Source organism: Nonomuraea turkmeniaca (genome assembly GCF_005889735.1).
Lineage (GTDB): Bacteria > Actinomycetota > Actinomycetes > Streptosporangiales > Streptosporangiaceae > Nonomuraea > Nonomuraea turkmeniaca.
The window spans coordinates 1-41,309 of sequence record NZ_VCKY01000080.1; the positions used below are offsets into that span (position 1 = coordinate 1).

Annotated in this window: 22 protein-coding genes; 8 read left to right on the top strand and 14 right to left on the bottom strand. The window is 71.6% G+C overall.

From position 1 onward, the window contains the following. Positions 1–1,685: ABC transporter permease (locus ETD86_RS23425; RefSeq protein ID WP_138668304.1), on the top strand; the 1,685-nt coding region annotated here is incomplete at its 5' end. A 150-nt stretch (positions 1,686–1,835) separates the two neighbouring features. Here ETD86_RS23425 and ETD86_RS23430 read toward each other — a convergent pair. The 8 genes from ETD86_RS23430 to ETD86_RS23465 form a co-directional block, all read right to left on the bottom strand. Next, entirely contained in the window at positions 1,836–4,256 is a 2,421-nt protein-coding gene (locus ETD86_RS23430; protein ID WP_138668305.1) for an ABC transporter permease, read from the bottom strand. Then, positions 4,253–4,957, bottom strand: coding sequence for an ABC transporter ATP-binding protein (locus ETD86_RS23435; protein ID WP_138668306.1), 705 nt, complete (start codon positions 4,955–4,957; stop codon positions 4,253–4,255). The genes ETD86_RS23430 and ETD86_RS23435 overlap by 4 nt, the downstream gene beginning before the upstream one ends. Continuing rightward, positions 4,954–5,160 (bottom strand): hypothetical protein, encoded by a 207-nt coding sequence (locus tag ETD86_RS23440; protein ID WP_138668307.1) that lies wholly within the window; start codon positions 5,158–5,160, stop codon positions 4,954–4,956. The genes ETD86_RS23435 and ETD86_RS23440 overlap by 4 nt, the downstream gene beginning before the upstream one ends. 91 nt (positions 5,161–5,251) lie before the next feature. Further along, on the bottom strand, positions 5,252–6,571 hold the full coding sequence (locus ETD86_RS23445; protein WP_138668308.1) for a sensor histidine kinase: 1,320 nt from the start codon (positions 6,569–6,571) through the stop codon (positions 5,252–5,254). Then, entirely contained in the window at positions 6,568–7,245 is a 678-nt protein-coding gene (locus ETD86_RS23450) for a response regulator transcription factor (RefSeq protein WP_138668309.1), read from the bottom strand. The genes ETD86_RS23445 and ETD86_RS23450 overlap by 4 nt, the downstream gene beginning before the upstream one ends. Before the next feature lie 257 nt (positions 7,246–7,502). Then, complete coding sequence (locus ETD86_RS23455) at positions 7,503–8,552, bottom strand: cation diffusion facilitator family transporter (RefSeq protein WP_138668310.1); 1,050 nt, start codon at positions 8,550–8,552, stop codon at positions 7,503–7,505. 18 nt (positions 8,553–8,570) lie between these two features. Beyond that, on the bottom strand, positions 8,571–9,308 hold the full coding sequence (locus tag ETD86_RS23460; RefSeq protein WP_138668311.1) for a PIG-L deacetylase family protein: 738 nt from the start codon (positions 9,306–9,308) through the stop codon (positions 8,571–8,573). Positions 9,309–10,107: 799 nt separating this feature from the next. After that, positions 10,108–11,220, bottom strand: coding sequence for an ABC transporter substrate-binding protein (locus ETD86_RS23465; RefSeq protein WP_138668312.1), 1,113 nt, complete (start codon positions 11,218–11,220; stop codon positions 10,108–10,110). Positions 11,221–11,455: 235 nt separating this feature from the next. On the opposite strand from ETD86_RS23465, the gene ETD86_RS23470 reads away from it, so the two are divergent. Then, entirely contained in the window at positions 11,456–12,388 is a 933-nt protein-coding gene (locus ETD86_RS23470) for a hypothetical protein (RefSeq protein ID WP_138668313.1), read from the top strand. 266 nt (positions 12,389–12,654) lie between these two features. Here the strand turns inward: ETD86_RS23470 and ETD86_RS23475 are convergent, their stop codons facing one another. Beyond that, the gene (locus tag ETD86_RS23475) at positions 12,655–13,107 is read right to left on the bottom strand and encodes a winged helix-turn-helix transcriptional regulator (RefSeq protein ID WP_138668314.1); all 453 of its coding nucleotides are present in this window, start codon (positions 13,105–13,107) and stop codon (positions 12,655–12,657) included. A gap of 91 nt (positions 13,108–13,198) precedes the next feature. Here ETD86_RS23475 and ETD86_RS23480 point away from each other — a divergent pair, with 91 nt between their 5' ends. Both ETD86_RS23480 and ETD86_RS23485 read left to right on the top strand, forming a co-directional pair. Beyond that, the gene (locus tag ETD86_RS23480) at positions 13,199–13,792 is read left to right on the top strand and encodes a dihydrofolate reductase family protein (RefSeq protein WP_138668315.1); all 594 of its coding nucleotides are present in this window, start codon (positions 13,199–13,201) and stop codon (positions 13,790–13,792) included. 141 nt (positions 13,793–13,933) lie between these two features. Beyond that, positions 13,934–14,317 carry a PPOX class F420-dependent oxidoreductase gene (locus tag ETD86_RS23485; protein ID WP_138668316.1) on the top strand — a complete coding sequence of 128 codons (384 nt, stop codon included), beginning with the start codon at positions 13,934–13,936 and terminating at the stop codon, positions 14,315–14,317. Between the two features lie 128 nt (positions 14,318–14,445). Here the strand turns inward: ETD86_RS23485 and ETD86_RS23490 are convergent, their stop codons facing one another. Together ETD86_RS23490 and ETD86_RS23495 are read right to left on the bottom strand one after the other, a co-directional pair. Next, positions 14,446–15,399, bottom strand: a complete 954-nt coding sequence (locus ETD86_RS23490; protein ID WP_138668317.1) for a DUF3500 domain-containing protein — start codon at positions 15,397–15,399, stop codon at positions 14,446–14,448. A gap of 136 nt (positions 15,400–15,535) precedes the next feature. Continuing rightward, positions 15,536–16,819: a lysine N(6)-hydroxylase/L-ornithine N(5)-oxygenase family protein gene (locus ETD86_RS23495; protein ID WP_138668318.1), complete on the bottom strand. Its 1,284-nt coding sequence runs from the start codon at positions 16,817–16,819 to the stop codon at positions 15,536–15,538. Positions 16,820–16,912: 93 nt separating this feature from the next. On the opposite strand from ETD86_RS23495, the gene ETD86_RS23500 reads away from it, so the two are divergent. Genes ETD86_RS23500 through ETD86_RS23515 form a run of 4 tightly spaced genes read left to right on the top strand, consistent with a single transcriptional unit; the run spans position 16,913 to position 22,526 of the window. Beyond that, the gene (locus ETD86_RS23500) at positions 16,913–17,851 is read left to right on the top strand and encodes a methionyl-tRNA formyltransferase (RefSeq protein ID WP_138668319.1); all 939 of its coding nucleotides are present in this window, start codon (positions 16,913–16,915) and stop codon (positions 17,849–17,851) included. Continuing rightward, positions 17,848–19,041: an ArgE/DapE family deacylase gene (locus tag ETD86_RS23505; protein ID WP_138668320.1), complete on the top strand. Its 1,194-nt coding sequence runs from the start codon at positions 17,848–17,850 to the stop codon at positions 19,039–19,041. The genes ETD86_RS23500 and ETD86_RS23505 overlap by 4 nt, the downstream gene beginning before the upstream one ends. 18 nt (positions 19,042–19,059) lie before the next feature. Next, on the top strand, positions 19,060–20,724 hold the full coding sequence (locus ETD86_RS23510) for an ABC transporter ATP-binding protein (RefSeq protein WP_170223231.1): 1,665 nt from the start codon (positions 19,060–19,062) through the stop codon (positions 20,722–20,724). Beyond that, positions 20,721–22,526, top strand: coding sequence for an ABC transporter ATP-binding protein (locus ETD86_RS23515; RefSeq protein ID WP_138668321.1), 1,806 nt, complete (start codon positions 20,721–20,723; stop codon positions 22,524–22,526). Before ETD86_RS23510 ends, ETD86_RS23515 begins: the two co-directional genes overlap by 4 nt. On the opposite strand, the gene ETD86_RS23520 is transcribed toward ETD86_RS23515, so the two are convergent. The 3 genes from ETD86_RS23520 to ETD86_RS23530 form a co-directional block, all read right to left on the bottom strand. Further along, positions 22,520–22,732, bottom strand: coding sequence for an MbtH family protein (locus ETD86_RS23520; RefSeq protein ID WP_138668322.1), 213 nt, complete (start codon positions 22,730–22,732; stop codon positions 22,520–22,522). The genes ETD86_RS23515 and ETD86_RS23520 overlap by 7 nt on opposite strands. Further along, positions 22,729–33,267 carry a non-ribosomal peptide synthetase gene (locus tag ETD86_RS23525; RefSeq protein ID WP_138668323.1) on the bottom strand — a complete coding sequence of 3,513 codons (10,539 nt, stop codon included), beginning with the start codon at positions 33,265–33,267 and terminating at the stop codon, positions 22,729–22,731. Before ETD86_RS23525 ends, ETD86_RS23520 begins: the two co-directional genes overlap by 4 nt. Further along, a partial coding sequence (locus ETD86_RS23530) for a non-ribosomal peptide synthetase (RefSeq protein ID WP_138668324.1) occupies positions 33,267–41,309 on the bottom strand: 8,043 nt, incomplete at its 5' end. The genes ETD86_RS23525 and ETD86_RS23530, both read right to left, overlap by 1 nt.

Here is a 41,309-nt window from a genome sequence, read left to right on the forward strand (position 1 = left end):
CCCCCTACGCCCACCCCCACCAGTGGCAGGCCGACGTCCTGCTGCTGTCCCTCATGGCCGGCGGCGCGGCCGCGCTGCTGCTCAGCACGATCCTCGTCGCGACCATGCTCAACAACCTCTTCACCCAGCAGATCCCGCAGATCGGCATCATGAAGGCGATCGGCGCGAGCTCCGGCCGCATCGCGCGCCTCTACCTGGCGATGATCCTGCTCGTGGCCGCGGCGGCGACCGCGCTCGCCCTCGTCCCCGCCACCCTGATCGGCCGCTACCTGCTCGGGATCCTCCTGGAGATCCTCGGCATCCAGCCCGACGATCTCGCCGCCCCCTGGTGGGCGTACGTGGTGATCATCGTCGCCGGACTCGGCCTGCCGACCCTGATGGCACTGGCGCCGCTGATCAGGGCGAGCCGTGTCACCGTACGGGCGGCCATCGACCACCACGGCGGCCCCAAGCCGAGCGCGGCCACGGGCGTCATGGCCCGCCTGAGCCGCATGCCACGCCTGGACCGGGGCCTGCTCATGGCGCTGCGCAACACGGTCCGGCGTCCCGCCCGGTTCTGGCTCTCGGTCGGCATGCTGGCCAGTGCGGGCGCGGTGTTCGTCGCGGGCATGTCACTCAACGCCGGCACGCAAGCGGTGGAGGACCAACGCCGGCAGCAGCGCTACTGGGACGTCGAAGCGCAACTGGACGCGCCAGCCCGTGAGGACGCGGTCACCCGGGCCGTACGCAACGTGCCGGGTGTCGCCCGCGTCGAGACATGGCAGCGCGCGCAGATCGGCATCGCCGGGCCGGGAGCGCTCCCCTTCACCCGCACCTATCCCGACCAGGGACACGGCAGCGTCTCCGTCGACACCGTGCCCGCCGACCCGGTGTCCTCGCCCCCTGAGCTGCTGCAAGGCCGCTGGCTGAACCCGGGGGAGACCGGCGCGGTCGTGCTCAGCCAGATCGTCCGCGACAACACCGTGCCGGGGCTCGGCGCAGGCGACACCGTGCGGCTGTTCATCGACGGCAAGCCCAGCACCTGGCGGATCGCCGGGCTCGTCGAGGAGAGAGAAGGCGCCGGCGGGGGCGCGTACACCACCGCCGCAGGCTTCGCCGCCGCCACCGGGCAGCCACCACTCGTCAACCAGCTCCGCGTCATCACCACCACCCACGACGAGCAGACCCGCGAAGCGGTCGCCGCCGCCGTCGACCGGGCGCTCTCCGGCGCGGGGATCGACGTGGGCACCGCCGCCTCGGTCAGCCGCACCAACGCCGCCTCCGCCGGCCACATGGGGCCCGTGCTCCTGGTCCTGCTCGGTGTCGCACTCCCACTCGGCGTGGTCGGCGCCATCGGACTGGCCTCCACCATGAGCGCCAACATCCTCGACCGCACCCGCGAGTTCGGCGTCATGCACGCGATCGGCGCACGACCCAAGACCGTACGCCGGATCGTCGTCGCAGAAGGCGTCCTCCTCGCCCTGGCCGGGTGCGTGGCCGCGGTCCTCCCGGCGCTCGGGCTCACCGCCGTCCTCGGCACCGGACTGGGCAACCTGTTCACCAAGGCGCCGCTGCCCTTCCGCGTCTCGCTGCTCGCAGCCGGCATCTGGATCGTCCTGTCCGTCCTGGGCGCGATCCTGGCCACCGAAGCCGCCGCCGGACGCGCCTCGCGCATCACCGTCCGCGAGGCCCTCACCTACCTGTGAGATGGCCGGACATAGAGAAGGCTCGTCATTTGGTGGTCCCGGCGCTCCGGTACAACCACCAGCCGATCAGCACATCCCACCACCAGGTGGATCACGACCCCTGGTCCCCGTTCGCGGCCACGGTCAGCGAGTTCGCTGCGAGCCGTCCGCTCAGAGGTAGGTGAGGGCTTCTCGGACGGTGATCCGGGAAGCGCGGGTCGCCGCGGCATCGGTGGCGAGGATGGAGCCCACGATGACGAGCGCCACCCAGATCCCGACGGCCGGCAAGGATACTCGGAACGGCAGCGCCGCCGACATGAACAGGTTGCCGAAACTGGCGCCGAGCACGGCGGTGAGCGCGAGCACCGGCAGCACGGCCACCAGGCAGCTCGCCAGGGCGAGGAAGACCCCTTCGGCCACGACGATGCGGCGCACGGTCTTGGGTCGTGCGCCGATCGCGTGCATGACGCCGAACTCCCTGGTTCGGTCGAGCACGTTGGCGCTCATGGTGGAGGCCAGCCCGATGGCGCCGATCACGCCGAGAGGCAGGGCGATGCCCAGCAGGATCACGATCACCGGGCCGAGGTGGCCTTCACTGATGGCCTGGTTGCGGCTGACCGAGTTGGCGGCTGCCACCGTGAAACCCGCGCCGGAGAGCGCCGCGTCGACGGCATCGGCGACGGCGGTGCGGGTCCGCTCGTCCGTGTCGGTGGTGGCGAGGCGGAGCTGGTCAACCTGCACGGGCTGTCCCATGGCCTGGGCGAACCCTTCGGCGGTGGTGAAGATGTCGCCCTCGCGCTCGCCGGCGATGCCGACGACGCGCCAGCTGCTCGATGTCCCGCCTGCGTACAGGGTCACGGTGTCGCCGGCCGTGACGTCAGGGACGGTGGTGTCCCGGAGGTTCTGGTTGAGGACGATCGCGCCGGTCTCCCCAGGTTCGAGCCAGCGGCCCTCTGCCATGGGGGGCGGCGTGAACATGGCGTCGCCCGCGGGCACCGCGTCCAGCATGACGCGCCCGTGCCCCTGGTCAGGATAGGTACGAGTGACCGGAATCTGTCCCCGCGCGGCCACGCCCGCCTCCGCGCTGTTCCAGCCTTCGACCCGCGCCACGCCGGGCACCCGCCGTACCAGATCGGTGACCTCCCGCATGGCGGCAGGCTCGGCGAGCCGCACGCTCACATCCCAGTAGCGCCGGGCCGCCCGCTCCTCCTCCACCGCCTGCACGCTGGTGCCCAGCGACATCCCGGAGACGAACACCATCGCCGCGCAGGCCAGCAGCCCCACCGAGAGCAGGAAACGGGTGGGGCGTCGGATGGTGTTGCGCAGCGCCATGAGCAGCCCGCGATCCAGGCCGCGCAGGCGGCTCAGCCGGGCGACCACGCCGCTCGGGTTCGAGGCGCCGCCGTGGTGGTCGATCGCCGCTCTGACGGTGGTACGGCTGGCCTTGACCAGGGGTATCAGGCTGATCAGCGGTGGCAGGGCGAGCCCGGCCAGCAGGATCAGTGCGTAGGTCCACCACGGCGCGGCCAGGCTGGTGGCCTCGATGCCGAGGTTCTGGAGCGAGGATTCCAGGCGATCGCGCCCGAGCAGGACGGCCGGCAACAGCGCGAGAAGGGTGGCGACCGCGGCCACCACCAGCGTCATCACCAGGTAGAGGCGCGCGATCCGACCCGACCTGGCACCGATGGCCTTCATGATGCCGATCTGCGGGATCTGCTGAGTGAACAGCGTGTTGAGCATGGTCGCGACCAGGATCGAGCTCAACAGCAGCGCCAGAGCCGCCCCGGCCAGCAGCGAGCCCATCAACGCGTCGGACTGCCACTGGTGCGGATGCGCGTACGGCCTGGGAGCCTGGATCTCCCTGACCGCCACACGCTGCTCGTCCTGCAGCCACCGAGCGATGTCACCGGCCATCGCCACCACGGTGTCCCGGTTCGGGGTGGGCACGTCCTGGCCTGGCTCGGCGACCTGGATCTTCAGCTGGTCCAGCAGGGGAGTGGCCAGCGACGCCGTGGACAGGTAGCCGAACCCCTTCTGCTCCTGACGTGAGGGCGCCAGGCTCGGGTCGTAGACGGCGCCCGCCACGCGCAGCCGTACCGGTTCGCTCCCGGGTGCGGTCACGGTCACCGTGTCACCCACGGTCACACCCAGCAGGGGCAGGGAGTCGCGCCGGATGAGGACGTCCCCCGCCGCGGGCGGCCAGCCGGCAGATGGTTGCCGCACGTCGAACCTGGCCATCCGCATCGGGTCCTGTGGCGCGGCCAGGAACACCTGAAGGGGGATCGTCTTTCCTACGATCTGGCCGGTGAACTGGCCGCGCCCGGTCGCCTCCAGGACTCCGCCGCGTTCGCGAGCCGCGGCCGCCAGCGCCGCCATCCGCTCCGGCGGGAGGCCCTTCTGCAGCACGATCGTGGCCGACGCGGGCCCGGTGCTCATGTACGCGCCGGTGGTCTCCCTGCCGACGGACGCCCACGCGCTCAGAATGCCGCCGAACACCGTCAGGCTGACCGCGATCGCGATCACCATCAGCACGAACCGCGACCACGAGGCCCGCAGGTCCCTCCGCAGCTTCACCGCCATCAGGCCACTCATGCGGTCACCGCCTCCTCGCCGGTGACGATGCGGCCGTCGGCGAGGACGATCTCCCGGCCGACGATCGACCGGATGTCACGTTCGTGGGTGACCACGACGATGGTCCGGCCTTCGGTGTTCAGGTCGGCGAACACCTCCAGCACGGCCCCGGCCGTGTGCGAGTCGAGATTGCCCGTCGGCTCGTCGGCCAGCAGCAGCGGCGGATCATTGGCCAGCGCTCTGGCGATCGCCGCACGCTGCTGCTGCCCACCCGACAAGGTGGCGGGCAGCTTGCCCGCCTGGTCCCCGACGCCCACCCGTTCCAGCAACTCCTGCGCGCGGTCGCGGCGCTGATGCGCTGGGATCTTCCCGGCGAAGTCCATCGGGAGCATCACGTTCTCGACCACGGTCAGCGTGGGCAGCAGTTGGAAGAACTGGAACACCAGGCCGACGTTGCGTCCCCGCCACTCGGCCAGCCCTGATTCCGACAGCCCGCCGAGATCGGCCCCCGCGACTCGGACGATCCCGGACGTCGGCCGGTCGATCCCGGCCAGCAGATTGAGCAAGGTCGTCTTGCCGCTCCCAGAGCGACCCACGACCGCGACGAACTCTCCCGTCTCGATGGTCAGGCTGAGGTGATCGACGGCGACGACGTCACCCTCGCCCAGCGGGTACGTCTTCACCACGTCGACGACTTCGATCTCCGGTCCCGTCGTGATCATTGGTGGCCTCCCGTCGGCGGGGTGTGCGTGCGTGGGGCAGGGCCGCCCGTCGAGATGTGCGGCGGCGGGGTATGCCCACCGCCGCTGAAGACGCCGGTGACCGCCATGACGACGATCACCAGGCTGACGACGACGGTCACGAGCGCCGCCAGTTTCACCCACCGCGGTAAGCCGGTTCTTTCCCGGCCGTAGCGATCAAGCATGCGAGCCTTCTCCTTCGCGAGCTGTCAGGGGGTCGTCGCTCCTGTGTAGCGAGAGACCTTGAGCCCGCTTTGAGGCCGCTTTAAGAAGTCTCTAAGTTCGGGAATCGACCGGCAGCCGCAGCACGAACAACGCGCCTCCGCCGGTCGCGGTCGTGGCCGTCACGGTGCCGTGGTGGTGGTCGGCGACCTGCTTCACAATGGCCAGCCCGAGCCCAGACCCTGGCAGGGTCCGAGCGTTGGGGGAGCGGTAGAAGCGCTCGAAGACATGCGGAAGATCGGCTGCATCGATGCCTGGCCCATGATCGCGCACGATCACCATTCCAGCGCGTACCGCGATCTCCACCGCCGCCCCCGGCGGGCTCCACTTGGCCGCATTGTCGATCAGATTCGACACCGCGCGCGTCAGCCGACCGAAAGCGCCCCGGACCAGAGCCGGCTCGCTCTCCACCTTCAGCTCCACCGACGGATGGTCGCGCCGGGCGATCTCGACAACCCTGCGAACCACCTCGTCGAGATCGACGAGCGCGAATGGCTCCTCCTGCCCCTCGCCGCGCGCCAGCTCCACCAGATCGCCGACGAGCCGGGTGAGTTCACCGATCTGCGCCACGGTGTCCCGGATGAGCATGGCCCGATCTTCACGTGGCAGCTCGTCGGCGCGTGCCAGCACCTCCACGTTGGTACGCACGGTGGCCAGGGGCGTCCGCAACTCGTGTGAGGCATCCGCCACGAGTTGATGCTGCCGCGCCAGCGACTCGCTCAGCGCGTCCAGCATCGTGTTGAAGCTGGCCGCCAGCCGCCCCAGATCATCCCCGCCCGGCACCGCGATGTGATGCGACAGGTCCCTGGTCCGCGCCACCAGATCGGCGGCTTCGGCCACCCGCTGCACCGGGGCCACCGCAGCCGCCGCCACCAACCTCCCGACCACCGTGGCCAGTCCGACCGCGGCCACGGTGATGACCGCAAGCGTCAGAAGCAACTGGTGCAGAGCCTGTTCCACCTCGCTCAACGACCGCCCCACCTCGAGCACGGTCCCGTCACCCGCCGACCTGGCCAGCACCCGCACCGGCGCGCCGTCGACCTCGACGTCGAAGAAGGCCTCCGCTCGCTCGCCACGTGCGACCGAGAGGACCTCGCCGGTCACCGGCAGCCGTCGCCCCGCGAACACCGAGACGACGCTGCCGTCCCGCTCCACCACCTGCTTGAACACGTCCCGCACCAGCGGCACGTCCCGCAAGGCGTCAGAGGATTGGACCGAGAACAGATGCGGCTGCGCCGTCACGTGACGGAGCGAATCGTCGATCTTGCCCCGCAGGTTGCCCCGCTCCACGACGTACACCACGACCGACACCGCCACGACCGCGAGCAGCACGGCAAAGCCGGCCGCGACCGTGACCCGGGTCCGCAAGGTCACGCGCCACGCAGCACGAACCCCACCCCACGCACGGTGTGGATCATGCGCGTCTCACCTCCCGCCTCCGTCTTACGCCGCAGGTAACCGACGTACACATCCAGCGTGTTCGACTCGCCCGCGTCCTCGAACCCCCACACCCGCTCCCAGATCGACTCCCGGGTCAGCACCGTCCCGGGATTACGCATCAGCAGCTCCAGCAGCGCGAACTCGGTCCGCGTCAGCTCCATCGCCCGCTCACCGCGCGCCACCTGCCGGGTCCGCGGGTTCAGCTCCAGATCATCGACCCGCAAGCACCCCTCATGCTCGGGATAGCTCCGCCGCACCAACGCACGAATGCGCGCCAGTAACTCTTCCAAGGCGAACGGCTTGGTCAGATAGTCATCGGCCCCCGCGTCCAGCCCCAGCACCCGATCGGACACCGTGTCCCTGGCCGTCAGCATGAGAACGGGCGTCCGATCACCCCTTTCCCGCAGGCGCCGGCACACGGTGACACCGTCCAGCACCGGCATCAGCACATCCAGCACGACCACGTCCGCCCGCAGTCCCGCCAGCCGCGCCAGCGCATCGCCTCCGTCGCCGGCGAGCTCGACCTCGTACCCCTCCAACCGCAGAGCACGCCGTACGGCATTGCGCAGAGCCTCGTCGTCATCGACCAACAACACCCGCACCGGCATCCCAAGCCCTCCACCCACATCAAAGCGCGCCGTCTTGAGCCGAGCTTGAGTGCACCTTAAGAGAATCATGTGAAATCGGCTTGCGCCGTTGTGCGCACGGCTGCAGGGGAAGCCTCGGCCGCGCACTCCGCCGAAGCGGCTCGCCGGGCACGCACCGCAGGCCGGCTCCGCCTCACACGACGGCGCATAGCCCCAGGGACTTCTTCCCACCTGCCGGTCGGCGAGCGGCACAGCAGGCCGCTTGCTCCGAGACCGGCTCAGGGCGGCGGAGTCGCAGGGCTGACGTGGACGAGGGCGTCGACCAGTTTGGGGACGCCGTTGAGCAGGGCCTTCCGGGCATGATGGGCGACATGGTGGGCTTCGGAGAAGGAGAGGCTCTCGGTGGCGCGAATGGAGACCTCCGAGCGCAGGCGGTGGCCCACCCACCGCATCCGGATGTTGTCCACTGCGGCGACCTCGGGGACCGAGGAGAGGACCTCCTCGGCGCGGGAGATCAGCGCGGGATCAACGCTGTCCATCAGCCGCCGGTAGATCTCCTTGGCGGCGGTGGTCAGGACCATGACGATGGCCGCGCAGATGATCAGCCCGACGATCGGGTCTGCCAGAGGGAAACCCAGGGCGACGCCGGCCGCGCTGAAAACCACCGCCAGGGAGGTGAGCCCGTCGGTGCGGGCATGGAGCCCGTCGGCTACCAGGGCGGCGGAGCCGATGCGTCGTCCCACCCGGATGCGGTAGACGGCCACGAGTTCGTTGCCGGCGAATCCGATGAGTCCCGCGGCGAAGACCCAGCCCACGTTGGTGATTTCCTGCGGGTCGATGAGCCTGCGGATGGACTCGTATCCGGCCAGTGCGGCCGAGCCCGCGATGGTCAGCACGATGAAGATTCCCGCGATGTCCTCCGCCCTGCCGTAGCCGTAGGTGTAGCGGCGGTTGGCGGCACGTCGTCCCAGGACGAAGGCGAACCACAGCGGTACCGCGGTGAGGGCGTCGGCGAAGTTGTGCACGGTGTCGGCCAGCAGGGCCACCGATCCGCTGATCGCGACGATCACTACCTGGAGTAAGGCGGTGACCCCGAGGCCGATAAGGCTGATCTTCAAAGCACGGATGCCCTCGGCGCTGCTCTCCAGCGCCTCGTCCAGAGAGTCCGAGGCGTCGTGGGAATGGGGGGTGAAAAGGTGCCGTACGCCCGACCAAAGGCTGCGAATGGCACCGCCGCCGTACCCGTGCCCGTGCCCGTGGCCATGTCCGTGCGCGTGGCCATGTCCGTGCCCGTGCTCGCGTGCTGCATGCCGATCCTGTTGAGTCATCGAGGTGTCCACTCGCGGTCAGCGGATCAGGGTGGGCAGGTGGAAGTCGCCCTCCCGGCGGTAGGCCTCGGCGAAGGCATAGCGTCCGTGATGACCGATGCCGTGGTAGATGTGCACCGCCTTGTCGAGGGCGCGGTGCACGGCTCGCCCGCGTTCGAGGTCGCTGTCCAGCGCGGCGAAGCCGGGTACCAGGGCTTCGAGGTCGGCAGGCGTGAGTTGTTCACTCCAGTGCCGTCCGGAGAACTCCATCTGTGACTCCAGCAGCTCCATGGCGGCCACCTTCTGCTCCCAGTGCGAGGCGATGTCGACCACGCAGTTGGGGCGCGACGGGGTCATGTAGTAGATGGTCGGCACCGCATGCGGCTCCAGGCCGTCGTCGGCGGCGAAGTCTCGGGAAGCCAGCCCCAAAGCCTCGAGGATGAGGGTCATGGCCGGTCGCCGGTCGGGATCGAGATCGGCCAAGGAGTGCTCGGGGTCCTGGGTGATGATGATCGTCGGGCGGACCGTGCGGATCGCGCGGACCAGGGCGCGCTTGTGCTCCTCGTCCACTGCCACGTACCCGTTGCGGAACCCCAGGAAGTCGACCTCGACGCCGAGCACGTCCGCCGCCTTGCTCACATCCGCGCGCATGCGCTCGCGGCACAGCATGAGGGTGGCGAAGGACTGGCCCCCTGCGGCGGCATTGGCCGCCAGGGCACCTCCGCACTCCACCAGTTCCATCCCGTAAACGCCGATAAGCAGCACACGTTCGGGCATTATCTCCATTCCTCCATCCAGCGTAAATCGCCTATGTATGGAGTTAAGACCAACTTTTGCGGAAAGCGCAAGAGCTCGGCAATCAATCCCGGTAAATCGGAATAGGAGTCATCTGCGCGCGGTGTACAGTTGCGTAGGCCTTGCAGGAGCGTCCACCTCGAAGGAGGGTGCTGGACGCAGGTGCGGGAGGTCGCCAACGTTCACACAGGTTTACCGTGCCGGAAATACGGGGCTGAATAAGGTCTTGTTTCGTGTTGATATGCGGCATACCATGTGGAAACGCTGCTTACCCGGACCCTCTCGCATATCTGGCCATCCGTAAGCCGGGCCGTGCCATAAAAGTCTCCGTCAAGGACGGTTTCCCCCATGTTCCCGCCGGTTCCTTTGACACGCTCGCTATCAAGAATGACGTGTGCCGCCGGCATCGGCCTCGGCCTGGTCAATTCCCGGTACGGCGGCTCGCCGACACGCCGGTCCTGGCCAAGCACACCATCAGCGCGGACACGCCGTGCCCCACACAAGACCTGAGGCAGCAGCGCGAACACCGCGACGACGAGGAGAACGCCCTCCACCACCATCCCCGGAAACCGGCGAGCCCAAGGCGGCGGTGCCTGCCGTCCACGGCACGCCCACAGGCCCGCCAGCCGTACGAGTCGCGCGGTCCGCGCCAGTACCACGGCCGTCGTGAGCGTCCCCACGGTCAGGATGCCGCCCAGCGCGAGCGTCAGGCGGGGCAGCCGGAGCCCCCAGCCGGTAACCGGGCCGGGATCGGCCAGGCTGGGAGCGCCTGCTTGGGCACTCAGCCGGCGTGGAGGATCCGAAAGCGATCGGGTTCCGCCGGATCCCGATCAACGACCTGGATCGGCGACCAAGCCCATTGCCAAACGCTGATGCCTGGCGTGCGGGAGAACTGGATCCGCCCCCGGGTGCCTTCGACCGCAACGCGCGGCCAGGATTCGGCGGTGCGCGCCCGGTCCGCGCCGTGAGAACGCAGCACATCGGCGAGGACGGCGACCGTGTCGTAGCCCTCGAAGGCGACGAAGGAGGGTGCTTCAGCCAGTCGCTCGCGGAGGGCCGTCTCGACTCGTGCACCGAGTGGGCTGAGGCGCTCGGGCAGGTAGCGCAAGAACGGGATCGCGGCGCTGTCGTCACCCAGCAACCTCGCCCATTCGGCGAACTCCGGTTGACCGGCCGGAGCACCAATCATGATGTCGGCGAGGCGCCGGTCGTGGCGGACGGACTTGACGATCGACACTGCCGGCTCCGGGTGGCCGACCAGAAGCAGGAGGGCTGTCGCGCGATTGCCGACGAGTTCGTCGCACACCGCCGTAGGGGCGAGCGCACGCATGTCGAGTTCGATGACGGTGCCGCCGCGTGGAGTGAGGTGGTCCCGCAGAATGCGAGCCCCAGACGCCCAGTAGACACTCGACTCGGCTGCTACGGCGATTCGACTGTGGCCCGCGCCGAGCAGGAAGTCTGCGTAGATCTGCCAGCCGTGGGACTGCGCCGGGGCGAGGCGCGCGACCCATTCCGTTGGCTGTTCGGTGAGCGCGTCGAGAACCGCTGACGAGCACAGGAACGGCAGGCCGAGGGCGTCGGCCCTGGCGGCAGCGGCGCGAGCGACGACGCTGTGATACTCCCCAGCCAAGGCGGCCACGCCCAGCCGAGCCAATTCATCTACGGCCGCCGCGGCCCTCTGCGGATCAGCCGCGGTGTCTCGGACCACCAGCTCGAGTGGTCTTCCGACGATCCCGCCGGCGTCATTGACGTCGCGAACGGCCAGCTCGAGTCCAGCGAGCAAGTGTTGACCGGCCTCGACCCAGCCAGGCCGGGTCAGCGGAACGAGAGCGCCGATCTGGACGGCCGATCCGTCAGTCCGCTCCGCTCCAGGCGGCGATGGTGGCGTATTCATGCGTTGGCGTCTCCCGAGTGACGATGCGTTTTACAGTTTGCCCGGATCGCAGAATGAACGTCAGTGGCGCCGAGAGTAGCCAAGCCGGGAACGGCCGGCTTCGGCGGCCCCGTCCCGTCGCCGTCAGCACCGTCTTACTGAGATGCGGCGGACAAGGCCAAGCCCGCTGCGGTGCACGGCGCCGGACAGACTTGCCCGTCTGGGGCGATCCGCCTGGAGGGCTAGGATTCCGCGCATGCAGCGTCCCCTCGCCCACAAGCTGGCCGTCGGTCTACTCGCCATCCTCTGGCTCGGTCTCATCGGCGGCATCATGCTCGTCTGGCGGAACGACGCCGCCCCCTTCGAGATCTTCGCGGGGGTGTTCTGGAGCTCGGTCTGGTATTTCTGGCTTGCCCGGGTCTGGCTGGGCGGGCCGATGGCGATCGGGCTGATGCGCAAGGCGCTCTTCACGATCTGCCCCATCATGATCGGCGGCGGCGCCCTGGCCATCGGGATCACCGGTGGCAAGGTGTACCCGTCGCAGCTGATCGGGGTTGCGGCCGCGCTGTGCGGCATCGTCGGCGGGATTCTGCTCAGCCGCGAGGATGTCAAGCGGTGGAGCGGGTCCACCGTCAAGGCGAAGGTGCTCCTTCAGCCGCCCGACGGAACAGCCTTCGACCTGCGGGCCGCCGCGCTCAGGCAGAACAGGGGCATGTTCGGCTGCCTGATGCTCGTCATCGCCGCGGTCGTACTGATCGTGGTCGGCGTCATGGGCCAGATGCTGCCCGAGGGCCGGGGGGTGAACGCCCCGGACTACATCGCCTTCATGGTCGGCGTGGTGCTGGTGGTGATCATCGGCATCGCTGGATATATCCGGATAAATCTGCAGGCCAAGGCCATGGGCGTACTGATCGTCACCGAGCGGGGCATCAACGACCACCCATGGTCCAGGCTCCGCTCGGTCGCCCTGTCATACGTGGGCGAAGCGGGGACCGTAGCCGAGGTCCGCAGGTACCCAGGGGCGCGGCTCGACCTGTCCCTGTACGACGAGCCGGACGAGCACCACCTCGCCCTGCCCAACGACGCCAACCTGCACGGCTCGATCGCGGCGGCGCTGGCGACGCACTGCCCCGACGGCGTGTTCCTCGGCTGGGTCCAGCGGACCAACGAAACACGTCCAGTCCGGTGAGCGCCTGACGCAGGGGGCAGCAGGTGGATCCCCCGGGTGCCACCGTAAGCGAGCACGCTCTCCACGTTGTTCATGCACCCGATCATCGGGCACTCCAGGCAGTCCGGCCCGGTGCGCGGTGGGGATGTCCAGTGCGACCCGCGGGTTCGCCAGCTTCCCGAAGCGCGAAGCCCGGCGCGTGCTCGTGGCGGTGGACGGGTATGTGACGGCGGTTGCCGATCGCACCCTGGGGCGGTCAAAGCTGCCGGGGAGCTCTGGACCCTCGGTCAGATGGCCGCGCCTGGGCCTGGCAGCAGGTCGACGTCCCCGGCGTGCATCGGCTCGCCGCAGTGGGCGCAGCGCAGGTCGACACGGCTGATCTCGCCGCACGCGTGGTGGCGGTAGAGCGCTGGCGGCCCGGCTTCGCCCGCGAGCCACCTGTCTCCCCACCCGGCCATGACCATGAGCAGGTCGACCAGCTCGGCCCCCTTGGCCGTCAGGTGGTATTCGTAGCGCGGCCGTTTGTCGTAGGGGCGGCGCTCGAGCACGCCGTGGTCGACGAGGTGGTTGAGCCGCTCGGTCAGCACCTTGCGCGAGATCCCGAGATCGGCCTGGAGTTGCTCGAACCGAGTGAATCCGACCCACACGTCGCGCAGGATCAGCGGCGACCAGGGCTCCCCGATCACGTCGAGGGTGCGTGCGATGGAGCAGGCCATCTCTCCGAACTGCGTGCGTTGCATGAGATCAGTCTAGCAAATGGGGTTCCTTAAGGGAACTCTGGGTGTTAGGCTCGTGGAGTCTCTTGAAGGAACTCAAGAAGGAATCACCGAGATGAGCAAGGTCTTGAGCGCCCACGCGGTGTCGGTCGACGGTTACATCACCGGGCGCGATCCAGGCGCCGGGCGCGGGCTGGGCGACGGAGCGATGTTGTTCGACTGGTACTTCGACGGCGACACGCCCAGCCAAGTGTTCGACGGGTTCCGGCTGAGCGGGCCGAGTGCCCGGGTCTTCGACGCCCTCGCCGGACGCGTGGGCGCGGTCGTGGCGGGGCGCAACACGTACGAGGACTCCGACCATTTCGGAGGCGGCAGCCCCCATCCCGCAGCGCGGCTGGTCGTCCTCAGCCACCGACCGGCGCCGGAGATGACCGAGCGGCAGACCCTGGTCACCACCGGCATCGAGGACGCGGTCGCGGCGGCTCGCGAGGCCGCCGATGGCAGGGACGTCGGCCTCATGGGCGGCGGCGTCGCCACCGAGGCCTTGAAGGCGGGGCTCGTCGACGAGGTGATCCTCCACCAGGTGCCGATCCTGCTCGGCGGCGGCCGCCCCTTCTTCCGGGCGCTGCCCGAGCACGTGCGCCTCCGCCTGCTCGAAGCCGTCCCGGCGCCGGGCGTCACCCACCTCCACTACGAGGTCGAGCGCTGATCCTCACCGGCGGCCTGGCGATGATCAGCTCTCACACCGCCCGCCTGGCCACCAACAGCGGGTTCGCCCGCTCTCGACGCCACCACCGCGGTCACCGACTATGCCGCATGGCTCACCGACAACCCCGCTAGGAGAAGAACGATGCTCAACCGCGACGTACGCCGCGTCCTCGACGGCACCTCACTGGCCCACCTCGCCACCGTCCTCCCGGACGGCTCGCCCCACACCGTCCCCCTCTGGGTGGGCACCCATGGCGACCACGTCGTCTTCCTCACCGGTCCGCACTCGCGCAAGGCCCGCAACCTGCGCCGCGACCCGCGGGTGGCGCTCTCCTTGGCGCCCGCCGACAACCCGTTCCAGCCCGTCATCGTCCGCGGCAGGGTCATCGAATGGCGCGAAGGCGACACGGCCTGGGAGATCATCGACCAGATCTCAACGAAGTACACCGGCAAGCCCTATCCCCGGGGAGAGGAACGCGTCGTCGCCGTCGTCGAGCCCGAGCGGCAGACCGTCGGCCTCGGCTGAACCGGACCTACCCACCAGTACCTCTCGGCCCCACCCATCACGCAAGGGCTGCGTCTGTGCGGCGGTGCTGACAACTCTGGCCCGAGGGCTCGGCCGGCACCGTGTGGCTTGCGTGTGGCGGCGCGTGCTCAGTGGTGGTCGGCGTAGTGCCGCGCGAGCAGGTCTCCGCCCCAATCGTTACGCAGGTCGCGCCATACGGAGTGGATGTGGTTGGCGTCGTCCTGGGTGTTGTCGTACTCCAGCAGGAACGTGGGCCCGGCGACGCAGTAGTAGTGGCCCTGTCCTCGTCGGTCGGATCCCGTCCACGCGAACGTCGCCTTGTCCAGGCCGGCATCGAGCGCGTCCCGCCAGCAGGTCTGGCCGTACCAGCCTGGGGCGCGGTCGAAGTAGCGGCGGACAAGCCGTTCGAGCAGATCCTTCGACGGCGTCGACATCTCTGCGTAGGACAGCCCACGGGGGATGCGGTCGAGATCCGCCACGGGGTCGTTGCGGGTCAGGATGTCGTCGGCGGCCACCTCGCTGGTGATCGCGATCGAGCGCTGGTGCGGCGCGAGTTCGGCGAGCAGAGCCCGGCCCATTTCCTCCTCGTCGACGAGCAGCCGCTGGCCCCGCTGCGGTCCGGACGGAACCATGGCCGGCTCGGCGCCCAGGAAGCTCGGCGTGACGGCGATCGAGTCGCCCACGACCGTGATGTGCACCGCGAGGTGGTGGCCGTTGACCCGCCATGCCCATGGGTCCACTCCTCCTGGCTCGCCGAACACCCGAAACCAGTAACGGTCGCCGTCGATCTCCTCGACGCCGGTCACCAGGCGGCGGCGGACGCGCTCGAGCTCGATGACGCCTCTCGCGGCGCGCGCGCCGGCCACGCCGCAGCCGGTCTCGAGAAGGGCGAGCGCCAGCTCCTGCTGCCGGGAGGTCATCGCGACCAGCGGCAGTCCCGGACGGGGACCGGGGAGGTAGGACCACTCGGTGCGCTCGGGCGAGCCGAACGCCGCCGTCGCCGCGGCTCTGCGCTCGGTGTCGAGTGAGCCGAGGAATCGCAGCACCGCCTGCCGCATCACATGAACGTCATGGGCACTCATGGAGGTTTTCTTACACGGGTGGAGGGTGCCGTATAGGTCAGAACACGGTCGCTGATGCCACAAACCGCAACCTACTGCAATTCAACGACATCAGGGTATGCCCCTGGCCGGCACCCATGACGGGTTCCGTGCGGTTCTAGCGGCGGGAGGCGGTGGCCAGGTCCGCGTGCAGCAGCGACCTGGTGATCTCTCCCGCCCTGATGGCGGTGTTGGACAGCAGGGTGGAGCTCAGGCCATGCGTGGGTTCCGTGGCTCCCTGAACGTAGATGCCGCAGCGCACGTTGGGTGCGGTGACGATCCGGTAGTCGCGGTCCACGGCGGGCGAGCCGCCGGGGAGGCGGGTGCAGTGCTCTGCCAGCTCGCCGAGGAGGGTCAGGGGGTCGCGGCTGCGGTAACCGGTGGCACAGACCAGTACGTCCGCCTCCAGGGTGGTGCGGTCGCCGGTCGGGAGGTCCTCGATCTCCACGCGGACGCCTCCACGGCGGGCGGCGAGGTCGCGCAGGCGGGAGAGGTTGAAGATCTTCAGGCGTTCGACCCCCCTGACCTTCTCCTGGTAGGCCCGGCGGTAGAGCTCCTCGATCAGTTCGAGGTCCACCACCGAGTAGTTGGTGGAGGCGTGGTAGCCGAGCAGCATGCGCTTGACGTCGTCCGGGGCGGTGTAGAAGCGGTTCACGGCGTCCGGGTCGAAGACCCGGTTGGCGAAGGGGCTGTCGTCGGCGGGCGTGTAGCCGTACTTCGCGAAGACGGCGCAGACCTCGGCCCCTGGGAAGGTCTGGTGCAGGTGGTCGGCGACCTCTGCGGCACTCTGCCCGGCGCCGAGGACGATCAGCCGCTTGGGATCGTCCAGCTCCGGCAGGCGGTGCAGCAGCTCGCCGCTGTGCCAGACACGGCCGCCCGGCGTGATCGAGGCCGGGAGGACGGGCTCGAGCCCGGTGGCGATCACGAGGTGCCGGCATCTGCGGGTGATGAGATCTCCGGCGGCGTTCCTGGCCACGACCTCGCACAGCTCGACCCGCTCCCCGTCGAAGACCGGCCGCACCGCGACGACCTCGGCGCCGTACTCGACCTGGTCGGAGAAAGCGGCCGCCGCCCATTCGAGGTAGTCGTGGAACTCGACCCGCGAGGGGAACATCGTCTTGTGGTTGATGAAGTCGGCCAGGCGCCCCCGATCCTGCAGGTAGCTGAGGAAGCTGAAGCGACTGGCCGGATTCCGCATGGTGGCCAGGTCCTTGAGGAACGACACCTGCATGGTGGTGCCCTCGATGAGCATGCCGCGATGCCAGCCGAACCGCGGTTGTTTCTCGAGGAACACCGCGTCGAGCGCGTCTCCCTGCTCCTTCAGCGCGATGGCCAGAGCGAGGTTGGACGGGCCGAACCCGATCCCGACCAGATCATGGACATGCTCGGTACTACTGGTCATCTGAACCCTTCCGCGCGTCGGAGCCGAGAGGTAAGTTAGGTGAGCCTTATGAAGGTAAGCCTTACCTACATCCGACGTCCAGAGGAGGACGCCATGAGGGTCGTCATGTTCGGATACCAGACCTGGGGGCATCGCACCCTTCAGGCCCTGCTTGAGTCCGAGCACGAGGTCGTCCTCGTCGTCACGCACCCGAAGAGCGACCACGCTTACGAGCGCATCTGGAGCGACTCGGTGGCCGACCTCGCTGCGGAGCACGGCGTCCCGGTCCTGATCAGGGAGCGCCCCGACGACGAGGAGCTGCTGACCGAACTCAAGAACGCCGATCCGGACGTGATCGTGGCGACCAACTGGCGCACGTGGATCCCGCCGCAGATCTTCCAGCTGCCCCGGCACGGCACGCTCAACGTGCACGACTCGCTGCTCCCCAAGTACGCCGGCTTCTCGCCACTGATCTGGGCACTGCTCAACGGCGAGAAAGAGGTGGGCGTGACCGCGCACATGATGGACGAGACGCTCGACGCGGGCGACATCGTGCTCCAGCGAGCGGTGCCCGTCGGCGACCGCGACACCACGACCGACCTGTTCCACAAGACGCTCGAGCTGTTCGGGCCGATCACCGTGGACGGTCTCGCCCTCATCGCGTCCGGCAGGACCGACTGGCAGAAGCAGGACCGTTCGCAGGCCAGCTTCTTCCACAAGCGCGCCGAGCGGGACTGCCAGATCGACTGGACCTGGTCGGCAGAGGACCTCGACCGGCTCGTGCGGGCGCAGTCCGACCCGTACCCGAACGCGTACACGCACTACAAGGGCGAGCGGGTGCGCGTCATCAAGGCCTCGGTGTCCGACGGCATCTACGGCGGCACTCCGGGCCGCGTGTTCATCCGCGAGGGCGACGGCGTGGTGATCGTCGCAGGGGCCGAGGCACGGCGCGGACGCAGCCACGGGCTGCGGATCGAGCGGGTCAGGACCGAGGACGGCACCGAACTTCCCGCCGCCGAGTACTTCCGCACCATGGGCGGCTACCTCACGTGAACGATCCCACCGCCCTGCTCGCAGAGCTGGTGAGGATCCCGAGCGTGGGCGGCTCTCAGGGCGAGCTGCTGATCCAGACGCGCCTCGCCGCGCTGATGCGCTCCGCCGGGCTCGAGGTCGACCAGTGGCCCCTCGATCTGGACGCGCTCACCGCCCGGCCCGACTTCCCCGGCATGGAGGCTCCGCGTTCCCAGGCGTGGGGCCTCGTCGGCCGGCTGCCGGGGAGCGGCGGCGGTCGGTCGCTCATGTTCAACTGCCATGTCGACGTCGTCCCGCCCGGGGAGCTGTCGGCGTGGACCGACGATCCCTTCAGCGGGAAGGTCGACGGTGGCCGGCTCTTCGGGCGCGGTTCCTGCGACATGAAGGGCGGTCTCGCGGCCGCCGTGACCGCTGTGCTGTCGCTTCAGGACGTCCGGCCGCGCGGTGACGTCCTGATCGCTTGTGTGGTCGGCGAAGAAGACGGCGGCCTCGGCACGTACGCGCTCCTCGAGCGGGGCTGGCGGGCCGACGCCTGTGTCATCCCCGAGCCGACCGGGCTCGCCGTCGTGCCCGCCGCGGCCGGAGCGCTCACCTTCCGGCTGCGCGTGCCGGGACGTGCCGCCCACGCCGCCCGGCGCGGGACGGGGGTGAGCGCGGTCGAGAAGTTCCTGCCGGTCTTCGCCGCGCTCCGCTCCCTCGAGGCCCGGCGCAACGCCGCGGCGGATCCGATCTTCGACCGGTGGGATCTGGCGTATCCGATCGAGGTCGGGACGGTCGCGGCGGGGGACTGGGCTTCGTCCGTCCCGGGTGAGCTCATCGCCGAGGGACGGATCGGCGTCGCCCTCGACGAGCAGCCCGGCCAGGCCCGCCGCGCGCTCGAGGAGGCCGTCGCGGCCGCCTGCGCCGCTGATCCGTGGCTGGCGGCGCATCCGGTCGCGGTCGAATGGTGGGGTGGGCAGTTCCTGCCGGCCAGAACCGGCGACGAGGCCTTCGTCAAGGCGGTGATCGCCGCCACCGGGGGCGACGCCGCGCAGTGGGCCGCGCCCTACGGCAGCGATCTGCGGTTGCTCACGGCCGCGGGGATCCCCACGGTTCAGTACGGCCCGGGCGACGTCGACCTCGCACACGGGCCCGACGAACACGTCCGCTTGTCCGAGATCCACGAGGCCGCCCGCACGCTGGTCCGCCTGGCCGCCGACATCTGCGGCTGATCCTGGAGGGTTCATTCAGTGTCGCTCACGGGACGTGATGTCCTCCTCCGGAGCATCGGCAGGCAGCGCAGGCACGTCGTCCTCAGCTCCTTCATGATCGCCGGTCACCAGGCAGGCGAGGCGCTCGTCCCCTTCGTGATCGGTGTGGTCATCGACCAGGCCGTCTCCGGCGGGACGGGCAGGCTCGCCTTCTGGCTGGGCGTGCTCGGCGCGGTCTACGCCGGACTCAGCTTCAACTACCGGTTCGGCGACCGCGCCGCCGAACGCGCGTCGGAGCAGGCGGCGCACGAGCTCCGCCTCGATGTCACGCGGCGTGTCCTCGACCACAGGGGCGGTGCCGAGACCGGGCGGCTGCCCGGCGCGCTGGTCAGCATCGCCACGTCGGACGCCGCCCGGGTGGGCGTGGTCAACCTGTGCGTGCCCGCCGCGCTCGCGGCGTGCGCCGGACTGCTGGTCACCGCCGCGCTGCTGCTGTCCATCTCGCTGCCGCTCGGCCTGCTGGTGCTGCTGGGCACACCTCCCCTGCTCTGGCTGTCGCATCGGCTCGGCAAACCCCTTGAAGACCGCAGCGAGACCGAGCAGGAGCACGCCGCCGCCGCATCCGGGGTCGCCGCCGACCTTGTGGCCGGACTGCGGGTCCTCAAGGGGCTCGGCGCCGAGGATGCGGCGATCGCCAAGTACGGGGCCACCAGCCGCACCTCCCTGCACGCCACGATCAAGGCGGTACGCGCCGAAGCCGCCTACAACGGGATGATGCTCGCGCTGAACGGCGCGTTCCTCGCCCTCATCGCCCTCGTGGGCGGGCGTCTGGCCGCGGGGGGCGACATCACGGTGGGCCAGCTGATCTCCACGGCCGGCCTCGCCCAGTACCTCCTCACCCCCCTGACCACCTTCTCCTGGGTGAACGGCGAGTTCGCCCAGGGACGCGCCTCGGCCGGGCGGATCGCCTCGGTCCTGTCCAGCCCTCCGGCGGTCACGCCCGGCCCGATGGCGGTGCCCGAGCAGGTGACCGGCAAGATCACGCTGCGCGGCGTCGGCGGCGGGCCGCTGCGCGAGGTCGACCTGGACGTGGCGCCCGGCGAGTGCCTCGGCGTCGTGGCCACCGACCCCGCCGCGGCGACCGCGCTGCTGGCCTGCCTCGGGCGGGCCGCCGACCCCGAGCGGGGCACGGTCGAGCTCGACGGGGTGCCGCTGACCGATCTCGCCCTTGAGGGGCTGCGCGGCGCCGTCCTGGTCTCCGCGCACGACGCGCGCCTTTTCGACGGTACGGTCCGGGAGAACCTCGGGCCGGTCACCGAAACGGTGCTGGCCGCGGCGGGCGCGGACGAGGTGGCCTCGGCCCTGCCTGACGGCCTCGACAGCGTGCTCGACGAGCGCGGCCGATCGCTGTCCGGCGGGCAGCGGCAGCGGGTGGCGCTGGCCCGCGCCCTGGCCGCCGACCCGCCGGTGCTGGTGGCGCACGATCCGACGACGGCCGTGGACACGGTCACCGAGGCGCGGATCGCCGAGGGAGTGCGGCGCCTGCGCCGCGACCGCACCACGATCCTGGTGACCACCAGCCCCGCCCTGCTCGCCGCCACCGACCGGGTGGTGCTGCTGCACGAGGGCTCGATCACCGCGCAGGGCGCGCACGCCGCGCTCCTGTCCGACAACCCCATCTACCGGACGGCGGTCCTGTCATGAGCTCCGAACGCGAACTGCTCCCGGTCGCGAGCGGCCGCCGGACCGCGAGCGCCGTCGGCGCGCTGCTCAAGCCGCGGGCCGCGACCATGGCCACGGCGATGGCCGCGCTGGTCGCCGGAACCGCGATCGGGCTGACCGTCCCGCCGCTCATCGGGCGCATCGTCGACCTGGTCACCGAGGGACGGGATCCGGGCGCGATCACCTGGATCGTGCTGCTGCTGGCCGGAGCGGCGCTCGCCGAGGGCGTGCTGTCGGCCGTCGGCATCGCGCAGCTGGCCAAGGCCGGTGAGAGCGCGCTCGCCGGGCTCCGCGAACGGTTCATGGCACGGGCGCTGCGGCTTCCGCTCGACCAGGTGGAGAGGGCCGGGTCCGGCGACCTCACCTCGCGGGTCACCAACGACGTGACGGTCATCGCCGAGGCCGTCCGGCAGGCTCTGCCCGCGATGGTGCGCTCGCTGCTCATCATCGGGCTGACCTTGGGCGGGCTGGCCGTCCTCGACTGGCGATTCCTCCTGGCCGCCCTGATCGCGGTGCCCGTCCAGCTGCACACCGTCCGCTGGTACGCGCGCCGGGCGACCCCCCTGTACGCGACGCAGCGGATGGCGGTCGGAGCCCAGCAGCACGACCTGCTCGGGACGATCGACGGCGCGCAGACCGTCCGGTCGTTCCGCCTCACCGCGGATCACGTCGCGCGGGTGGACACGCGGTCCCGGGCGGCGGTCGAGCTGCTGCTGCGCGGCATCGCCCTGCAGACGCGGTTCTACAGCCGGCTGCACATCAGCGAGTATCTGGGGCTCTGCGCAGTGCTCATCGTGGGCTACGCGCTGGTCCGGGACGGCTCGGCGACGATCGGCGCCGCCACCGCCGCCGCCCTCTACTTCCACGGCCTCTTCGGCCCGATCAACATCGCGCTCTCCCTGGTGGACGACGCCCAGGCCGCGGCATCGGGCCTGACCCGCCTGGTCGGCGTCGCCGACCTGCCGGACACCGGCACCTCGGCCCCGCTCGTGGACGAGACCCCGCTCCCGGACGAGACCCCGCTCCCGGACGAGACCCCGCTCCCGGACGAGACCCCGCTCCTGGACGAGGCCTCGGTCGAGGTGACCGGAGTGAGCCACGGCTACACCCCCGGCCACCCGGTGCTGCACGAGGTCAGCCTGAGCCTGGCCCCCGGCGAGCGCGTCGCTCTCGTCGGGGCCAGCGGAGCGGGCAAGACCACGCTGGGCAAGCTGATCGCCGGAGTGCACCGTCCCGTCGAGGGCTCCGTCCGGGTCGGCGGGGTGGAACCGGAACCCGGCAAGGCGGTCGCCCTGGTCACCCAGGAGGTGCATGTGTTCGCGGGCACGCTGGCCGAGGATCTGCGTCTGGCCGCGCCCGAAGCGACCGATGACGACCTGCGTTCCGCCCTGGAGCGCGTCGGCGCGCTCGCCTGGGCGGAGGAGCTCCCGGACGGCCTCGGCACCGAGGTCGGCGATGGCGGCCACAGCCTCACCGTCGCGCAGGCCCAGCAGCTCGCCTTCGCGCGCCTGATCCTGGCGGACCCGTCCATCGTCATCCTCGACGAGGCGACCGCCGAGGCGGGCAGCGCGGGCGCCCGCGCGCTGGAGAGGGCGGCCGAGGCCGCCCTCGAAGGCAGGACCGCGCTGGTCGTCGCGCATCGCCTGAGCCAGGCCGCGGCCGCCGACCGGATCGTCGTCCTGTCCGGCGGCCGGGTCGCGGAGGCGGGCCGCCACGAGGACCTGATCGCGGCAGAGGGCGGCTACGCCGCTCTCTGGTCCGCCTGGTCGGCCCAGCGTCAGTAAGAGCCCATCGCGTCGATGAGGCTCTTGGGGCGCAGGTCGGTCCATTGGGCGTTGACGAAGTCGAGGCACTCCGCACGGCCGGACGGACCGAACACGCTCGTCCATCCGGCCGGGATCTCGGCGAAGTCCGGCCAGAGGCTGTGCTGGTTCTCGGCGTTGACCAGGACGCGGTAGACGCCGTCGGGGTTCTCGAACGGGTTGGTCATCGGGGGTTCTCCTCGGTTGTGGCGGTGGTGTGATCGACCAGGGCGCGCAGGGCGCGGAACCAGGTCTCGGCCAGGTCGCGGACGGATGGTTCGGCGAGGACCGCGCCGGGCCAGGCCCAGCTGGCGCTGAGCTCGGGCCCGGTGGGCCGGTCCTCGGTCTGGCAGTTGACGATCAGGGCGAAGGTCTCCGGCATGGTGTCGTCGGCGCCGCAGTCCGCGGCCTCCGCCTCCGGGGCGAACTCCCAGTCGGTGGCCTTGGGAAAGCCGAACCGTCCCATGTAGTTGAACTCGATCTCCGGCTGCGGCAGGCCCTCAAGCCGGCGGCCGGGATCGAGGTAGCGGAGCAGGCCGTAGCCCATGCCGTTGTCGGGCAGCGACGCCAGGTGCTCGCGGACCCGCCGGACGGCCGCACCCGCCGCGGGGCCACCGTCGAAGGCCTCGTCGAGGTCGAGCCCGGCGGCGTCGAGGCGGATCGGGAACACGTTGGTGAACCAGCCGACCGTCGACGACAGGTCCACGTCCCCCACGACCTGTTCTTCACGGCCGTGACCTTCCAGGGCGATGAGCGTCGCGTCGGCGGCGTCGCCTCCGCAGCGGCGGCGCCAGTCGGCGAGCGCAAGACCGAGCCCGGCGAGCAGCACGTCGTTGACGGATGCGCCGAGCGCGGCCGGTACCCGGCCGACCAGCGGTTCTGTGACGTCCGGCGGCAGGGTGAGCGTGAGCTCCTCGATGGTGCCGGCGCTGTCGCGGACGGGGTCGAGGGGCCGGTCCAGCGGAAGCGGGGCGCCCGCGGCCAAGACCTCCCGCCACAGCGGGAGCTCCGCGTCGCGCGTGGCGGCCAGGGAGGCCAGCGAGGTGGCCCAGCGGCGGAACGAGGTGCCGGTCCGGGGGAGCGGCCCGCCGCCGGACCAGGCGGCGGCGAGGTCGGGCAGCAGGATCCGCCACGACACACCGTCGACGACCAGGTGGTGGATCATCACGAGAAGCCGGCCAGGGGTGTCCGCGCCGGCGTCGAACCAGACCGCGCGGATCATCGACCCGGCGTCCGGGTCGAGCATGCTCTGAGCGATCCTGGCGTGCTCGGACACCGCCGCCCAGAGCCCGTCGGCGTCGAGCCCGGCCACGTCGACCCGGGTGGTCCAGCCCGCCGGGTCGGTCGCCTCGCCGACCTCGAGGGACCAGTCCCCGGTCCTGACCAGGCGGGCGCGCAGCATGTCGTGCCGGCCGGCCAGCGTGCGGAGCGCGCCGAGGAGGCGTTCCCAGCCGAGGTCGGCAGGCACCTGGACGACCGCCGACTGGTTGAACCCGGCGATCGGATCGCCGACCTCGCGCAGCCAGTGCATGACCGGCGTGAGCGGAAGCGTGCCCAGCGCGTCGCCGGGGGACTCGGCGGCGTCGGCCACCCGGGTCGCGACGGGTGCCAGCGCCTCGACGGTCCGGTGCTGGAAGACCTGGCGCGGAGTGATCCGCAGGCCCGCGGCCCGGGCCATGCCGACGAGCCGCATCGCGACGATGCTGTCGCCGCCGAGCATGAAGAAGTCGTCGTCCACGCCCACCTCGGGAACACCGAGGACATCGGAGACCAGCGCGCACAGGGCGCGTTCACGCTCGGTGCGCGGTCGCCGCCCCGACGACACAGCGGACGGATCGGGAGCGGGCAGCGCCGCCCGGTCCAGTTTCCCGTTGGCCAGGAGCGGCAGCCGCTCCAGCGGGACGAAGATCCCCGGAACCTGGTGGGCGGGCAGTTCCCGCGCCGCGTGAGCCTTCACATCGGCGAGGTCCGCGCCGCCGACGATGTAGGCGACGAGGGTCCGGATGCCGGGCCGGTCTTCACGGACCAGCACGGCCTGCTGCGTGACCTGCGGGTGCCGTTCCAGGACGGCTTCGATCTCGCCGGGCTCCACGCGGAATCCGCGGATCTTCACCTGCTCGTCGGCTCGTCCCAGGAATTCGAGCCTGCCGTCGGACGTCCACCGGGCCAGGTCGCCCGTCCGGTACATCCGGGCGCCGGGAGGGCCGTACGGGTCGGCGACGAAGCGTCCTGAGGTGTCCCCGGGACGTCCGAGGTAGCCGCGGGCCAGACCCGCGCCGGCGATGTACAGCTCGCCTTGCACGCCTGGCTGGACATGCCGGAGCGCGCCGTCGAGCACGTACGCGCGGCCGCCGTGGACCGGCCTTCCGACCTGCGGCCGGGCGCTGTCGCGGACCCGCGCGACCAAGGCGTCGACGGTGCATTCGGTGGGCCCGTACAGGTTGTACGCCTCCGTCGACGGGAGCGCGGCCAGCCTCTCCCAGAACGTCTGCTGGACGGCTTCGCCGCCGACCCCGATGACGGCCAGCGGGCAGCCGCCGTCCATGAGGCCGGCCGCGGCGAGCTGGGCGAAGTGCGACGGCGTCAGCTCCAGGAAGTCCAGCCGCTCCCGCCGGATCAGCGCGGTCAATTGCTCGGCGTCCCGCTGGACCTCCTCGGTGACGATGTGCACGGCATGGCCGTCGAGCAGCCACAGCTGCGGCTGCCACGACGCGTCGAACGAGAACGACCAGGCGTGGCCGGCGCGCAGGTGGCGGCGGCCGGTGGCGGCGCGGGCCGGCTCGTAGAGATCCGTCCTGTGGCTGTGGAACAGGTGGACGAGGTTGCGCTGGCTGATCACGACGCCCTTGGGCGTGCCCGTCGACCCCGACGTGTAGATGACGTACGCGGGATGCTCGGGCGAGGCGGGCACGCGGCGGTCGGCGTCGGTCAGGTCGCTCGCGTCGTCGTGGGTGAGGGCGGCGAGGTCGTCCGGGCCGAGCACGAGCACCGGAGCCGCATCGGCGATCATGGCGTCGAGCCTGGCCCGCGGATAGACCGGGTCGAGCGGGAGGTAGGCGGCACCCGCCTTCATCACCGCGAGAATCGCCATGATCATGTCGGCGCTCCTGGGCAGGGCGAGGCCGACGAACTGCTCGGCGCCGATGCCGCGAGCGGCCAGCGCACGGGCCATCCGGTTGGCCCGTGCGCCGAGCTCGGCGAAGGTCCACCGGACGTCCTCGCAGACCACCGCGACGGCGTCGGGGGTCAGGGCCGCCTGCGCCTCGAAGGTCGCGGGCACGGTCAGCGCGGGCAGGTCGGGCGCGGGCGCGTTCCAGTCGTGCACGACGCGCCGCCGCTCGTCCGGGCCGGCGAGATCGATGCGGCCGACCGGGGCATCGGGCCGTTCGGCGAAGGCCCGCAGGACGCGCGCCATCGCGTCGCAGATGCGACCGGCCTCGGCGGTGTCGAACAGGTCAGTGCGGTGCTCGAGCACCAGGCTCAGCCGCTCGCCGGGATCGATGGCCCAGGTGAGCGGGTAGTGGGTCGCGTCGCGGCCGCCCACCTCGACCGGCCGCAGCAGGCCTTCCGACGGCTCCGCCAGGTCGAGGGGGTAGTTCTCGAAGATGAGGAGCGTGTCGAAGAGTTCGCCGATCCCTCCCGCGCGCTGGATGTCGGCCAGGCCGAGGTGTTGGTGATCGAGCATGCCCGCTTGCTCGGTGTGGATCCGTCGCAGAAGCCCGGCCGCAGGCTCCCTCGGGTCGATGCGGACGCGTACCGGGACCGTGTTGATGAACAGGCCGATCATTTTCTCGACGCCTTGCAGGTCGGCGGGGCGGCCGCTCACGGTCGCGCCGAAGACCACGTCGTCGCGGCCGGTCAGGCGGCCGAGCACCAGGGCCCAGGCCGCCTGCACGACCGAGTTCATCGTCACGCCCTGGGCGCGGGCCAGCGTGGCCAGGCTCGCGGTGACATCGGCGGGAAGCTCCCGCCCGACGACTTGCGGGACGGCCGGAGCCCGCTCGGTGTCGACGGGAGCCAGGCGGGTCGCCTCGTCCAGGCCGTCGAGCGCCTCCGCCCAGGCCCGCTTCGACGCCTGCCCGTCGCGGGCCGCGAGCCAGCCGAGGAAGTCGCGGTAGGAGGGTGCGGGCGGCAGCGCGTCCGGTCCGCCGTCGTAGAGGGCGGCGAGCTCGGCGATCAGCGGGCCGCGTGACCAGCCGTCCAGCAGGAGGTGCTGGTGGGTGAGCACGAGTCGGTGCTCGCCGGGGCCCGTCGTGACCAGCATCAGGCGCAGCAGGGGCGCGGCGGACGGGTCGAAGCGGCGTCCTTCCTCGGCCAGGCAGCGTTCCCAGGCGTCGTCGAAGTCGTCCAGGCCCGTGAGGTCCGCCTCGGCCCAGGGCAGGACGACGCCGCGCCTGACCACGGCCACCGGGCGTCCCGAGGACAGGTGGAGGAAGGAGGCGCGCAGGTTGGCGTGCCGGTTCAGCAGCGCCTGGCCCGCGGCCCGCAGGCGCGCCGCGTCCACCCGGCCGGTCAGCTCGAACACCATCTGGACCGTGTAGACGTCGGGCCCGTCGGTGTCGAAGGTCGCGTGGAACAGAAGGCCGGTCTGCAGCGGCGAGAGGGGCAGCACCTCCTCGGCGTCCAGGCCCGCGATCTCCTGGCGTTCGGCGTCAGTGAGATCAGCGAGCGCGGCCGACAGCGGTGCGGAATCCGCGGCCGTCCGGGCGACCTGGGCCAGCGCCGCGGGCGTGCGTTCGAGGAAGATCTGGCGCGGTGAGATCGTCAGCCCGGCGGCACGTGCGCGGCCGACGAGGCGGATCGAGGAGATGCTGTCGCCGCCCAGCGCGAAGAAGTCGTCGTCGGCTCCGGCCGACGGCAGGGCGAGGACTTCGGCGAACAGCGCGCACAGGATGCTCTCCCGCTCGGTGCGCGGCGGCCGTCCGGTCACGGCCGCCGCGAAGTCGGGCGCGGGCAGCGCCCTGCGGTCGAGCTTGCCGTTCACCGACAGCGGGAGCTCGGGCAGGCGCACGAACGCGGCGGGCACCATGCCCGCGGGCAACGAAGCCTCCGCCACCGTCCTCAGCTCCGCCACATCACGGTCAGTGACGACGTAGGCGACCAGATGCGCGGTCCCCGGCTGATCCTTACGGAGCACCACGGCGACGCGCTCGACGTGGGATGCCAGCACCGCCTCGATCTCGCCGAGCTCGACCCGGATCCCGCGGACCTTCACCTGGTCGTCGGTGCGCCCGAGATACTCGAGCACACCGTCGGCCGTCCAGCGCGCGAGGTCGCCGGTCCGGTACATGCGTGAACCAGGAGGCCCGAACGGGTCGGCGACGAAGCGCTCGGCCGTCAGGTCGGGCCGGTCGAGATAGCCGCGCGCGAGCTGGATCCCCGACAGGTAGAGCTCGCCCGCGAACTCCGGCGGCACCGGCCGCAGCGCGGCATCGAGCACGTAGGCGCGCGTGTTCCACACCGGGACGCCGATCGGGACACCCGAACCCTCGGCCGAGCCGACCTCCCAGGAGGTGACGTCCACCGACGCCTCGGTAGGCCCGTACAGGTTGTGCAGTTCGGCCCCCAGCCTCTCCCGGAACCTGCGTGCCACATGCGCGGGCAGCGCCTCGCCACTGCACAGGACCCGCCGGAGGCTCCGGCACCCGGTGGCCGCCGGCTCGGCGAGGAAGGCCTCGAGCATCGACGGGACGAAATGCGCCGTCGTGACCCCGTGTTCGGTGATGGCACGGGCCAGGTAGGCGGGGTCCTTGTGCCCGTCCGGCCGGGCCACGACGAGCGCCGCTCCGGTGATCAGCGGCCAGAAGAACTCCCACACCGACACGTCGAATCCCGCCGGGGTCTTCTGCAGCACCCGGTCGTCTCCCGAGAGCCGGTACCGGTCCTGCATCCACAGCAGCCGGTTCACGATCCCCTCGTGCGGCACCACGACGCCCTTCGGCCTGCCCGTCGAGCCCGACGTGTAGATCACGTAAGCCGCGTTCCCCTGCCCGGGTGGGACGGGGTCGGCACCCGGGCCTTGGGGAAGGCCGTCGGCGCCGAGAACGAGCAGCGGCCGGGCGGCGGCGAGCATCGCCTCGCGGCGGGCGGCCGGGAGGTCGGGGTCGAGCGGGAGGTAGGCGGCACCCGACCGGTGGACGGCCAGGAGGGCGACGATCAGGTCGATGGAACGCGGGAGGTCGACGGCGACGATGCGGTCGGGACCGGCGCCCGCGCCCGCCAGCCTGCGGGCCAAGGCTTCGACGCGGGTGTCGAGCTCCCGGTAGGTGAGGCGGCTGTCGTCGAGGATGAGCGCGGGCGCGTCGGGGGTGCGTGCCGCCTGGGCGGAGAACAGCGCGGGAAGGGTCGTCGCGGGGACGGGCCGGGCCGTCGCGTTCCAGCCGGTGTCGAGCCGCTCTCGCTCCTGCTCGGTGAGCAGGTCGAGGCCGGGTCGTTCGCCGGTGAGCGCGTCCAGGATCAGGGCGAGGCGCTCGAGGAGGTTCCGCGCCGTGGCTCCGCTGAACAGATCGGCGCGGTAGGAGAGCGCGAGATGCAGGCGTTCGCCGGGCTCGGCCACGAGGGTCAGCGGGTAGTGGGTGGCGTCGCGGCCCTCCAGATCGGTGATCGGGAGGCCGTCGTCTCCGGTCGGCTCGTCGGGGTGGTTCTCGAAGACCAGCAGCGTGTCGAACAGCTCACCGAGTCCGGCCGTGCGCTGGATGTCGGCGAGGCTCGCGTGCTGGTGCTCCATCAGAGCGGCCTGCTCGGCCTGGACCCGGGCGAGCAAGCGTGGCAGCGGCTCGGCGGGATCGAGCCTGACCCGGACGGGCACCGTGTTGATGAACAGGCCGATCATCGACTCGACGCCCTGCAGGGCGGCGGGACGGCCGCTCACGGTCGCGCCGAAGACCACGTCATCGCGGCCCGTGAGGCGGCTGAGCAGGAGGGCCCAGGCGGTCTGCAGGAAGGTGTTGACCGTGATCCCCCGGGCCCGGGCGAGCGCCGTGAGCCGGGCGGTGCGCCCGGAATCGAGCAGGAGCTCCTCGGCTTCGGGGCGGAGTGGCTCGCGCGCGGCGTCCGCGGGGGCGACCAAGGTCGGCTCCGCGAGGTCGGCCAGAGCACCGCGCCAGACCTCCTCGGTGGCCTGCGCGTCCTGTCCGGCCAGCCACGCCAGGTGATCGCGGTACGGGCGCGCAGGCTCCGGGGTGACGCCTTCGTACAGCGCCGAGAGCTCGGCCAGCAGCGGTCCGCGCGACCAGCCGTCGAGCAGCAGGTGCTGGTGGATGATCACGAGCCGCGAAGTATCGCCGCCGGTGCGGACGAGTGCGAAACGCAGCAGCGGGGCCTGGGCCGGATCGAAGGGGCGCCGTTCCCGCTCCAGGACCTTTTCGAGGTGGTCGTCGTACTCGCGCCAGGGCAGCACGACGCCCTTGGCGATGACGGAGACGGCGTGGCCGCCGGAGAGCTGATGGAACGATGCCCGCAGGCCGGCGTTGCGGTCGAGGAGCCGCTGTCCGGCCGTGCGCAGCCGGACGGCGTCCACCTCGCCCGTCAACTCCAGCACCATCTGGACGGTGTAGACGTCCTGGCTGGTGCCGTCCATGAGGGCGTGGAAGAACAGGCCGGTCTGCAGGGGCGAGAGCGGCAGCACCTCTTCGATCTCGACGCCGAGCCCGGCGAGTTCGCGTTCGTCGTCGGGCGTGAGGCTGACGAGCGACAGCTCGCGCGGGACGGCGGCTGCGCTCGCCACTCCGGCGACGGTCACGAGCCCGGCCGGGGTGCGGTGCTCGAACACCTGCCGGGGCGTGATCTCCAGCCCGGCGGCCCGGGCTCTGCCGACCAGGCGGATCGAGACGATGCTGTCCCCGCCCAGCGCGAAGAAGTCGTCGTCGATGCCTACCTCGGGCACGCCGAGCACGTCGGCGAAGACCGCACAGAGCGTCTTCTCGCGCGGCGTGCGCGGGGCGCGTCCCGCGGCGGCGGCGCTGAAGTCGGGCTCGGGCAGCGCCGCGCGGTCCAGCTTGCCGTTCACCGAGACGGGCAGCGCGCCCATCGGGACGATCGCGGCAGGCAGCATGTGGTCGGGCAGCCGCCGGGCCAGCCACGAGCGCAGCCCGCCGGTCTCTCCCACCACGTAGGCGACGATCCGCCGGACCCCCGGAGCGTCCTCCCGGACGATCACCGCGGCCTGGCGGACCAGCGGGTGCCGGGTGAGGACGTCCTCGATCTCGCCGAGCTCGATCCGGAAGCCGCGCACCTTCACCTGGTGGTCGGCGCGCCCCGCGAACACCAGCGCGCCCCGCTCGGTCCAGCGCACCAGGTCGCCGGTCCGGTACATCCGCGAGCCGGGTACGCCGAACGGATCGGCGATGAACCGTTCGGCCGTCAGTCCTGGCCGGCCGAGGTAGCCGCGGGCCAGCCCCTCCCCGCCGAGATACAGCTCGCCGACGACGCCGGCGGGCACGGGCCGCAGGCTCCCGTCCAGGACGTAGGCCAGCACGCCGGGGTCGGGCCGCCCGATCGGCACCGGCCCGCCGGACGGGTCGCACTCCCACAATGTCGCGTTGACGCTCGCCTCGGTCGGGCCGTAGGCGTTGAACATGCGGCGGCCCGCGGCGAAGCGTTCGGCGAGCCGTCCCGGCACTTCCTCGGTGCCGACGAGCATGCTGACGTTCTCGGGCAGCGGGCAGTCGTCCGGCAGGGCGGACAGCAGCGACGGTGGCAGCGCCAGCTGGGAGATGCCGTGCTCATGGATGTAGTCGGTGAGCGCCCGGCCGGGGACGCGCCGCTCGGCCGGGACGACGACCAGCGCGCCGCCCGACATGAACGCCTGGCACATCTCCCAGAACGCCAGGTCGAAGCTCGGCGAGGCGAACTGGAGCACCCTGCTGCCCGCATGGACGCCGAGCCGCTCGACCTGCGTCGCGATCAGCTTGCCGATGCCCTCGTGGGTGACGACGACGCCCTTGGGCCGCCCGGTGGAGCCCGAGGTGTAGATGACATAGGCCGCGTCGTGGACGCCCGGCGCCACCGGCTCGGCCTCCGGGCCGTCCAGCTCCGCCGAGGAGAGCACACACACAGGCGAGGCGTCCTCGACCATGTAGGCGAGGCGTTCCTCGGGGTAGCCGAGGTCGAGTGCCAGATAGGCCGCGCCGGACCGCATGACCCCCACCAGCGCGACGATCAGCTCGGCGGAGCGTTCGATGCCGACCGCGACGACCTGTCCGGGACGCGCGCCGCGCGCGGCGAGTTTCCGGGCCAGGAGCCCCGACCTGGCCTCCAGCTCGGCGTAGGTGAGCACAGTGTCCTCGCAGACCAGCGCGGTGGCCTCGGGATACCTGGCCGCGATCCGCGCGAACCGCTCGGGGAACGTGACGCGTTCGATGCCGTCGGTGGAGCCTCGCCACGCGGTGAGGATACGGTGGCGCTCGTCCGGTTCGAGCAGGTCGATCCGGCCGGCTGGCGTGTCCGGGGCGGCTGCCAGCCCGGTCAGCGCCCGGACGACCCGGCCGAGGATCGCGCGGGTCTCGGCCTCGCCGAACACGTCCGTCCGGTGCCTGAGCTCCAGGGACAGCCGCTCGCCCGGCTCGGCGACGAGGACGAGGGGGTAGTGGGTGGCGTCCTCGTCCGCGCTCTCGGTCACGGTGAGGCCGGGGACGGGATCGGCGTCGCCCGAGTCCGGGTAGCTCTCGAAGACGCACAGGGTGTCGAAGAGCTCGCCGCGGCCCGCGGCCCGCTGGATGTCGGCCAGGCCCAGGTGCTGGTGTTCGATCAATGCGGCCTGCTCGTCCTGGATCCGGGCGAGCAGCGCCGCCGCGCTCTCGCTCGGATCGACGCGTACGCGGACCGGGACGGTGTTCACGAAGAGCCCGATCATCGACTCCACGCCCGGCAGGCCGGCGGGACGGCCGCTCACGGTCGCGCCGAACACCACGTCGTCGCGGCCGGTCAGGCGGCTGAGCACCAGGGCCCAGGCGGTCTGGACGAGCGTGTTGACCGTGACGCCGTGCGCCCGTGCGAAGGCGACGATCTCGCGGGTCGTTCCCTCGGGCAGCTCGGTCGCGGCCGAGGCCGGGATCGCGGGCGCGGAGGACGCGCCCGCGGGAGCGATCCGGGTGGGCTCGTCCAGGCCGGACAGGGCTTTGGCCCAGGCGTCGAGGGCGGCGTCGCGGTCGCGGGTGGCCAGCCACTCCAGGTAGGCGCGGTAGGGCGGGGCGGGCGGCAGCGCGCCCGGATCGGCGCCGTGCCGGTAGAGGCGGAACAGCTCGTCCACCATGAGAGGGGTCGACCAGCCGTCCATGAGGATGTGATGACGGGTGATCACAAGGCGGTGGTGGCGGTCGCCCCTGCGGTACAGGTCCATGCGCAGCAGGGGCGGGTCGGCCATCGTGAACCGCCGGTCCGGCTCGGTGTCCCCGTCGTGCCCTGAGCCGTCGTGCTTTGAGCCGTCGTGCTTTGAGCCGTCGTGCTTTGAGCCGTCGTGCTCGGTCCACGGCAGCGGCACCCGGCGCGGGATCGCCGCGACGGTCGTGCCCTGGCGGGTGCGGCGGAAGCAGGCGCGCAGGTTCGGGTGGCGGTCGAGCAGGGCCTGGGCGGAGCGCCGCAGGAGCGCGACGTCGAGCGGGCCCTCCAGGTCGAGCGTGGTGGAGACGGTGTAGACGTCGGCGGTCTCGTCGTGCAGGGCGTGGAAGAGCAGGCCCTCTTGGAGGGGCGTGAGCGGGTGGACGTCCTCGAGGTTCGAGCTCATCACGTCTCCTCGGTGAAAGCGAAGTCGAAGCCGGACTCGAGGTCGTCGATATCGGCTTGGGTGAGCCGGACCAGTCCGAGGTCGGATGGGGTGTGGCCGGCGCCGTCCGCGGCGGTGAGCTCGGCGAGCGCCTGGAACCAGGCCTCCGCGAGGGCGCGGACCTCGGGTTCGGCGACGAGGTGCGTGGCGTAGGTCCAGGTGGCGGTCAGGCGGGGGCCTTCGGGGTGGTCCTCGGTGACGGCGTTCAGCTCCACGGCGTAGGTGAGCGGCATGTCCGGGTCGGCGCCGCCGCTCCAGGTCTCCGGCTCCCAGGGCCCGGGAGTCGTTCCGGCGCTGAAGCGGCCGAAGTAGTTGAAGCCGAGGGACGGCGAGGGCAGACCGGCGAGCCGGTCGCGGAGCGGACCGTAGCCGGTCCCGCCGTCCGGGACGGAACGCAGCCGCTCCTTGACGTCCTTGAGCACCTCGGCCGGGTCCGGGTCTCCGGACAGGCCGAGCCTGACCGGGTACTCGCACGTGAACCAGCCGACCGTGCGGGACAGGTCGAGTTTCTCGTCGCGTCCGTGGGCTTCCAGCATGACCGTCCACGGTTCGGGGCGGAACCGGTGCAGCGCGAGCGCGAGAGCGGCGAGCAGCACGTCCTCGACGCCCGCGTGGAAGGCGGCCGGGACGGTCGTGAGCAGCGGTCCGGTCGTCTCGGGCGGCAGGGTGAAGGTCAGGTCGCGGCCGGTGGACTCCACGTCGCGGCCGGGATCCGGCGTCCCGAAGCCCGGCCCGCCTCCGGTGAGGGTGGCCGTCCAGTGGGGGAGTTGCTCCGGCCTTGGCGCCAGGCCGCGAGCCCACTGCCGGAAGGACGTGCCCACCGGCGGGAGCTCGACCGGCCTGCCCTGCTCCACGCAGAGCCAGGCGGCGGCCAGGTCGCCGAGGACGATCCGCCAGGAGACGCCGTCCACGACCAGGTGGTGCAGGACGATCAGCACGCGGTCGCCGAGCCAGACGATCCGGTGCATCTCGCCGCGTCCGGGATCGAGCGCGCGCCAGGGGTCGGTGGCGTCCCGGGTGATCCGGGTCCGGACGGTGCCGGGCGGGGCGATGTCGAGACCGTCCGGGGTCAGCCGCGAGCGCAGCACGTCGTGCCGGTCGAGCAGGGCCCGGACGACCGACTCGAGCCGGGGCAGGTCGAGCCCCTCCGGGGCGTGCACCAGCATCGACTGGTGGAAGCCGCCGAACGGCTCGCGCTGCCTGCGCATGATCGGGGTGAGCGGGGCCAGGCCCCAGCCGTCGCCCGGCCGTTCGGCGGCGCCGGTCTCGGCCGTGCGCGCCACGGCGGCCAGCGCGGCCGGGGTGCGGTGCCGGAAGACCTCGCGCGGGGTCAGTTCGAGCCCTGCCGCGCGGACGCGGCCGACCAGCTGGATCGACCCGATGCTGTCCCCGCCGAGCATGAAGAAGTCATCGCCGATCCCCGCGCCCGGCACCCCGAGCAGCTCGGCGAACAGCGCGCACAACAGCCGTTCCCGGTCATCGCGGGGCGCGCCGCCCGAGACCTGGACGGGCCCGGGCGCGGGCAGCGCCTTGCGGTCCAGCTTGCCGTTGACCGACAGCGGCAGCGCTTCGAGAGGCACGAACGCGGCCGGGATCATCGCGGGCGGCAGCAGCCGGGCGGCGAACTCGCGCAGCGCGGCCGGTTCCGCGTCGCCGACGACATAGGCGACGAGCTCCGGCCGGGCGACCACGGCGATCTGCCGGACCGACGGGTGCCGCGCGAGCACGGCCTCGATCTCCCCGGTCTCGACCCGGACACCGCTGACCTTGACCTGGCCGTCGGCCCGCCCGGTGAACTCCAGGACGCCGTCGCGGCTCCATCGCGCGAGGTCCCCGGTGCGGTACATCCGCGAGCCGGGCGGCCCGTACGGGTCGGCGACGAACCGGTCCGCGCTCAGGTCGGGCCGGCCGAGATAGCCGCGAGCCAGCTGGACACCGGCGAGGTAGAGCTCGCCGACGACCCCGGCGGGCGGCACCTTCAACCGGTCGTCGAGCACGTAGAGCCGCGTGTTCCACACCGGCCGCCCGATAGGCACCGAACCGGTGCCCGCCCCGTCGGCCGCGGCCCAGAAGGACACGTCCACGGACGCCTCGGTCGGCCCGTACAGGTTGTGCAGGCGGGCCGTGCCCAGCACCTCGGCGAACTTCCCGGCGAGGCGCGTCGGCAGGGCCTCGCCGCTGCAGACGACGTCGCGCAGGCTGCCGCAGCCGGACGCCTCGGGCAGGAACACCTCGAGCATGGACGGCACGAAATGGGCCACGGTCACCCCGGTACGCCGGATCAGGTCCGCGAGGTAGGCCGGGTCCTTGTGACCGTCCGGCCGGGCCACGACGAGCGTCGCCCCGGTGATCAGCGGCCAGAAGAACTCCCACACCGACACGTCGAACCCGGCGGGGGTCTTCTGCAGCACCCGGTCTCCGGGCTCCAGCCGGTACTGGTCCTGCATCCACAGCAGGCGGTTCACGATCCCCTCGTGCGGCACCACGACGCCCTTCGGCCTGCCCGTCGAACCCGACGTGTAGATCACGTAGGCGGGGTTGCCGGGCGCGGGCCGGATCGGCGTGGCCTCGCCTTCCAGGGGCTGGCCTTCCAGGACCAGCACCGGACGCGCGTCCTCGATCATCGTGGTGCGGCGGGCCGGGGGATGGTCGAGATCCAGCGGCAGGTAGGCGGCTCCGGCGCGCTGGACCGCGAGCACGGCGACCACCAGGTCGAGCGAGCGCGGCAGGGCCAGCGCGACGACCTTCTCCGGGCCCGCGCCGTGGGACGCGAGGGCGCGGGCGAGTCGTTCGACACGGGCGTCCAGCTCCGCGTAGGTCAGCTCGACGTCTTCGGCGATCACGGCGACGGCCCCGGGCGTCCTGGCCGCCTGGGCGGAGAAGAGCTCGGGAAGCGTCGTCGCCGGGACCCGATGGCCGGTGGTGTTCCACGCCTCGACGATCTCGGACCTGCCCTCGGCGCAGACGAGCTCGATGGTCCCGATGGGAGCGGCGGGGTCCGCCGTCGCCGCCTCCAGGACCCGGATGAAGCCGTCGACCAGCGTCCCCGCGGTGTCCGGGTCGAACAGGTCGGTGCTGTATTCCAGGGAGCCGCGCAGGTCCCGGCCGGTGTCCACGACCTCGAAGGCCAGGTCGAACTGGGCGACCCGGTGGCCGACCGGTTCCGGGACGGAAGGCTCGCCGGTGAGGGCCGGCCCCGTCTGGTCGCCGGTCAGGTACGACACGAGCACCTGGAACAGCGGATGCCGGGCCAGGGAGCGGGCCGGGGCGAGCGCGTCGACGAGCTGCTCGAAGGGAAGGTCCTGGTGCTCGAACGCCGCCAGGTCCGTTTCCCGGACACGGGCGAGCAGGTCGTCGAAGGCAGGGTCGCCCGAGGTGTCGGTACGCAGGACCAGGGTGTTGACGAAGCAGCCGATGAGGTCATCGAGGGCCGCGTCGCGGCGGCCCGCGGTCGGGACGCCGAGCGGGATGTCCGTCCCCGCGCCGAGCCGGGTCAGCAGCACCGCGACGGCGGCTTGGACGACCATGAACATGCTGGTCCCGGTCCGGCGGGCCAGCGCGCGCAGGTCGTCGCAGAGCCGTCCGGGGAGCTCGAATCCGATCAGCCCGCCCCTGTACGCCGACTCGGCGGGCCGCGGCCGGTCCGTGGGGAGCTGGAGCTCCTCAGGCGACCCGGCGAGGGCTTCGCGCCAGTAGGCGAGCTGGTCGGCGAGCACGTCGCCGAGGTGGTCGTTCTGCCACAGCGCGAAATCGGCGTACTGGACGGGGAGCGGCGGCCAGGACGGGGCGCGGCCTTCGCGCCGTGCGGCGTAGGCCGTCTCGAGATCGCGGACCAGCGGGATGTCGGACCACTCGTCGCCCGCGATGTGGTGCAGCAGGAGCAGCAGCATGTGCTCGTCCGGCGCGACCGTGAACACGTGGACGCGCAGCGGTGGCTCGCGGTCGAGGGCGAACCCGTACGCCGCGGCCTCGGCCAGGCGTTCGCCGAGCCCGGCCGCGGTCACCTCTTCGGCCTGGACGTCGAACGGGGGCGCGTCGAGCACGCGCTGGTAGGGCACGCCGTGCTCCTCAGGGAAGATCGTGCGCAGCGCCTCGTGCCGCTCGGCGACGTCGGCCACGGCGGCCGCGAGCGCGGCCCGGTCCAGGTGCCCGCGCAGCCGCCACGCCAGCGGGATGTTGTAGGTGGGGCTCGGGCCCTCGAGCCGGTGGAGGAACCAGAGCCGCTGCTGTGCCGACGACAGCGGCACGAGCGGCGGGCGCGCGCGCCGGGTCAGGGCGGGCACGCCCGGTCGCCCGCCGCCGAGATTCCGCGCGATCGCCGCGACGGTCGGGCCTTCGAAGATCGTCCGGAGGGCGAGGTCCGTGCCGAGGGCCGCGCGGACGCGGCCGGCCAGGCGCATCGCGAGCAGCGAATGCCCGCCGAGGGCGAAGAAGTCGTCACCGGCTTCGACCCGCGGAAGACCGAGCAGGTCCTCGACCAGGCCGCACAGCACCTCTTCGAGCGGGGTGCGCGCGGCCTGCGCCCCGGACGTCCGGGTGAGGTCGGGCATCGGCAGCGCCGCATGGTCGAGCTTGCCGTTGACCGTTCTCGGCAGGGCGTCGACCTGGACGAACGCCGAGGGCACCAGGTGTGAGGGCAGCCGGGCGGCGGCCATCTCGCGCAGGCCATCGGTGGCGCCGACGACATAGGCGACCAGGCGCCCGTCGCGAAGCACGACGGCCGCCTGGCCCGCCTGCTCGGCGAGCACGGCCTCGATCTCGCCGAGTTCCACCCGGAAGCCGCGGATCTTCACCTGCCCGTCCGCGCGGCCGGCGAACTCCAGAACGCCCTCGCGCGACCAGCGGGCCAGGTCACCGGTCCGGTACATCCTGCCGCCGGAGAACGGATCGGCGACGAACCGCTCCGCCGTGAGATCCGGGCGGTTCAGGTATCCGCGAGCAAGCCCGGGGCCCGCCACATAGAGCTCTCCCAGAACGCCCGGCGGCACCGGCTGCAGCGAGGCGTCGAGCACATACGTCCGGGTGTTGTCGAGCTCGTAGGCCGTCCGCTCGGCACCGTGCCAGCCGTAGGCGTCCACGGACGCCTCGGTCGGACCGTACAGGTCATGGCAGGTGAGGCCGGGCGCCGAGCAGACCTGTTGCCACAGGCCGGGATCGACCGCTTCGCCACCGACGAGCAGCACCTTCAGCCCGGATTCGAGCAGGCCGGCCGCCACGAGTTCGCGCAGGTAGGTCGGCGTGACGTCGAGGACGTCGACTCCGGCGGAGACGACCGCGGTGTCGTCGCGGTAGTCGTCCAGGACGTGCAGGGTGTGGCCGTCGAACATCCAGATGAGCGGTTCCCAGGACCCGTCGAACACGAAGGACGCCGCGTGCGCCACGCGGAGGTTCTCTCCGGCGGGCTGCATCAGGCGCTTCCGGTGGGACGCGAACAGGTTCACCAGCCCCGCGTGCGGGACGACGACGCCCTTCGGCCGGCCGGTCGAACCCGACGTGTAGATCGTGTAGGCGGCGTCCTGGGGGTGGATCGGGCGGGTCCGCTCGCCGTCGGACAGGTCGAGATCGGACCGCAGATCGAGGTCGCGCTCCAGGTCTTCGATGAGCAGCGGTCGCGTGCGGCTGCTCGCGAGCCGCGGCTCCGGATGATCCCGCGTGGTCAGCAGCAGCGCCGGCGCCGCGTCGCCCATCACGAAGGACGTGCGCTCCGCGGGCTGGTCGGGGTCCAGGGGCAGGTAGGCGGCGCCGGTCTTGAGCACGGCGAGGATCGCGGGCACGGTCAGCGCGCGCGGGACGGCCAGGGCGACCAGGCGCTCCGGTCCCGCGCCGTGCTCGAGCAGCACCCGGGCCAGCCGGTTGGTCCAGGCGTTCAGTTCGCCGAAGCTCCAGGTGGCCGCGGAGGTGACCAACGCGGTCGCGGCGGGAGTCCGGGCGGCCTGGGCTTCGTACAGTCCCGGCACGGACGTCGGGGGAGCGGGCCGCGTGGCGCCGGCGCGGAGCAGCCGCTCCTGTTCGCCGTCGAGCAGGACACTGACGTGTTCCACGCGGTGGTCGGGGTCGGCGGCGACGGCGGCGAAGACGCGGAGCAGCCGTTGCGCGAGCCGTTCGGCCGTCTCCCGGTCGTAGAGGTCGGAACTGTACTCGATCTCGCCGCGGAGGCCGCCGGCGTGCTCGAAGAAGTCGAAGGACAGGTCGAACATGGCGACGTTCTGGCCGACCGGCTCGACCGGCGCACCTGTCTCGGCCAGGTGGGAGACCATCACCTGGAACAACGGATGCACGCCGGGCGTGCGGGGCGGGTTGACCGCCTCGACGACCTGGTCGAACGGGACGTCCTGGTGGTCGAACGCGGCGAGGTCGGTGTCGCGGACCCGGCCGAGCAGCTCGCGGAACGACGGGTTGCCCGAGGTGTCCGTGCGCAGCACGAGGGTGTTGACGAAGAAGCCGACGAGATCGTCCAGGCCGGGGTCGGTCCGTCCCGCGACGGGGCAGCCCAGCGGCAGGTCGGTACCCGCGCCGAGCCGGGTCAGCAGCACGGCGACGGCGGCGTGCACGACCATGAACATGCTCGTGCCGGTGGCGTGTGCCAGAGCCCGCAGCTCGCCGAGGATCGGCTCCGGGACCTCGAACCGGGAGACGCCGCCGCGGAAGGTCGGGCGGTCCGGGCGCGGCCGGTCGGCGGGCAGGTCGAGCGCGCCGGGGAGCGCTTCGAGGGTCCGCCGCCAATGCGCGAGCTGCCGGGCGGTGACGCTGCCGGGATCGTCCTGGGCGCCGAGCATGCGCCGTTGCCAGAGTGCGTAGTCGGCGTACTGGACCGCCGGCGGGCTCCATCGGGGAGTGTGCCCGGCCCGGCGGGCCGCGTAGGCGAGGTCGAAGTCGCGGCGCAGCGGGATGTCGGACCATTCGTCGCCCGCGATGTGGTGCAGCAGGAGGAGCAGCACGTGCTCGTCCGGGGCGAGCTGGAACAGTTCGGCGCGCAGCGGTGGTTCGGAGTGGAGGGCGAAACAGTGTTCCGCTGCCGCCGCCAACCGTCCAGGAAGGTCTTCACCGGTCACGTCGTGGACGGGGACGTCGATCAGGCTCGCGGGCAGGACGTCCTGGTAGGGGACGCCTTCGTGGTCCGGGAAGACGGTGCGCAGGACTTCGTGCCGTTCGACGACGTCGGACAGGGCCGCGCGCAGAGCGGCGACGTCGGTGCCGCGCAGCCGCCAGGCGATCGGGATGTTGTAGGTCGGGCTCGGGCCTTCGAGGCGGTGCAGGAACCACAGGCGCTGCTGGGCGTACGACAGCGGCAGGCGTTCCGGCCTCGTCGCCGCGGTGAGCGCGGGACGTGAGCCGTCGCCGGCGCCGACCGCGGGACCTGAGCCGTCGCCGCCGCCGAGCGCGCGGGCGATCCCCTCGGCGGTGGGGTGGGCGAAGACCGCGCGGAGCGGGAGGTCGGCTTTCAGCTCGGACCGGATGCGGCCCGCGAGGCGCATCGCGAGCAGCGAATGCCCGCCGAGGGCGAAGAAGTCGTCGTCGGCGCCGACCTCGGGGAGGCCGAGCAGGTCGGCGAACAGGCGGCAGATCGCCGCCTCGGTCCCCGTGGCCGGGGCTTTCAGCACCGCGTCGGCGGTCAGGTCCGGGGCGGGAAGCGCGGCCTGGTCGAGCTTGCCGTTGACCGTTCTCGGCAGGGCGTCGACCTGGACGAACGCCGAGGGCACCAGGTGTGAGGGCAGCCGGGCGGCGGCCATCTCGCGCAGGCCATCGGTGGCGCCGACGACATAGGCGACCAGGCGCCCGTCGCGAAGCACGACGGCCGCCTGGCCCGCCTGCTCGGCGAGCACGGCCTCGATCTCGCCGAGTTCCACCCGGAAGCCGCGGATCTTCACCTGCCCGTCCGCGCGGCCGGCGAACTCCAGAACGCCCTCGCGCGACCAGCGGGCCAGGTCACCGGTCCGGTACATCCTGCCGCCGGAGAACGGATCGGCGACGAACCGCTCCGCCGTGAGATCCGGGCGGTTCAG

Excerpts from the sequence above, each read along its gene's own strand:
- ETD86_RS23455 (WP_138668310.1), bottom strand. The coding sequence starts at position 8,552 with ATGACTCAACAGGATCGGCATGCAGCACGCGAGCACGGGCACGGACAT.
- ETD86_RS23435 (WP_138668306.1), bottom strand. The coding sequence starts at position 4,957 with ATGATCACGACGGGACCGGAGATCGAAGTCGTCGACGTGGTGAAGACG.
- ETD86_RS23485 (WP_138668316.1), top strand. The coding sequence starts at position 13,934 with ATGCTCAACCGCGACGTACGCCGCGTCCTCGACGGCACCTCACTGGCC.
- ETD86_RS23515 (WP_138668321.1), top strand. The coding sequence starts at position 20,721 with ATGAGCTCCGAACGCGAACTGCTCCCGGTCGCGAGCGGCCGCCGGACC.
- ETD86_RS23460 (WP_138668311.1), bottom strand. The coding sequence starts at position 9,308 with ATGCCCGAACGTGTGCTGCTTATCGGCGTTTACGGGATGGAACTGGTG.
- ETD86_RS23465 (WP_138668312.1), bottom strand. The coding sequence starts at position 11,220 with ATGAATACGCCACCATCGCCGCCTGGAGCGGAGCGGACTGACGGATCG.
- ETD86_RS23490 (WP_138668317.1), bottom strand. The coding sequence starts at position 15,399 with ATGAGTGCCCATGACGTTCATGTGATGCGGCAGGCGGTGCTGCGATTC.
- ETD86_RS23480 (WP_138668315.1), top strand. The coding sequence starts at position 13,199 with ATGAGCAAGGTCTTGAGCGCCCACGCGGTGTCGGTCGACGGTTACATC.
- ETD86_RS23475 (WP_138668314.1), bottom strand. The coding sequence starts at position 13,107 with ATGCAACGCACGCAGTTCGGAGAGATGGCCTGCTCCATCGCACGCACC.
- ETD86_RS23470 (WP_138668313.1), top strand. The coding sequence starts at position 11,456 with ATGCAGCGTCCCCTCGCCCACAAGCTGGCCGTCGGTCTACTCGCCATC.
- ETD86_RS23500 (WP_138668319.1), top strand. The coding sequence starts at position 16,913 with ATGAGGGTCGTCATGTTCGGATACCAGACCTGGGGGCATCGCACCCTT.
- ETD86_RS23450 (WP_138668309.1), bottom strand. The coding sequence starts at position 7,245 with ATGCCGGTGCGGGTGTTGTTGGTCGATGACGACGAGGCTCTGCGCAAT.
- ETD86_RS23525 (WP_138668323.1), bottom strand. The coding sequence starts at position 33,267 with ATGAGCTCGAACCTCGAGGACGTCCACCCGCTCACGCCCCTCCAAGAG.
- ETD86_RS23440 (WP_138668307.1), bottom strand. The coding sequence starts at position 5,160 with ATGCTTGATCGCTACGGCCGGGAAAGAACCGGCTTACCGCGGTGGGTG.
- ETD86_RS23430 (WP_138668305.1), bottom strand. The coding sequence starts at position 4,256 with ATGAGTGGCCTGATGGCGGTGAAGCTGCGGAGGGACCTGCGGGCCTCG.
- ETD86_RS23520 (WP_138668322.1), bottom strand. The coding sequence starts at position 22,732 with ATGACCAACCCGTTCGAGAACCCCGACGGCGTCTACCGCGTCCTGGTC.
- ETD86_RS23495 (WP_138668318.1), bottom strand. The coding sequence starts at position 16,819 with ATGACCAGTAGTACCGAGCATGTCCATGATCTGGTCGGGATCGGGTTC.